Origin of the sequence: Nonomuraea sp. NEAU-A123 (genome assembly GCF_018603905.1) — a bacterium.
Classification (GTDB): Bacteria; Actinomycetota; Actinomycetes; order Streptosporangiales; family Streptosporangiaceae; genus Nonomuraea.
In genome coordinates this window covers 786,050-828,258 of sequence record NZ_JAHFZZ010000003.1, presented here as the reverse complement: position 1 = coordinate 828,258, position 42,209 = coordinate 786,050, and the positions used below count along the sequence as shown (strand labels likewise).

Here is a 42,209-nt window from a genome sequence, read left to right as displayed (position 1 = left end):
CCTTACTTCGTGTCGCCATAGAAGACCCAATACTTCGACGCGAGGAAATTCACGCCGGTGAGCCCGGCGATGATGAGCAGCAGGACCCACGCCATGGCGGCCGCGTAGCCCATCTCGTAACTCTTGAAGCCCTTCAAGTACAGATACAGCGTGTAGAACAGCGTGGAATCGGCCGGACCACCCGTCCCGCTGCTGACGATGAACGACTGGGTGAACGACTGGAACGACTTGATCACCTCAAGGACCAGGTTGAAGAAGATGATCGGCGTCAGCAGCGGCAACGTGATCGAGCGGAACTGCCGCAGCCTGCCCGCCCCGTCCACCTGAGCCGCCTCGTAGTAGCTCTGCGGAATCTGCCGCAACCCCGCCAGGAAGATCACCATCGGCGCGCCGAACGTCCACACATGCAGCAGGATCAACGTCCCCAGCGCCGTGTCCGGATCGGAGACCCAACCGGCACCCTGAACACCGAAGACGCTCAAAACGGCGTTGACCAGGCCGTCGGAGCCGAAGATCTTCCGCCACAAGATGGCGACCGCCACACTGCCGCCCAGCAGCGACGGCAGATAGTAGATCGACCGGTAGAACGACAACCCGCGCAGACCCCGATCCAGCGCCAGCGCCAGCACCAGCGCGAAAGCCAGCTGCATCGGCACCGACACGACCACATAGACCGTGGTCACCTTCAACGAGGCCAGGAACCGCGTGTCGACGGTGAACAACTTGCTGTAGTTGTCCCACCCCACCCACTTGGCCGACTCCAGCAGGTTGTAGTCGGTGAACGACAGATACAGCGACGCCAGGATCGGGCCAATCGTGATCACGAACAGACCGATGAACCACGGCGCGAGGAAGACGTAGGCGGTACGCGCCTCACGCCGTCTGTGAGCGTTCACTTGCTTGGCGCGCCTCTTTCCCGGCGAGCTGACGTGGGATCGCCGGGGAGCGAGCGCACGTTCCGGGGTCACAGGGATTGAATCGGTCATGGACGCATGTGTCCCTCATTCCAGGCCGCCTGGGCACGGCGGGATCGGATAGCGCTTTCCTATAGGTGCGCCAAAAGTTTCGTCAACCCTTTGCAGGCGTTACATAGACGTTACCGATATATCGTGATCTATGTTTTGCCAGCTCACCGGGCTATCTGGCCAACCTGGTCCCCAGCTAAAATTTTCGACGGACTACAACCGGTTGCACTGTTCGGCTCGCCAGGACAGCAGCCTGCGGCTTGGAGTCGTCCTCGGAGAGACAGCCGACGGTCTACAACGGCCGGCCCTCGGCGTCGAGAATCGCACGAGCTACGAACGAGGCCACTGTGGCCAGAACGCCACCAAAACCTTCCGCCCGGCCCTACGATGTGCCACGAACCATGAAATCACGAAACGATCACGAACGCCGGAACGAGAGAGCCGCCCAGCCGGTCACGGGCGGCCGGCGCGCCGTGGCCTCTCGGCGGGGCCGGGTCGCCGCCATATTGGCGGCCGTGGTCGCCATCCCGGTGCTGGCCTACTCCGTACCCGCGATCGCGCTTGCCGGTCAGGTGCCGCGCGGCACGCGCGTCGATGGCGTCGACATCGGCGGTATGTCGGCGGCCGACGCACGCTCGAAGCTGGAGCGAGAGCTGAGTGAACGGGCCGCGCGCCCGCTGGCGTTGTCGGCGGCAGGTAAGACGGTTCGGCTGGTGCCGTCCGAGCTGGGGCTGACCTTCGATATCCAGGCCACGGTCGAGGCCGCGCTCAACGGCGCCAGCACTCCAACGGGAATCGCGCGCTCGCTGTTCGGTGGCACCCGTGACCTGCGGCCACGGGTCGCGGTCGATGAGCCTCGCCTTACCGCCAAGCTCGCCGACCTGGCCCGGAGCGTCGACGCCAAGCCCCGCGAGGGGGGCATTCGTTACCGCGGGCTCGAACCGCAGGTGATCTTGCCTAAGTCAGGCCGCGCCCTCGATCGCGCCGACGCGGCGGGAGCCGTACAAGAGGCCTATCTGAATGATCGCGGGTCGGTGGCGCTGAAGGTCCGGACGAGCCCGCCTGCGGGCTCGGCGGCCGAAGTGAAGCGTGTCGCCGGCGCCCTGGCCCGTACAGCTGTGGCCGCCCCGTTGACACTGGTCAACGGTGGCAAGAAAGCGCAACTGCCCACAGCGGGACTGGCCACGGGGCTGCGCTTCGTCGCCGACGGCCAAGGGGGGCTGATGCCCTCGTTCAACGCGAAGGACGTCCTGGCCGGCCTGGACAACCAGCTCGTCGCCGCGAGCCAGCGTCCGAAGGACGCCTCTTTCAAGATCGTGAAAGGCAAGCCTCAGGTCATGTCGGCGCGCCTGGGCCGCGGCATCGACGCCAAGGCGCTCAACAAGGCTGTCTCCGCCGCGCTTGCGGCCGGTCAGCGCAGCGTGCAGGTGCCGGTGACCGAGACGCAGCCGCGGGTGACCACCGCCCAGGCCAAGCAGCTCGGCATCAAGGAGAAGGTCAGCTCCTTCACCACTCGCCACCCCTGCTGCGCGCCCAGGGTGACCAACATCCACCGCATCGCCGACATCGTGGACGGCTACGTCGTCAGACCCGGCGAGACGTTCTCCCTCAACACCATCGTCGGAAAGCGGGACAAGGCACGCGGCTTCGTCGAGGCGCCGATGATCCTGAACAACCGGTTCGTCAACGACGTCGGCGGCGGGGTGTCGCAGTTCGCCACCACCATGTTCAACGCGGTGTTCTTCGGTGGTTTCCAGGATGTGCAGCACATGGCGCACCAGTACTACATCTCCCGCTACCCGCCCGGTCGGGAGTCCACGGTCTCCTTCCCGCAACCGGACTTCAGATGGCGCAACGACTCCCCCTACGGCGTACTGATCAAGGCCTCCTACACCAGCACCTCGATCACCGTCCAGTTCTGGAGCACCAAGCGCTTCGACATCGACTCGCAGAGCTCTGCCCGCTATGACGTCAAGCCCATCCCCACCCTCACCGAGTCCGGCCCCAAGTGCATCCCGATGGACGGGGTAGAAGGCTTCGCCATCGACGTCTGGCGCACCTTCAAACAGGACGGCAAGGTACAGCGCAAACAGAAGTTCCACACGGTCTACGCGCCCGAGCCACGTCTCACCTGCACCTGAAAGACCACTGGCAATTACTACGAGCCATAGTAGAGGCGCACCACAGCGTCGCGCGCTACCCGTCGGCCGCGACGAGCCGGATGGCCATGTACTGGCGCGCCGGCAGCGGAACCCGGAAGCTGCCCGAGTATGTGCCGGGCAGCCTTTCGACGGTCATGTTCCACGTGTCGATCACGTCGACCGTCCAGACCGTGCCGGGCTCCAGCGTGACGTCGCGGTAGGACGGCCGGTTGAAGCCGAAGTAGGCGATCAGGTAGCGCGCCGCCACGCCGCCCCAGGGGGTGTCCCAGTCGCTGGGCAGCGGGTCGAGCACACCGGTCGGTGATTCCTCGATGATCTGTTTGAGGAAGGCGATCCGATCCGGGCTGGAGCCGGTGAGTTCGCCGCCTTTGGACCACCACAGCTCTTCGCGCTCGTTGAGGTAGGTCTCCCCATGCCCCACGTAGCCGCCGCGCACCGCGCCTTCCCAGAACCGCCGGGTCATCTCATCACCCGTGATGTTGCCCCATCCTTGGTCGATGTCGCCTTCGTAGGCGCACTCATCGATGACGATGGGTTTGCCCCACTGCGCACGCCACTGGTCGGTGTTCTCGGCAGTGCGGTACACGTCGATGCGCTGCACACTCGCGTGGGTGATCCACGGCCGGCCGTAGTCGTAGAAGCCGAAGCAGTTGTGGATCGAGAGCAGGTGCCCGACCGGGTCCTCCTCGACCACGATCGCGGCCAGCCGCTCCCAGTCATCGACGCTCTTCGAGAACAGCAGGTCGTATTCGTTCGCGAGCGACCACCAGACATTCGGCAACGCCGACAATCGCCGTACGACGTACCGGAGGTAGCGGTCGTCCGCGGCGGTGCCCATGTCCGAGAAGCCCCAGCGGTCGTAGGCGTGAAACAGGATGACATCGGCTTCGACGCCGATCGCGGCGAGATCCGTGATCCGGCGCTCGAAAGCGCGGAAGTAGGCGGGGTTGACGCGAGTGAAGTCCCACGCACCATCGCTGTTCCGCTCGAACGGATAGAGCGGCGGCTCGTTGGCATTGAAGAGATACGACTTGGGGAAGGTCCCCATTCGGATCTTGGTGAACGGCGAGTCGGCAAGCGTACGCAAGGTCTGTTCCTGCAGCGCTTCGCTCTGGTGGGTCCAGGCGTACGCGGTCGTGCCGAGCGGCAGATGGCGAGTGCCGTCCGCGTACGAGAAGTGAAAACGGTCTGCCACCCGAACCGGCCCTCGCCCGGCACCGGCCGCCGCCGTGAGCTCGACGGTGACGCCGTCGAGGGAGGGCGTGGTCGCTTCCGTCGTGACGACCCAGCGTCCGGCCTGGTCGGGCAGCAGCCGGACGCGCCAGATCCCGTCGCCGTCGTAGAAGCCGCCGAGCCGACGTGTCGAGCCGTCGGGAGCGGTCGCGCGTGCGGACAACTCGACGTCGACGAACGGATTGCCATGGCTCGGTCCGGCGAGTACGAGCTCCCAGGTCGCCCATACTTCGCCCGCGGCGGGCGCGGACACCACTTCGGCCGAGGCGCGAGGCGTACCGGCCTGCTCATAATGGGCATCCGGCGTGATCGCCGGCGGATCGGAGCGTACGCCAGGGTCGCCGGAATCGAGGGCGGCGAGCTCACGCCACAGGCCATCGAGCTGCGCGGGGGCGAGCCGGGCGTGCGGACCGGCGGCCGTGATGTCGCCGAGGGCGCGTCGGCGTAGCTGTACCAGCAGCGGCGAGTTCACGACCCCGGGCAACGCGCGCTGGACGATGCCGCGGGCCTCGGCGTGGTCCAGAACGTCGGCGAGCAGACTGTGCGGCCCGAAGCTCCGGTCGCTCATGCCGTACCGCCCGGGCAGACGGTCCCGTTGTCCGGATCCTCGATGTCATGAGCCGGTGCGGTGCCGAGCAACGACCACAGGTAGTCGAGATGCGCTGCCATGTCGATCGAGCGGTCGTACTGCCACTGCTGCTGGAGACCGTCCGCGACCGCGATCATGATGCGGGACAGCATCTCGACGTCCAGCCCGGGCCGCAGCTCGCCCACGTCAGCGGCGTGTCTGATGTCGGCGACCACGTTTCCGGCGACCCGGCGGAAGCGCTCCCGGAAGTAGTCGTGCGCGGGGTGCTCCGCGTCGACTCCTTCCTGGATCAGCGCCGAGTACAGCTCCACGAGGCCGGGCACCTCGCTGTTGTGCCGGACGATGCGGGTGATGCGCGGTTCGACGGCGGCGCTGTTCGTGAAGGAGGCGGTGTCGCGTTCGTCGCGGCGACGGAGCACCTCGGTCAGGAGGTTCTCCTTCGAGCCGAAGTGGTGGAGCAGCCCTGCCTTGGTGATGTTCACCGCGTCGGCGATCTGCTGCAGGCTCATGTTGCCGTAGCCGTTCGCGGCGATCAGTTCGAGCGTGGTGTCGAGAATCTCCCGGCGCTTCGCCCGGCCCTTCTCATAAGGGCCCGGGCTGTCATAGGGGCCGGGGCGCGAGGGTATGGGGGATTCCCTGTCGGGCAACGGTGTTCCCTTCATCTCAGCTCTGCTGGCAGCGTATCCGGCACGGAACAATGCGTCGGCGGTGTCTCCGGGTACGTCGGAAAGGCTCGACTCGACCGCGGCCATCGAGCGTGGCAGGTCGAACGGCAGCCGTCCCTCCGGCTCCGCCATGCCGAGGACGACGTCGAGCGCCGCGCGGTCGGTGGCGCCGAACTCGGCCAGCAACGTGATCCCGGTGTCGAGAAACGGGGTGAGGATCGCGGGTCGATCCAGGCCCACCACGAGAGCTGTCGGCGCCACCGCCACGAGGCCGAGGATCCGGGCGATGTCGGCCTCGGCGAACTCGAGGCTGCCCGCGTGAAAGCCGCTTTCCAGCATGTACGTGTCGCGGGCCTCCCACGGCGCCGCGATCCGGACCACGACCAGGTCGGCGTCGCGCGGGTCGTCGACGATCTCGGCGGCCCCCGCCACAGCCGCCGGGTCGAGACCGTCGAGGTAGAGTCGCCCGGGCCGCAGCGGCAATGCGTCGAGCGGGGTGAGCGCGACCATCGCGCGGGCCTGGGCGGCCAGCCCCTCGGCGACGAACTGGGGCGCGCCGACGACGGCGACGGCCTCGTCCTCGGAGACGAACGGATCGTCGAACAGCCCGAGATCGAACTTCACCGCGAGCAGCCGGCGCGCGGACTCGTCGATCCGCGACTCGGGAATGTCGCCGTTTTCGACGAGGTCGATGAGGATGTCGACGCACTCCTCGCCGCCGAGCTGGTCACAACCCGCCGCCACGAGGCGGCGTACGCGCTCGCGCGGCGTGAGCTCTTCGGCGCCCCAGGCCCGCGCGGGCAGGCCGCGGCTCCCGTCGGGCGACAGCGCATCGGTGACGGGTCCCCAGTCACTGCACACCACGCCGTCGTAGCCGAGACGCTCGCGCAGCAGGCCGGTGATGATCTGCCTGTTGAAGCCGAAGCCGATCTCCTCGATCGGCTCGCCTTCCAGCTCGAGGCCCATCGGCATCCCGTAGTACGGCATGAGGCCGGCGGTGCCGGCGGCGATCGCCGCGCGGAAGGGCGCGAGGTGCTCCTCGAAGCGGCCGCCCGGGTATATCTGCTCGCGCCCGTAAGGAAAGTGGGGGTCCTCACCGTCGCGCTGCGGCCCGCCGCCGGGAAAGTGCTTGGTGATGCAGGCGACGCTGTCGGAGCCGAGGGTCGCACCCTGAAAACCCTCCAGGTACGCGACGACGAGGCGGGCGGCGAGTTCGCCGTCCTGGCCGAAGGTCGTGTACTGGCGGGCCCAGCGCGGCTCGGTCGCGAGGTCGACGGAGGGGTGCAGCGCCGCCCGGATGCCAAGAGCGAGGTACTCGCGTCGGGCGACGTCGCCGAATCGGCGGACGAGGTCGGCGTCGCCGATCGCGGCCAAGCCGATCTGGTCGGGCCAGGCGGAGAGGTCGGTCGCCGCGAAGGACGCGGCCGCGTTGTGCCCGAAACCGTGTCGCGGGTCGGTCGAGAGGGTGACCGGGATGCCGTGCGGGTTCCGTGCGGCGAGCTCCTGTACCGCGTTCTGCCAGCGCGCCATTTCCCGCGGGCCGGGCATTTCGGTCACGTTGAGGTGCGTGATGAGCTTGCCGCCGACGAGGTCGGCGGCGCCCACGCGGCCCGGTCGAATCGGCGCGTTCGAGACCTGGCCGTCGGCGGTCGCGACCACCTGGGTGTGGAACATGAGGCCGACCTTCTCGGCGAGCGAGAGGCGGGTCATGAGGTCGGCGACCCGCTCGGCAGTGGAGAGTCGCGGGTCCTCGTAGGGCTCCATCACGCCGTTGCCGTTCAGATCTCTGAAGCGCGGGCCGTTCCGCACGGTCAGCGTGTCAGCGGCGGCTGCCGGCGGTGTGGATGGCATGTGCGACTCCAGCTTCCTTGATCAAGCGCAGGTCCGGCGTACGGCATCATTGACATACCTACCACCGGTCAGTGTTTAATCTCCCATAACTGGTGCTCACACGCCACTGTGAGAACGTAGGGAGCCATCGCATGACCGTCCCCACGACGAGCTTCGACGGATACGTCGCCGTCCCGTTCCGCCCGCTCATCGACGGGATCGCCGAGCGCGGGGAGTTCGGCGACGACGACATCCAGATCGCCGCCTACGCGGGCACGGAGCTCGTGCTCGACATCGCGATCGGCCCCGAGATCACCCGGGAGAGCCTGCTCATCCCCTACTCCGTGTCGAAGAACACGATCGCCATGAGCATCGGCCTCCTCCTCGAACGCGGGCAGCTCGACCTCGACGCCCCGGTGGCGCGCTACTGGCCCGAGTTCGCCGCCGCCGGCAAAGCCGCGATCACCGTCCGCCAACTGCTCTCCCACCAGGCCGGCCTGCCGCAGACCGCGCCCCGGCTGACCCGTGACGAGCTCGCCGACACCGTACGCGGTGCCGAACTGCTCGCCGCGCAGCGCCCGATCTGGCATCCCGGCTCGGCCTTCGGCTACCACGCCGTGACCATCGGCATCCTCGGCTCCGAGATCGTGCGCCGCATCACCGGGCGGACCCTCGCCGAGTTCTACGAGCAGGAGATCCGCGGGCCGCGTGGCCTCGACTTCTATCTAGGGCTTCCCGAGGAGCTCGAACCGCGCGCTCTCGACCTGCTGCCGATGCGCCCGGTCACCGGCTCCGCCGCCCCGCCCTTTCCCCGCACGCCCGGCCAGCTCGGCCTCTACGTGATGGCGGGCGGCGCGCCCTCCGCGGACGAAGACGAGCGTCGTCGCCAGGCCCGGCGCGACCGCGCCATCGGCATGCCGGCCGCCGGCGCGACCGTGTCCGCGCGCGGCATCGCGGCCCTCTTCGCGGAGAGCACCGTGGGCCTGACCAGCGCGCCCCTGCTCTCCGCCGACACCATCGACCAACTGGCCCAACCTCAGGTGGCCGGCATCGACGAGGTGATCGGGATCGAGCGGCGCTACGGCATCGTCTTCCAGAAGCCCGTCCCAGGGCTCGTCTTCGGCGGATTCCGGGCTTTCGGCCACGACGGCATGGGCGGCGCGCTCGGCTTCCACGATCCGGAAACCGGGATCAGCTTCGGGTACACCGTCCGCCGCATGCCACCGCCCGGCGGCTGCGACGCCCGGGCACTCCACATCGCCCAGGCGATGCGGTCGATCGTCCGTCAAGCCTGACCGCTCAGGTGCTTAGCAAGACCCGCCACGCCGTCGCCACCGCGCCACGGACTGAAGTGGCATACAAGGGAGTATTCATGCACATCCGCACCGTCGTCGCAGCCGCCCTCGCTGTCGGCGTCACCATGGGTGTCGGCGCCTGCTCGGGCAGCGCGCCGCAGAACCCCAGCGGCGCCGCCACCAGCACACTGACCCTCGGCAGCACCGTCGCACCGCAGACGTTCGACCCCGCCGGGGTCGGCGACGCCAACTTCGTCCCCTATGCCCAGGCCGCCTACGACTCCCTCATCCTGCGCAAGCCGGACGGCACCTTCGCCCCCATGCTGGCGACCGACTGGAAGCTGTCCGAGGACAACAAGTCGATCACGCTCAACCTGCGCCCCAAGATCACCTTCAGTGACGGCACTCCCTTCGACGCCGAGGCGGCGAAGGCGAACCTCGAACACTTCCACGACGGCACCGGTCCGCTCTCGCGTGAGCTCGCCCTCCTCGATTCGGTCAAGGTCGTCGACCCGGACACCGTCACGCTGACCTACACCGAGCCCGATCCCGACATCCTCTACAACCTCTCGGACGCGGCCGGCCGCATGTCCAGCCCGGCCGCGCTCAAGAACCCGCAGAGCCTCGCCACGACCCCGGTCGGCTCGGGCCCGTACGTTCTCGACACCGCCGCGACGGTGCAGGGCTCGACCTACACCTTCACCGCACGTAAGGAGTACTGGAACCCGGAGCTGCAGAAGTTCGCCAAGGTCGTGTTCAAGATCTTCCCCGACGAAGTGTCGCTGGTGAACGCGCTCCAGAGCCGTCAGGTGGACGCCGCCAACCTCTCCGGCGCCGACAACCGCAAGGCCGCCACGGCCGCGGGCATCAAACATCTGACTCCGAACGACAGCATCTCGTGGATGGGCACGATCTTCTTCGACCGCGCCGGTTCGATCGTCCCGGCCCTCGGGGACAAGCGGGTTCGCCGCGCGATAGCCATGTCGTTCAACGTGCCGCAGATCCGCAAAGCCCTGATGGCGGACACCGGCGTGCCCGACACGCAGATCTTCCGGCAGTCCTCCCCCGGATACGACGAAGCGCTCAACAACGCGTACGCCTACGACGTCGCCGGCGCGAAGAAGCTCATGGCGGAGGCGGGTTACGCCAACGGCTTCGAGCTGACCCTGCCGATCAACGCGAACACCACGCCCGCCGCGATGGAGAACTTCAAGAACAGCCTCGGCGCCCTCGGCATCCGCGTCAAATTCGAGAACCTCGGCACGATCCCGCAGTATCTCGCGGGCCTGCAGAGCGGTAAGTACGCGATGTCCCCCGCCGTCTTCGGCGCGGGCCCGACCGACTGGATCGTGATCAACAACTACCTCGTCGAGAAGGCCACCTGGAATCCGCTGCACACGACCGACCCCAAGTTGTCCCGGCTGATCCAGTCCTACCCGGCCGCGGCCGAGAAGGACCACGCCAAGATCATCGGTGAGATCAACAAGTTCCTCATCGACAACGTCTGGTTCGATCCCTGGCTGTTCATCGAGGAGCAGTACTTCGTGGCCGGCCCCGTCAACGTGACGCTGCAGAAGAGCCAGAACATCCCGTCGATCTACAACTACGCGCCCGCCGGCAAGTAGGAAGCAGGCAGTCAAGGTGTTGGCGTTCCTCACGAAGAGAATCGGCGCGGGTCTGTCAGTGCTCCTGGTAGTCCCCTCCCTCACGTTCCTGCTCATGTTCGGCAACGCGGCCAACGCCGCGCGGCAGATCCTGGGTGAGAGCGCGACGCCCGAGCAGGTCGCCGCCAAGTCGGCCGAGCTTGGTGTCAACCGGCCGCTGTACGTCCAGTTCGTCGACTATGTCGGGCAGCTCTTCGTGGGGGACCTCGGCCGCTCCTGGTTCACGGCGGAGCCCATAGGCTCCCTGCTCGCCAGCCGGGCCACCGTCACCCTCACCGTCGTGATCGGCTCGATCCTGGTCTCGACGCTGCTGGCCTTCGCCCTGGGCATCGCCGCCGCGCTCCGCCGGGGCGCCCTCGACATCGCGCTTCAGGTGCTCGCGATCGTCGGCTTCGCGGTGCCGGGGTTCTGGCTCGCGCTGCTGCTCGTGTCGAACCTCGCGCTGCAACTGCGGCTGTTTCCCGCGACGGGATTCGTCGCCTTCACCGCCTCGCCCGGCCAGTGGCTGGCCTCGATCACCCTGCCCATCGTCGCGCTCATGGTCGGCGCGGTCGCCGGCGTGGCGCAGCAGGTGCGCGGTTCCGTGATCGACGTCCTCGAACAGGATTACGTGCGGACGCTCCGCGCGCGCGGCCTGCCGTCCTGGCGGGTCGTCGCGCACGTCCTGCGCAACGCGAGCGCGCCGGCGCTGACGGTCGTCGCGCTCACCTTCATCGGCACGCTCAGCGGTGCCGTCTTCGTCGAGCGCATCTTCGCGCTCCCCGGCCTCGGCCTGGCCGCCACGAACGCGGCGGTCAACGGCGACGTCCCGGTCATCATGGGCGTGGTCCTGGTGATGACCACCATCGTCGTACTGGTCAACCTCGTGGTCGACCTCGCCATCGGCCTGCTCAACCCGAAGGTGCGTCTTTCATGAGTCAGCTCGTCCCGATCCCGGCCCCGACAGCGGTGCCGGCACGGCGCGGCGTCATCAGCAAGGTGGTGCACGACCCGCTCGGAGTCATCTCGCTGGTGGCCCTGCTGCTCATCGTGCTCGCGACCGTGCTGGCGGCCGTGCTCGCCCCGCAGGACCCGGCCCGGTCGTCGCTCGACGACATCTTCGCCCCGATCTCCGCCGCGCACCCGCTCGGCGGCGACAGCGCCGGCCGCGACCTGCTCTCCCGGCTTCTGTACGGCGCCCAGGTCAGCCTGCTCGGCGCGACCATCGCCCTGCTCGCCTCGCTCGTCATCGGTCTGCCCGCGGGGCTCATCGCCGGCTATTACGGCCGGACCTTCGACTCGGTCAGCTCGTGGGCGTCCAACCTGCTCCAGGCGCTGCCCGCGATCATCGTCCTGCTGGCGCTGCGCACGGTGTTCGGCCCCTCCATCTGGACGTCGATGGTCATCTTCGGCGTCATTCTCGCGCCCGGCGCCTACCGCCTGGTGCGTGCCACGGTGAGCGGGGTACGCAACGAGCTCTACATCGACGCCGCCCTGGTGTCCGGCCTGAGCGACACCAGGATCATCGCCCGGCACATGCTTCGCGTCGTGCGAGGGCCGCTCATCATGCACAGCGCGATGGTGCTGGCGATCTGCATCAACATCCAGGCTGGACTGGAGTTCCTCGGCTTCGGCGACCCTCAGACCGCTAGCTGGGGCTCCATGCTCAACGAGGGCTTCCTCAACATCTTCCAGGCTCCGCAGATGCTGTTCTGGCCGGGTCTCGCCCTCTTCCTGACCTCGGCCGCCCTCGCGCTGGTCGCGAGCAGCCTGCGGGATGCCCTGCAGGCCGGCGCCGCGAAGCCGGTCCGCCGCCGTAGCGTCAAAGCTCCTCCGGCCGGGAACGGGGCGGTCCCGTCGGACGCGCTGCTCTCGGTCCGCGATCTGCGTGTCGCCTACAGCGGCGGCTCCGTCGAGGTCGTACACGGAGTCTCGCTCGATGTCGCGCACGGCGAGGTCGTCGGCCTCGTCGGCGAGTCCGGATCGGGCAAGACCCAGGTCGCGCTCTCGGTGCTCGACCTGCTGCCGACCGGCGGCCAGGTCACCTCCGGGGCGATCGCGCTCGCCGGCGAGCCACTTCTCGGTCGCTCGGCCTCGTTCCTGCGCACCGTGCGTGGGCACCGGATCGGCTACATCCCGCAGGAGCCGTTGAGCAACCTCGACCCGTCGTTCCGGATCGGCAACCAGCTGAGCGAAGTCGTCCGGGTGCACCTCGGCCTCTCCCGCGCGGCGGCTCGTGACCGCGTGCTCGACCTGCTCGCCCGGGTGGGCATCCCGGACCCGGCGCGTACGTACCGCGCCTTCCCGCACGAGATCTCCGGCGGTATGGCGCAACGGGTCCTCATCGCCGGTGCCGTGTCCTGCGATCCCGAGCTGCTCATCGCCGACGAGCCGACCACGGCACTCGACGTCACGGTGCAGGCCGACATCCTCGACCTGCTCCGTGACCTGCAGCAGGAGAAGGGTCTTGGCGTGCTGTTCGTGACGCACGACTTCGGTGTCGTGGCCGACATCTGCGATCGCGTCCTCGTGATGAGGCAGGGCGAGATCGTCGAGGACGGGCCCGCTGAGGCGATCTTCGACACGCCGCAGCACGACTACACCCGGTCGCTGCTCGGCTCGATGCTCGACGGGCGGCCCGCTCGGCTCGCCCGCGTGAAGGCTACGGGGGACGGTCGTGCCTGAATCGCTGCTTGAGGTGCGAGACCTCATTGTCGAGTACCCGTCGAAGGGTTTCCGCGCGCAACCGTTCCGTGCCCTTCACGGGGTCTCGATCAACGTGAAGGCCGGCGAGACCGTCGGTCTGGTCGGCGAGTCGGGCTCGGGCAAGACCACACTCGGGCGCGCCATTCTCGGCCTCGCCCCGGTGACCGGCGGCTCGATTCGGTTCGAGGACCGGGAGATCGGGCATGCCTCGCGCCGTGAGCGTCGCGGGCTCGCGCGCGAGCTGCAGGTGGTCTTCCAGGATCCCTACACCTCGCTCAACCCGAGCATGACGGTCGGCGACATCCTCACCGAGCCACTCTGGATCACGGGCGTCAAGCGTCAGGCCGCCAAGGCGCAGGTACGCGAACTCCTCGACAAGGTTCAACTGCCGAAGGACGCCGTGGACCGCTATGCGCGGGAGTTCAGCGGCGGCCAGCGCCAGCGAGTCGCGATCGCCCGGGCACTCGCACTGCGGCCGAAGCTCGTCGTCTGTGACGAGCCCGTGTCGGCACTGGATCTGTCGACCCAGGCGACCGTGCTCGATCTGTTGATCGAGCTGCAGGAGTCGCTCGGCGTGGCCTACTTGTTCGTCTCGCACGACCTGGGCGTCGTGCGCTACATCAGCCATCGGGTGGCGGTGATGTATCGAGGGGAGCTGGTCGAGGACGGGGACGGGGATGTCGTGACGTCACGCCCCGAGCATCCGTACACGCAGCGCCTCCTGCTCGCGGCGCCCATCCCGGATCCGATCCGGCAGGAGGCCAACCGAGCCAACCGCCACCGCCTGCTCGCCCAGCAGGCCGAGCAGGACGAGCAGGCGGGGCTTTGATCCTGAGTGTGGCGTGGTCGGTGCCGATCAGTCGCTGTCACCCGTGGACAGCCAGTCGTCGATCATCTGCTGGATGTCCTTCGGGTCGATCTTCTCCTTCTTCTGGCAGGGGTCGGATTTCTGGGTCCGCATGAACTGGACCCAGGTGAGATCGATGGGGTTGCTCAGACCACCGCCGCTCAGCGTGGAGGTCGTGACCGTCACGGTCACCTGCAACCCCGGCTCCGCGGTCTTGATCTCGCAGGGGTCCGATGTGGGGGTGTTGTCGAACGGGATGCCGCTCGGCGGGAGGCCGGACGGCGCGCTGCTGTAGGTGGCCGGAATCCAGGTCGACGGTGACGGGCCGCCGCCGGGGCCGCCGCCCCCTGGGCCGCCGACCGCGGGCGCTCCGGGGATCGGCTGGAGCGGGACCGGATTGAGGACCACCTCGATCGGGATGGTTATCTCACCATCTGTGTTGATGAAGTGGCAGATGCTGTCGATGTCGGTCTCCTCGCACACCTCATCCGGATGAGCCAGCGCCCATTCCTCGAACTGCTGGTCGGCGTCCGGGTCCTCGGCGGAGGCCTGCGCGTCCACATGGACGCGGTTGAAATCGGGCCCGTTCGGGAACCAGGCGGGGAACTCGTTGGTCATCCAGGTCGCCAGCGCCTGTCCGAGCACCACGGCGCCCGGCTCGTTGGGGTGGAAGCTCTCCTGGTACGCCGAGAAGAACCGGAACTGCGCGAAGATGCTGCCCCGGTAGCGCACCCCGTTGAAGTACGAGTCCGGCTGGCCGAGCTCGTGACCGGCCACCACGCTGGTGTTGTTCGGCCCCGCCGTGTTCGGGTCGAACACGTGCACCTTGACGTTCGGGAACCTGACACGGAACCGGTCGACCGCGTCCTTGATCGCCTTGTTCACCTCGACGGCGAACGGATACATCAGGTCCAGCGCCGCGCCGGAGATCTGCGTGGTGTCAGAGTTGCCGGACTGTTTGATGGCCAGCGGGTAGAGCGCGACGATGATGTCCGCCTGGTTCGCGGCCTTGTTCACCTCCACCAGGCCCTGTTCGACGTTCGCCGAGACCTGCGGCATCTTCTGGATCAGCCGGTTGACCTCCATCTGAACGGCGCGGATCTGCCGGGCGACCCAGTTCGCCCTGGTCCACCGCCAGAAGTACACGTCGAACGCGGTGGACATCAGCGACCCGAAGCCGGCGTCGTTGCCGCCGAGCCCGAAGTAGACGAGGTTGGTGTTGGAGGGGACGCCCTGGAGCTGGGGCGCGTTCCTGATGGCGGTGCACTTCTTGCACTCGGTCTGCGGCTGGGTGAGGTGTATGGTCTCGGCCCCGGACGACGCGTTGAAGATCATCCGGTCGTTGCCCCACGTGGTGGGGATCTCGGTGGGGAAGACCGTGTAGTCGCCGAGCTGGTAGCGGTTCACCTTCAGGTAGTCGAACGCCAGAAGGAACGGCGCGAGCCCGCTCTGGTGCCGCCAGTCCTCGTCGCCGTTCGGCTTTCCCTTGTAGACGTGGTTCCGGCTCGCGCCTTCACCGCTCGTGTAACTGTCGCCGAAGCCCGCCCAGATGAGCGGCACCGGCGTCGGCTGCACGGTCGGCGGGATGGTGGGCGGAGGGACAGGCGTGAGCGTCGGTACGGTCGGCGGCGTTGTCGGCCGGACGGTCGGCGGTCCTGCGCTGGCCGGAACGCCGCTCAACATGGTCGTGGCGAGTGCGGCCACGACTCCGATCAGGCCGAACCGCGATAACCGGCGCGGTGGGTGCATGAGCCTGCCTTCCTGTTCGGAGGGAACGAAACGGGTGGCATTGCTGCACGCATCATCCGCCGCCGGGCCGCCGCTAACATCAGGTGCTCTCCGCCCGACCACCCTGAGCCTTAAGGGCCTCGGTGTGCGGTACAAAGCAGAACGTGACCTCACTTCTGCCCGGATATCAGCGCGAATGGCTGCGCGGTGATCTGCTGGCCGGGCTCACCGTGGCCGCTTACCTGGTCCCCCAGGTCATGGCGTACGCCACGGTCGCCGGGCTGCCTCCCGTGGCCGGGCTGTGGGCCAGCCTGGCCCCGCTGGCGCTGTACGCGCTCCTCGGCTCCTCCCGGCAGCTGTCGATCGGCCCCGAGTCGACGACCGCGCTCATGACGGCCGCCGCCATCGGCCCGCTGGCCGGGGGTGATCCGGGCAGATACGCAGCGCTCGCGGCCGGTCTGGCCGTCGTCGTCGGGCTGCTCGCGCTGGTCTGCTGGTTGCTGCGGCTGGGGTTCGTCGCCGACCTGCTGTCCAAGCCCATCCTGGTCGGCTACCTGGCCGGCGTGGCGGTCATCATGATCGTCAGTCAGCTCGGCAAGCTCACCAGGACCTCGGTGTCCGGCGACACCTTCCGTGACCAACTGGTCTCCTTCGCCGGCGGGTTGCCAAAGCTGCATCCGTGGACGCTGCTGCTGGCCGGGACCGTCCTGGCCTTCCTCTTCCTGCTGCAGTGGCGCTGGCCACGGGCGCCCGCGCCCCTCCTCGCCGTGCTGCTGGCCACCGGCTGCGTCACGGTCTTCGGACTGGAGCGCTACGGGATCAAGGTGGTCGGCACGATCCCCTCCGGGTTGCCGATCCCGGCCATGCCGGCCCTCGGCGCGCTCAGCGATCTGGCGCTGCCCGCCCTCGGCGTGCTCCTGGTGGGCTACAGCGACAACATGCTCACCGCGCGTTCCTTCTCCGCCAGGCACAACCAGGAGATCAACGCCAACCGGGAGCTGCTCGCCTTCGGCGTGGCCAACGTGGGCGCCGGGGTTCTGCGTGGGTTCCCGGTGAGCAGCAGCGGCAGCCGTACCGCGCTCGGCGACGCGGCGGGCGGCCGCACCCAGCTTTACTCCCTGGTGGCCCTGGTGGGAGTGGTCGCGGTGCTGTTGTTCGCCGGCCCGTTGCTCACCCACTTCCCCGCCGCCGCGCTCGGCGCCATCGTGGTCTACGCGGCTTTCCGGCTGATCGACCTGGCAGAGTTCCGCAGGCTGGCCGCCTTCAGGCGCAGCGAACTGCTGCTCGCTCTCGGCGCGTTCGCCGGGGTGCTGGTCTTCGACATCCTGTACGGGGTGCTGCTCGCGGTCGCCTTGTCCGTGGCCGAAATGCTGGCCCGCGTGGCCCGCCCCCACGACGCGATCCTGGGCCTCGTGCCGGGGCTGGCCGGCATGCACGACGTCGACGACTATCCCGAGGCGCGCATGGTGCCCGGCCTGATCGTCTACCGCTACGATTCCCCGCTCTTCTTCGCCAACGCCCAGGACTTCCGGCGCCGCGCTCTGGCCGCCGTCGACCAGCATGAGGGCGAGGTCTCGTGGTTCGTGCTCAACGTCGAGGCCAACGTCGAGGTGGATGTCACCGCCTTGGACGCCGTCGAGGCGTTGCGCGCCGAACTGGTCCGCCGGGGCCTCGTGTTCGCGATGGCCAGGGTCAAGCAGGACCTGCGCACCTCACTCGATGCCTACGGGCTTACTGCCGCGATCGGTCCTGAGCACCTGTTTCCGACGCTGCCGACCGCGGTGGCCGCCTTTGAGCAGCAGTCAACTCGCCCAGGGGACGGGCCTCCTGCGGTCAGGGGCGAGGAGTGAGCTCAGCCGCGGTCGGCTGTTTTTAGCAGTCCTTATCGCGCTATTTAGACGCCCTTCGATGAGAAGGCGAGCGAGCAGCGTGGAACGCTACGGCGCCTTGTAACCCAGAAGGTAGGGGCCGGAACCACTGGAGGAGTTCACTCGGTAGCGGTAGTAGCCGTACGTGCCGGTGTAGGTGATCTTCTCGTCAGGGTTCGGTCCTTCGGCGGCGGCGACGGTGACCCAGCCCCGACCGTTCCACTTTTGCAGGTAGAGGTCGAAGTCGGTGCCGTCGGGACCGTCCAGGCAGGCCGAGTGCACCCCGCTCACGCCCGAGTAGTAGTAGAGGTTGTTCGGCTGGTAGGCGGACCCACCACTGGCCAGGGTGCCGGTGACGGTGTGCGGGAAGCCGGTGCAAGTGCCCGTGGTCGGCGGCGGAGGGTTGCCCGCGGTGGTCACCAGGCTCAGGCCGTAGGTTATGAGGATCTCGTTGATCGGCTGGAAGTAGGTGGTGCCGCCCGAATCACAGTCACCGGAACCGCCGGAGGTGACTCCCTGGGCCTGGTCGACGGAGATGAAGGAGCCGCCGGAGTCACCGGGCTCGGCGCAGACGTTGGTCCGGGTGAGCTCGAAGATGTTGCCCTGGGGGTAGGTGACGCTGGCGTTGCGCTGCTGAATGGTGCCGCAGTGCCAGTCGGTGGTGGAGCCGGACCGGCAGACCGAGGAACCCTCGATGGCTTCCCTGGACCCCGCGACGCTGACCACGCCGCCGCTGCCGTTGTTCACCGATGGCTTGGGCGTCCAGTTGCTGTTGACGCCGATCCAGGAGAAGTCACTGCCGGGGAAGGTCGACGCCTGGAAGGTGCCCTGGGCGACCCGGTTGAAGCCGGTGGTGGTGTTGCCCGCCTTACCGCAGTGACCGGCGCTGACGAACCCGCGCTGGGTGCCTTTGACGACCGAGAAGCCAATCGAGCAGCGGGCCGAGGTGCCGATGTAGTAGGGGTCGCCACCCACCAGGTCGTACAGGGGCCGAGGCCGCTCACCGGACGCCAGCACCCTCACCGCGGACGTGTCCACACCGATGCCCTTGATGATGTCCTCGGTCTTCATGGGGTCTTCGGACAAGACCGTGACGATGTTGTTGCGCACGTCGACATAGCGCACACTGCCCACGTTAGGGGGATGGGCGGGCAGCGCGGCGTCAAGCTTGTCCTTGATCACATGGAGCTCGGCCAGCGACCGGGAGACGACCTCTGGCCGAGCGCCCGCGGCGAGGATCTGGGGGATGTCGGAGGCCCGGGCGGTGCCGACCACGAGGGTCTGGGCAATGGTTCCCGAGAGCCAGGAACCGCCGAATCGGCTACCGAGCCTGCGGCGGAGTTGGGTCGCGATCGGTGTCAGTCGGATCTCGTTGAGCAGCCGGGCTTGGACCTGTGCGGCGCTGAGACCAAGGTCACGCTGAAGTGCCTCGACCATGCCCGGCGGTGGTTTCCGGACGCCCGCATTGACCGCGGCACCCGCGGTCTCGGGCTGGGCGACGGCCGGAGCGTCCGTCAGGGTAAGGACGCTGACTGCCAAAACACATCCCAAGACGGCGGTACGTCTGCGCGCCATGATCTCTCCTCTACCTCGATTTCCCATCAAGGGGGGGAGATCGCCACGCACCACTCAATGATCACGCGATCCGGGCAACGCCACCATAAACCAGCTCACGCCCACCAGGGCTGAACAAGCCCCACGCCACGCCAGGAAGCAATTGCGAGCACAATCAACCGGGCAGTTCGCGCTTTGCCGTACTGTCTCTGGCGGTTTATTTGGGCCGTATACGGACAACAGGCCTGCACCCCTTCGATCCGAGTCACGGACCTGAGATCGGGCTGGTCAGCTCTGTGGAAGACAGAAACCCCGTCAACCGCTGGCCCACCCGAGCCGGCACTCGGCGGTGGCCTTCATCGCGGCTCACTCCATGACTCGACCCCCTCAAAGGAGTCGAGCGGTCCCCTCGGCGAGGCCAAACGAGCATGATAGTCCGCAATTCACGACATTACCGGTAATTCAGACCTGACTGACCATGTCGGCAAACAAAGGACTGGCCGACTCTCAGGGATACGAGATTATTCGGCGAGGCATCCCCGGGTCGCACAGAGCCGCAGCGATGGCACTGACCTGCAAACTTTATGGAAATAGCCGATAGAAACCAAATGTATGCCATCGGGCAGGCTTTGCATTGTACCGATCTTTATTTGATCCTAAGGCCTCAACCATTGCCGTTATCTGACCGTCATCGACCCTTATACCTGTTCAGCCATTGGGTACTCTCTGAGCGGTCACATTCGGTAATCGCTGTTCAACGCAGTCCGCGCACGGACGGGCTGTTGCGGCGATTTACTACAGGGAGAATTCAGACATGATTCGCCGCCTTCTGGTCACTACGGCATGCATCGGCATTGCCTTCATCGCCCCTGCCGCCGCAGCCTCCGCCGAGACGTCAGGGCACGCAAAGCGCGCCACGGCCTCCGTTCAGGCCGACTGCTGCACCTGTGGCGTGGCGGTCGTCCCGACGCTGGTCCCCGTCGTCCGCCCCGTCTGCCCCACCGTCTACGGCTACGGCTACGGAACCGGCACGGGCTACGGCTACGGAGCCGGCTACGGAGCGGGCTACGGGTCCGGCGCGGGTTACGGGGCCGGCTACGGCGTCGGCTACGGAGCCGGCAGCGGCGGCGGCCACGGCCTGGGCCTGGGCGTGGGCGTCGGTGTGGGGCTTGGTCTCGGCCTCTGACCTGCCTAGCAGGAAGATAGGCGGCGCTCTCGCGGGCCCAACTCGTGGCAGCGCCGCCTTGCACCGGACCGGGGCCCGGTGAAGACCCTGATGTGCCCCGAGTTCCATGGAGTCGGCTTGTTTGACTCTTATGCCAGACGGGTGTGCGGGTAGAGCATCTCGTACTCGATCGGGGTGCACATCTGGAGGGCGGTGGAGCAGCTTGGTCTGCATCCGACCCCAGAGCGACTCGGTGATCGCGAAGTAATCGCCGATCGACCCCATGGAGAGAAACGGACCGGAGTCGCGGGCACGGCGGGTGAAGGCCAAGTGCGGCAGTTCGGCCTGAACCTGCGTCCGGACAAGCAGACCCGCTCGACTATGGGGCGGGAGAATCAAGTCGAGTCTCTTTCCCGCGGTGAGTTTCCAGGAAACCGCCACAAGGAAACCTCGTCGTGGCGGGATGGATCAACTACTACGGGCGCTACTACATGTCCAGGTTGATACGTTTCTTGGAGCAGTAGATCAACCCATTTCTGGCGAAGCGGGCCAGAGGAAGTTCAAAGGATGCCGTCGGGCTCCTCGTGAGGTACGCCAGAAGCTCGCCGAGATCGCCTCGGCCTATCCTGGCACCTTCGTCCAGTGGCGGCATGGAGCATTGCCTGCTGGTTCAACAACGGCAGCCGTGTAACGGGAGACTGTTACGCACGGTTCCGAGAGCGGCGGCGGGTGAGATTCCCGCCGCCGACTCATCTCATAGGGTTCGTCCCGGCTGCCCACCGAGGTGACTGCGCCGGCATTGACCAGGCGCTCGTTGGAGCGGATCGACAGATACTGACGCCTCGGTCTGAGTGTGTTTCTCCCGCCTGACGGGCACCGCCTATGGGTCTCGGCTATTCGCCACACGCGGCGCCGGCCAATGGGACCGGGTGATCGAGCTTCTAGGCGGACGACCCTGACAGCAACACGCCGCCATGGTCATCATGCGACCAGGCGGGTGCGCCCGCGTTACTCGGCGCTGCAGTTCTTCTGCGACTTGGGCTTGTCGTTGCCCTTGTCCGGAGTGATCACCGCGGGCGCCCGATCACTTGGCACGCCTTTGGATCAGCCCGGCCACGCCGTTCAGCGTTGAGCGCGGAAATCGACGACAGCACCATAGAACAGCATCCGAAGCCTCTGGGTGTGACGGCCATGATCGTGGGGATCAACTCTCCTACCAGGGGTTTCTCCGCGTTGTCAGGCGAACGCCCCACTCACGATCACGCTGTGACCAGCAGTCCGCCGTCATGGGAGTGAAAGAGGCTCAGTCCGCAGCCGGGTGGCTTCATGGATGGGGAATGGCCATCACGTGATCCCTCGTGATCACGAGTCCAGGGTCGAGGGTCGAAAGCAGTGATGGCCGCGAACAACAGCGTTGCCCGTGCGGGCCGGACTGCCGAGCAGATTGAGCACCTGGTGTCCGAGGCCGCCACTCCCGCTGGTCACCAGTCGGAATGCGTCCCACCGAAACTGAAGAGGTGTGTGCCGTCTGCGGCACACACCTCTTCAGTCATCTACCTTGTCAGCCACCGAGAGCGATCAATCGCTGCAAACGGGGTAGACCAACCCGACCCCCACCGCTCCTGTACACGGATACGCCGTGAGAACGGGGATCTGACTGGTGACGGTGGGGATCCCCGACGAACCGGGAGGACCCTGAGGACCCTCAGGACCGGGAGGACCAGCGGGACCGGCAGGACCCTCAGGACCCGGAAGACCCGGAAGACCCGGAGCACCCTCAGGACCGGCAGGACCGGCAGGACCCGGAAGACCCGGAGCACCCTCAGGACCGGCAGGACCGGCAGGACCGGCAGGACCCTCAGGACCCGGAAGGCCCGGAGCACCCTCAGGACCGGCAGGACCGGCAGGACCGGCAGGACCCTCAGGACCCGGAAGGCCCGGAGCACCCTCAGGACCGGCAGGACCAGCAGGACCGGCAGGACCCTCAGGACCCGGAAGACCCGGAAGACCCGGAGCACCCTCAGGACCGGGAGGACCGGCAGGACCGGCGGGACCCTCAGGACCCGGAAGACCCGGAGCACCCTCAGGACCGGGAGGACCAGCGGGACCGGCGGGACCCCGAAGACCGGGAGGGCCCTCAGGACCGGCGGGGCCTGCCGGGCCGGGGAGGCCGTCTAGCCCAGGTGGTCCCTGGGGACCCGCGGGTCCTGCTGGGCCGGGCGGACCCGCGGGTCCCGGCGGGCCCGCAGGACCCGGCGGCACCTTGCAGAGCGATTGGGGCACGTGAAGCCATGCGCACAGCGGGATCGTGCCGGGCTCGACGTGGACCGGCGGCGCAATCAATTGAATGCTCGGCGGCAGGCAGTAAACGGGAATGCATTCACGAGCAGCCGCGGATGGGGTCCGCACCGCTGCTCGAGAATATGTACTGCTCGTCGTATAGTCGGTGACCGTCTGGCCTGGCGACCAGGGGGTCTTTGCCTCGGCACCTGCCGCAGCAGGTGAGTAAACGAGAACGACCCCGGTGAGCGCGCCGCCCAGCAGGGTTCGTTTCATCAATGTAGCCACTCTTCATTCTGTTCTCAAGGGCTGGAAGAAAGCACTCCAATACGCGCCCCTTTGCCAGGATGAGGATGCCATTTAGTAAGCTTTTTTCGCCTGGCCCGACTCTCGACCCGGCGTCGCGGAGTTCTTGGTCCAACCCCACCTGAAAATTGCGGCCGAAGGTTTGTCATATCGATATTCGCGGCAAGTCGTCCTGATTGCGCGAATTAGAGGTCGCCCCGGAATGGCACGGCTTCCACTCCGGTACAGCCACCGAAGCGAAGCTTCCCGGTGCCGTCCTCCGGGCGATGGCGCGTGACCTACGCCGCTTGAAGCACGGCGCGGTCCAGCGTGCCGAGGAGCAAGTACAGGCGACCCACCTGTACGGCAGGCCGCCAAGCGGTCAACGGCTTGCAGGACGATGGTGCCCCGGGCGCTGCGAAGGTGCCCGGCCCCTTCGGCTTGCTCATCGAGTCACCCAGCACCGAATATGTGTCCAGTGCCGTCGGGCGTCCCCTCTGTCTTGGGCAAGAGAACCTGGCCGCCGCACTAACTCAGGTGCAATTCCGCCAGGAATATCCACACTTCTGATGACTGGCGCCGAGCAGTGGGCGGACACTCGGTGACCTTAGGGCCCTCTTCGGATAGCCACCATCTTTACTGTTTCCTGGCCTCGATAATGCCGTTGCCACCGATGGACTGGGGGTCGTCGAATGCGACGATCTCGGTAGGTCGACCGGCCTATCACGAGATATCCGCGAATCCACGGAATGGCCGGCGGATTCAGTGCGGGGTTCATCGGGGAACCAAGAAGGGTTCAGGGATTCATCATGATCCGAATCACGTTCGTCATCACGGCGGCTTTGGCGGGGCTGCCATTTTCTGCGTTGGCCGCGTCGGCTGACGCGACCCGTCTTACACCGGCCGAATCGGCGATGGCGTCAGCACCGTCGGCCGCGGCTTCGGCTCTCCGAGCCGCGTGCTCGCCGACCGGCTGCAGCGAAGTACTGTGTCCACCCGGCTACGTCTGCGTGTACCGGCCCAAGCAGTGCTTCACTCTGCCCTGCCCGCAGTATGAATGCGTCCGTGTCGGGGGCGGCTACCCCGTAGGCCCCCCGTACGTCTACCCGTACCCCCGGCCGGGCTGGCACCCCCCGGTCTACCCCCCTCTTCCAAAGCCGGTCCCTGTTCCCCATCCCCGGCCATGGCCATGGCCGGGCACGCAGATAGGGCCGAACGCGCCGACCGTGCGTGATCTACAGCAGCCACCCCAGCAGGCACCTGGCCAGGCGACCTTGAACAAGTCCACGGCTACCTGGACCGGAGCTCGTTAGCCTGCGGCTTTGTCCCTTGGTCACGTCGTGGATGTCTAGATCGTGGATAGTCGGCTCGTCGGCCAGCAGCAGGGCCGGACGGTTTGCTCCATCTTGAGGTCGTACACCTTCGGGCGCGCGGTCAGTGTGGTGGTCTTGGCGTCGTTTTCGAGGTCCGCCCACTGGCCGGCGGCGGCCGGCCCGGCCGGTAGTCCGCCAGACTGCCCACGTCCGGGCTGTTCCACAATCTCTCCTCCTTCGCCGTGGTCATGGTCAGAATGTCGCGGATGTGGGCCCGTCCAGGTAGGCCGACCTTCCTGGGCGGTTGCCCACCTCGCCCGCCTGCTGACCTCGCCCTGCCGACCGCTGTGGCCGCCTTGGAGCAGTCAACTCGTCCAGGGGACGGGCCTCCTGCGCTCAGGGGCCAGGAGTGAGCTCCGCCGCGGCCGGTTGTTTATAGCAGTCCTTATTGCGCCATTCAGACGCCCTTTAAGGGGAATCGTTTTGCGCGATTTATCGGAAAAGCCCGGCGGATTGAACTGTTGAGGTCGGCCGGAAAGGTAATTTGCGCCGGTTCCGCTGCTCCCGTTTTCGGTGGCTATTGACGCGAAGAATCACTTGGCTATCGTTGGACAGGTTAAGCCCATGACTGTCGGCAGATTCCCACGAGGAGGAACCGTGGCCGCGGTGAAACCCGAAATGCTCATCGACGACGAATTCACTGAGCTGGACCAGCTTGAGGTGATCGAATCCAGCGAACTCAAGCTCAGCGGGTCGTACCACTCCTACACCTACAAGGCGGCGGAGGACACCGGCGACCTGCCTGCCAGGGCCTGACGAGACTGCCGGCCGGGCAGATCGTGCCGTTTGGGCAGGAGGCAGGCGGCGAGGGTGTCGACGTCCTGCTCATTTTTCCGCCGCAGACCGAAGCCAGGTTCTTTCCCTATCTGAGCCTGCCCTATCTCAGCGGTCATCTACGGCGGCGAGGGCGGCGCGTCCACCAGGCCGATCTGAACATCGCCCTGCTGCACGACCTGCTGGGGCATCCGGAGCTGCTGGGCGACGTGGTGCGTGACCAGCCGGACAGCGGGGCGGGCGCCTGGTACCGACGGGCGATGGCCGACGTCGTCGCCGGATACGTAGACGAGCTCCGGGCCCACGTCCTGCGGAAGGAACCGCCAGGCGAACTGGGCCCGGCCCGTGCGGTCCGCCTCGCCCACCACGCGATCGAGCTGCTCGTACGCGACACCTTCCTCGTCCGGACATGGCGGGATCTGGCCCAGCTCGACGGTGCGGCGCAGCAGGCCGCTCTGCTGCCGCCCGCCGCGTCGGGGATGCCGATCGAGCGGCTGTACGGCATGGTCGAGGCGCTGCTGGTCCGGCATCGTCCGCGCGTGGTCGGCCTGTCCGTGGCGTTCTTCAGCCAGCTCGCGCCCGCGCTGCTCATCGCCGCCTGGGTCAGGCGGCTGCGTCCGGACGCCAAGATCTGCCTCGGCGGCCAGCAGGTGATGATCCGGCATGAGGAGCTCGCGCGGCTGCCCGGCGTCCGGGCCGCGGTGGACGCGCTGTGCTGGACCGCCGGCGAGCAGCCGCTCGAACGCTGGCTGGACGCGCTGGACGGCAACGCCCCGGAGGACGCGGTCCCCGGCATGATCTGGCTGCCCCGCGCCGCCCCCGCGCGCCGGTCCGAGCAGCCGGTCACGCTGCGCTTCCACGACCTCGGGCCGCCCGACTTCTCCGGGCTGCCGGTCCGGTCCTACCTCAACGAGACCATGGAGGTCGCGATCATCTCGTGCGTCGGCTGCTACTGGGGTCGATGCGCGTTCTGCTCGTACGGCAACAGGTCTCTCGCGCCGGGCGCCTACCAGCAGGGTACGGTGCGCCAGATCGCCGACGCCGTACAGGCGGTGGTCCGCGACACGGGCGCGGAGTTCGTGTCGATCTCCGATGAGAACACCAACCTGCGGCTGATCGTGAAGGCGATGCGCGAGGTGCGCGACCGCGGCGTCAAGGTGGGGTTCGGCGTACGGAGCAGGCTGGACGCGACCCTGGCCGATCCGGCGTTCTGCCGGAGCCTCGCCGAGGTCGGCTGCGAGCTGATGTCGGTGGGCTACGAGGGGACCTCCCAGCGGTTGCTCGATCTGATGGACAGGGGGGTGCGGGCGGCCGACTACCAGCGGATCGTGGAGAACGTCGCGTCAGTGGGCATCGTCCTGCGGTTCTCCGTGATGGGGTACGTCTTCGACGAGACGGACGCCGAGTTCGAGGAGTCCCTGCGGTTCCTCGCGGCGAACCAGGAGCGGATCGGCATCGACGCGCTGGAACTCATGGTGTCCGAGCCCGGCAGCAGGCTCGCGCGGGATCCGGACGGCTTCGGCCTCTCCCTGGACACCTCCGGTGCGCTCGCCGGCAATCCCGAGCTCAGCTACCTTTCCGGGCGGGTCGGCCATCCGCTGACCGTGCTCGACGGGCCGACCCGGGCGCAGGCGCTCGACCGTCTGGTGCGGGTCTTTCACACGGTCCGGCCCGGTAAGGCGACTGCGATCCTGCCGCGGCGGACCGCGTCCAGTGCCGGGTCGCGGGTGGCTGCGGTCCGCGCCGTCAAGCCGTATCCGTGGGTACGGACCGTGCCGGCGCGCGTCGACGTGGCCGGGTTCCCGGACGCGAAGGGCCGAGACACCGGCGCCGCGGCGAACGGGACGAAGGACGCTGGCGGGGACGGTCGGATCGTGCTTGCCGACCTGGTCTGGGAGCGGTTCTACGCGCTGCCGCGGCGTGACGTCGAGCAGCGCGCCGACGGCCTGCTCGAGGCGCGCACCGCCCACGGGCGCCGGTTGCTGGCCAGCCTGGTCGAGGTGACGGCGGGCACGGACCAGACGGGCGCGGTGCGTTGGGAGGCGCCTGCCGTCGCAGGTGGCGAAGCCGTCAGGAGGCCGACATGACGACCGACATCACGACAGGGACCAGGCAGGCGGTCGCGGCGGGCAGGGCCGGCGCGGCCAGGCTGGGGTTCGGGCTGCTCATGGACATGCCGTGGGGCGGAGGGGCGCTGGGGCGGCGAGGTGTCGGGTTCGTGGAGACGGACGACGGCGGGGACATCACGCCACGGGTACGCGCCTTCGCCGAGCGCCACGGCGCCGACTTCGCGTACGCGGCCTTCGCCTACCAGCCACGCTCACGCGCGACCCCCCGGGTGGCCGACTACGTACGCGCCTACGATCGCTTCTTCGAGGCGCTGCCCGCCGGGCTCGACCGGGCCTTCCACCAGACCGAGTTCAACATGGGCACGCCCGAGCCCTACGACCGGCGGCCCGCGGCCGAGTACACCAACGAGCTCGCGGCCCGCTACGGGTTCCGCTGGGTGGTCGAGGACCTCGGCATCTGGAACCTCCGCGGCTGCCCGCTGCCGTACCCGCTGCCGCCGCCGCTGACCGAACCGGGCCTGGAGATCGCCACGCGGAACGTGGCCGAGACGGCCGGCCTCCTGGAGCTGCCGCTGCACGTCGAATTCCCCGGCTTCACCGAAGGCGGGTCGTTCGTTCTGGGGCACCTCGATGCGTTCGCGTACTTCACCCGGCTGGCCGACGACGCCGACGTACAGGTGACTCTCGATGTGGGTCACCTGCTCAGCTACCAGTGGCTGCGCGGGCGTACCGGCCGCCACATGGTCGACGACATCGAGGCGCTGCCGCTCGGGCGCTGCCGTGAGCTGCACCTGTCCGGCTGTCAGATCGTGAAGGGCAAGTTCCGCGACCTGCACCACGGAGTCCTGCTGGACGAGCAGCTCGAACTCACCGAGTACCTGCTGCCGCGCTGTCCGAACCTGCTTGGCGTGACCTATGAGGACCCGATGTTCCGCGACGACGGTCGGCTTGTCGAGAAGTCGCGGCGAAACTACGGCCGGCTGAAGACGCTGGTCGCCGCGTGGCGGGACGGGACAGCAGGGCAGGACGTGGCAGCGCGGCAGGACGGGGCGGCGCGGTGAGCACCCCGGTCGTGCGGTCCCTCGACGGTGAGCAGCTCGCCGACCTGATCATGCGGCTGCTGCTCGACGGACGGCTGCGGGAGCGCCTCGCCACCGAAGGCGCCGCGGCTGTGGCCGTGGACGCCGGTGAGCTGGAGTGCCTGGAGACGATCGACCTCGACGAGCTCGACGCCGCGGCGCGCCGGTTCCGCTCGAACATCTGGCGGCTCGGCACCGGCGGCAGCCTCGCCTCCACGTTCCCGCGCAGCGTGTCGCTGTTCGCGGCGGTCGGCGTCGGCGAGGCGGAGTTGCTCGACGGCTTCCTCGGGTCGCCGTGTTTCGCCAGGTTCCGGCTGATTCCGTACTCGGGGGTCGGGGTGTCGGTGGAGGAGGCGTTCGCGTCGTTCCTGCGCGATCTGGCCGAGCCGCGGCCCGTCGCCGCGATCCTGCGGGAGACCGTGGACCACGAGCTGATGATCGCCCTGTTCACGGCGCTGGCCTGCGAGCAGCCGCTGTCGTTCGTCATCGAGAGCGAGGGGATCGTCGAGACGGATCGCGGTCATGCCGCCCTCCGCCGGTACGCGCCGGCCGCCCTCGCTTCCTGGGGCGAGGCCGCGGCGGGCGACGGCGCCGTACCGTACGCGTACTTCGCCACGCCCGCCGGCGTCACCCGCGGCGTGGTGTCCGAGCGCGTGGCCGCGGCGTTCGCGGCCATCCCGACGGCCGAGAGCGACGCGGCGCGGCGCGCGCTGTCCCGGCGTGGCCTGTGGTGACCCGGTACGACCTGAAGATGAGGGGCAAGACCCATGCACATCGTGTTGGTGGACATGCCGTGGTCGTCGATCGACGCACCGTCGCTCTCGCTCGGCGTGCTCAAGCGCCGGGTCCTCGACGTGTTCCCCGATGACGACGTCGATGTCATACACGCCAACCTCGACTACATCGACTGGGTGCACGCCCATGTCGGTTTCACGTTCGAGGAGTACGACACCTTCGTGAGCTCCTACTTCTCCGGCCACAGCGAGTGGATCTTCTCGGCGGCGCTGAACGAACGGCCCCGGTGGAAGGTGGCGGAGTACGCCGAGTTCCTCGGCGGCAGCGTGCCGGAGCGGATGCTCGCCAAGGCGACGGAACTCCACGAGCTCGCGCCGCTGTTCATCGAGGAGACCGCCGACCGGATCACGGCCATGAAGCCGGACGTGGTCGGGTTCACCGCCACCTTCGCCCAGAACGCCGCAGCCCTCGCGGCGGCCCGCGAGGTCAAGAAGCGGGCGCCGGACGCCGTCACGGTATTCGGCGGCCCGAACTGCGAAGGACCGCAGGGCGCGGCGATGCACCGGAACTTCCCGTACGTCGATTTCATCGTGCGCGGCGAGGGCGAGCTGGTCTTCCCGCAACTGCTAAGCGCGATCCGCGCCGGCAGCGGAGCCGGCGGGGATGTCAGCGGGATCGCCGGTCTGTGCTGGCGCGGGCCGCACGGCGAGTCCGTCACGAACCCGGTGGAAGCCCGGCCGCTGCCGCCGGAAGCGCTGGTCCCGCCCGACTTCGGGGACTACTTCGACCAGCACGCGAGGTCCGTCGCGGGCACCTGGGTGGAACCGCGGCTCACCGTGGAGGGCTCGCGCGGCTGCTGGTGGGGCGAGAAGCACCACTGTACGTTCTGCGGGCTGAACGGCTCGCTCATGCAGTTCCGCAGCAAGGACCCCGGCCGGTTCGTCGACGAGATCCTCACCCTCGTCGAACGGCATCGGGTCCTCGACGTGTGGGTGACCGACAACATCCTCGACATGACCTACCTGTCCTCGATGGCCCCGCGCCTCCAGGAATCCGGCTACGACCTGCGGATCGGCTACGAGATCAAGTCGAACCTGCGCCGGGACCAGTTGGAGACCCTGCGCGCGGCCGGGATCGACTACGTGCAGCCGGGGGTGGAGAACCTCAGCAGCCGGGTGCTCACCTTGATGGACAAGGGCGTGAGCGGCTGCCTGAACGTCCGGCTGCTGCGCGACTCGGAGACCGTCGGCATCAACCTGAACTGGAACTACCTCTACGGCTTCCCTGGCGAGTCCGAGGCCGACTACGACAGCGTGATCGACCAGGTGCCCGCCCTGCATCACCTGATGCCGCCGTCGAACGCCACCCGGATCAAGGTCGAGCGCTTCAGCCCGTACTTCGACCGGCCCGAGCTGGGTTTCGGTGAGCTCCATCCGGCCGCGCAGTACCGGCACATCTACGACCTGCCCGAATCCGAGCTCGCCGACCTCGTCTACGTCTTCGACTCGCCGCGCCGCGGCATCGACGCGGGCTGCCTCGACCGCCTGCGCGGGGCCGTCGCCGACTGGAAGGACGCCTACTCGCGGAGCCGCCTGACCCACTGCGACCTGGGCGACCACATCGTCCTCGTCGACACCCGGCCGGGCTTCTCCTGGCACCTGCTCGACCTCACCGAACCGCTGGAGGTGACGGTGTTCCGCCTGCTCGACACGCCGCACAGCCCGGCGGGGCTCACGCGCAAAGCCGCGGCCCGGCACGACGGCGTGACCGAGGACCTGATCGACGCGCTGCTCGCCCGCTGGCGCGCGCTCGGGCTGATCTTCTGTGACGCGGGTCAGGCGGTCCACGTCGCGCCGGCCGTCGCCAACCAGGACCTGATGCGGCTCGACGGCGAGAATCTCAGCCGCGGCGAGCCGCTCGTACCGGCGCTCGCGGCCATGGCGGTTCCAGTAGGGATGCCGCGATGAGCGAGCCACTGGCGTGCGTCCCACTGACGCTGTGGAAGGACCGCGACCCGGCGGCCATGCGGGTCCCGGGCATGTACGCGGGCCGCGTGGACGTCACCGGTGACCCCGTCGCGACCGTGTCGCGGGTGGCCGAAGACGGCGTCCAGCTCGCCCAACTGGACGACACGGTCGACCTGGACGACGCGGACGGCGCCGCGGCGGTGGCCGCTCTCACCGTCATCCGTGAGCTGACCAGCCACGGCATCGCGGTCGACTGGACCGTCCGCATGCCGGCCGATCCGGCGGGCTGGCGGCCGCTCAGCCACCTCCACCCGCCGGCGGCCGTGTACGCGGGCTCCGCCGGGGACGGCATCGCGGCCGAGTGGCGGGACTCCTTCCACATCGCGAAGTGCGGCTACCGGCTCGGTCCCGGCTTCATCGAGATCCGCGACCGCCGGACGGGCTCGTTCAAGCGCCTGGTCATTCGCAATCCGCACCGCGAGGAGGCGATCGCGCCGCTGCTGCGCGGCGTGCGGGCGACGACCCTCTCGCCGGCGGTGACGGAGCGCTACCTGCGGGCGGACCTGCTGCATCAGGTGGGCGGGTTCGTGTGGTGGACGCCGTACCGGATAAGGCGCTGGCCGCTCAGCTCAACGATTCCTTGACGATTGCCGCGCCGTCGCCGTACCGGGCGCTGTCCCGCTCGAACATGTCCAGCCACCGTTCGGTGATCTCGCCCGACTGGCGTTTGATACCGGGTTCCGGCAGGGAGTCGGGCGGGTCGACGCCCAGGTATCGCAGGCAGCCGAGGACGGTTTCCGGATAGTCGGCGAGCATGTCCTCGTAGAAGATGATGTGCGGGACGAGTTCGTGGCGGTCGAAATACTGCTGCCATACCCTCGTCTCGCCGTCGAGGTGTTGCAGGTGGCGGCGGATCTCGGCGTAGTCATACTGGGGCTCGGAGAGTGCCCGGCTGGTGGACAGATAGATTCCGTCCACGATCCAGATGCCGGTCTGTCTCGCCAGGACGTACGAGATGGCCTGCCGGAGCCGGTCCCTGCGCCGCAGCCAGATGTAGCGGGGCGACATGAGGAGTTCGTCCAGGTCGACTTCGAGTCCCTGTAGGTGCTCGCCGTGTACCTTGATGCCGAAAACTCCGTTCGGGCTGGTCCGGCAGGTCATTAATTTGGCGATATAGCCTTTCACCAAGCCGGCCGGATCGGCGGTGTCGAATCCCCAGCGCTCGAAGTAGTCGAGGACGTGGGTGTCCGTGAGATATCCGTCGGCGAAACCGGCCCGCCCGGTGTGCCAGAGCGTGCGGACGAGCATATTGCTGCCGGATCGTGGTGCCGCGGCCAGGACGTAGCGAATCGGCGGCAGCCCGGCGAACGGCGGAAAGTCGAATTCGCGGCTGTTGGTCCGAAAGAAAGGCGCCACCATCCATACCTACCACCGCACCAGGCGATCAGACAGAACCCGTCAGGCGTCGTCGCCCGGTGCGGCGTCGCCCGGTGCGCCGTCGTAGGGGGCGGCATCGTGGCGAGCGGCGAAGGACAGCGCGATGGCGCGGGCCAGCTTGCGGCACCTGCGTTCGACGTCGCGGTCGATCCCGAGCGCCCGTAAGTGGTGCATGTGCATGAAGGACTCCACCACCGCTGATTCGCTCAGGTGTGGGGCGTCGGCGGCGAGCCGGTCCATATAGGCGGCCATGGCTCGCCGCCGGTCCTGCCATGCGGCGACGATCCGCGGGCCGCCTTGGATGGCCCGTAACGCCGCCCGGTCCTCACTCAGGTCCGCCAAGCCGACCGCCTGGCGGACGACCGCGCGGTCGTTCGCGGGAGCGGGCCCGCTCGGGGGATGCTCGATCTGCCAGCGCGCCCCCGCTGCCTGGTCTTTCGCCAGGGCGGCCGTGAGATCGACCAGGCTCGCGGCGGTGAGCGCGTGCGGGTGTACCTGGCGAGCCGCGGACAGGGCCGCGAGCTGGGCGACCACGGCGGCGGAGTCAGCAGCGAAGGCGGCCTCCGCGGCGGCCAGCACCTCTCCCGATCCGTACCGTGCGGTCTCCGGGTGGTACGTGTCCAGGACCAGGTCCCCGACGAGGCCACGGCCGCGCAGGTCGGCGGCCCACGCCCCGACCCGGGCGGCGGCCGGACCGTAGTCGTGGCGGCCGGCGAGATGCAGGCGCAACCGCAGGTGCGGGCGAGGGTCGCGGTAGCGCACGAACCACCACATCGGCGGCTCGTCCCAGGTCTCCAGCAGCTCGGGCAGGTGCTTGGTGAGGATCGTGTCGACCACGCCGGGATGCCCGTACAGCTTGGCGAACAGAACGCGCGCCCCCGGCAGGACCCCGTCCTCGCACCCGACCAGGTGCAGCGCTCCCGGCAGGATCCCGTCCTCACGCCTGACCAGCGACAGCGGCCCCGGTACGGTCACGGCGGCGGGTGCGCGGGCGGCCTGCGTGGTGGCGGCCAGTGAGATGACGATCTCGTGCGCGCGGCGGCCGAACCAGCCGTGGTCGGCGGGTCCCGCCGCCTCCGACACGACGGCGGCCTCACCGGCGCCGTCCAGGTGGGCGCGCAGCAGCGCCAGGCTCATGGGCTCGTCCAGATCCAGCCGCAGGCGGCGGTCCTCCGTACCCACGGACACAGTGGTGGGCAGCCGCAGGCGGGCACGCAGGTCTGTCATGGCCCGCGCCCAATCCGGCCACGCGGTGTCCGGCCCGGGCAGGGCTTCAGCGGGGATGCGCCACCGCGCGGGAGCGAGCACGCTGCGGCCGTAGCGGACCCGCGGCAGGAACGGCAGGCACGCCGCCGCTCCCCAGGAGAACGGCGACACCACGGCGCCCCGAGCACGCGGGATCTCGAACAGCAGGCGCGCGATCGGCGGCATGGCCCGCCGGGCGACCGCACTGGTCAGCACCGGCTCCACCACCTGCCGCCGGGACCGCGACAGCAGGTACATCCGGTCGTTGTCCGCGGTGACCGCCAGATCCCGCCAGGGGATCCGCCCGGGCGAGTCGGCGCGGTGCTCGGCCAAAGTGATCAGCTCCGGCAGCAGGAGTGGGGTGCGGGCGACTTCCTGGGTACGGGCGTTCCGGGCCGGGAACGACAACTGCACCGGCACGGCACCGTCCACCGAAACCGGCAGCCGATCGTACAAACCGGCCATCCGCCGCCGATCCCCATCCGGCAGCATGTCGACGAACCGGCCGCTCAGGCAGGCCGCCGTGCCGTCGACGGCGAGCACCGTCATGCTGAAGGCGCCGGTGGCCAGCGCGCCGGCGGTGGATGCGCACACCTCGGCCACCAGTTCCATGTACGGGAGCGGTCGCGCGCGGTTCTCGATCGCGGCGTCGTCCATACCGTCCGCGGCCAGGCTCTCGATCGTGGCGTCGTCCAGTACGATCTCCCGCGCACCGTCCAGGGCCGCCTGCTGCGCCAGCGCCAGCAGCCGCTGATCCCTGCGCGACAGGGGCTCGGCCGGCTGCCGTGGCTCCCCGTAGTGCGCGGGGAACCCGAGCCCCGCCGTGTCGTCGACGAGCTGCTCGACCGGGACGACAGCGCCGGCTCCGTACCGGTCCAGGAACCTGACGTGGTACTCCCGCCAGGCCGGGTGCCCTGCCGGATGCGGCGTCAGCCTCAGGAGCGCCCCGGCGGCGGACTCGGCCTCGGCCGCCACCTCCGGCGGCAGTACCACGGTGCCGTCCAGTCGCAGGTCCACCTTGAGTGGCTGGACGACCTCGACCGGCAGCGCGGCTCGCATCCGATCGGCGACCGCTCGCCTGGCCCGCACGGCGGCCTCGCCGGTCGCGTGGTCGGCCGCTCGCAGCCCCTCGTGGATCGCGCGCAGCTCCCGGACCAGCGGGGTGACCTCACCGAACGCGTCCGCCGCCACGTCTCCCAGCCGGTCCAGTACATACGCGAGCCCGTCGGGGCTGGTCGAGGGGGGACGCAGGCTGGTGATCAGCGCCCCGCACGTGACCAGCTCCGCGACCATCACCTCGATCGCCGGAACCCTGGCACCGGGGAACGCGGCGGCCAGCCCGTCGATCAACTCCCCGATCTGAATGGGCCCCTGGGCCAGGTCCATGACCGTCCGGACTGCCGGGCCGTGCCGCACCGACACCTCCGACAGCTCGCTGCGAGCCGGGTCGCCGGCGTGCGGCTGCCAGGGCACCACCAGCCGCTCCCCGCGTACGAACGCGAGATCGTTCACCACAACAGGCAGGCGACGCCGCAGCTCCGGGCCCGATTCCAGCCGGGCGATCACCGCAGCCAGCCACACACCGTCCGCCGTCGTCCTCGTTCGCGGGACGCCGGTCCAGCCCATCAGCGCCGCGCCAGTGTGCGGAACGTCGCTCGCCAACGTCGCGCCAGGGTGCGGGACGGCGGTCCGGCCTGTCTGTGTTGTGTTGAAACGGAGTGGGGTCACGCCGGCGAATGTCCCGAAAGGCGTGGCGCGGGCGCGCATCCGTACCAGGTACCGGGCCAGTGACAGCGCCATGCGCCGGAGGCGGCCGGCGCGGGGGCGGCGGCCTGTGCACACTGCCTCGATCTGGGACGCCAGGGCAGGGCTGGCCATGGAGACGGCCGCCGCCACGGAATCTCGCGCCCAGACCTGGGCGAGCCACTCGCGCCACCGTTCGGCGCCGGCCTCGCCGTCCTGTTCGGGCCATGGGGGGAGATCCGGTTCGCCCGGGTGCGCGGTGGCGCGGATCAGTGCCGCGTCAAGGTGCCGGTACGGCTGCGAACGCTGCGCATTCACCCTGATGCCTCCCACGTCCAGCAGGCTGACGGCGGCGTCCGGGACGGCTCGGCAGGGCCGCCATCCCGAGTGTCGCACGTGCCCCGTTCTGTCCCGCAAGACGATCACCACACACAGGGGGAGTCAGACAAAGCGGCGAGGTCGTCTTCGTCATGCTCCGCGGAAGCACGGCGGACAGGTCGTCGGGGACGGGCATGGGCTGGGTGCCGACGCGGGGCGGCCGGTGTTGCCCTTGCGGTAGCGGCCCCGCGTCGAACTGGGGCGGCGACGATGATGCGGATCACCTGCCCGAACGCTTCGCGGTGATCGCGCTGGCGGACGGCGAGGGTGAACGTACTGGGGGCGGAGACGACTCGGCAGGGGCGGACGAATCTTTCTCCGGGTTATTTCGGGGTGGAGGAGCAGCGGATCGGTAGGGGTGCGCGTTTATAGACCATGGATAGTGAAATTTTGCGGCTGGCGAAGTCGGCTCCGCCAGTCGCATCCCCTGATGCTGAGCTGGTCGCCTTCTATCGCCAGCATCGGCTCAGTCTTGTGCGGTTCGCGGTGCTGCTCGTCGGCGACCAAGAGACTGCTGAAGACGTGGTGCAGGACGTGTTCGCTCGGCTTCATAGCATGTGGCGGCCGGGGGTCACGACGATTGCTTATGTCAGGACGTGCGTGCTCAATGGTTCCCGGTCGGTCCTTCGCCGCCGGGCGGTCGCGCTGCGGCGGGTCGAGCCGGTCGCCGGCCTGGCCGACTCGGCGGAGACCGCCGCGCTGATCGGGGAGTCGCGGCGGGAGGTGCTGCGCGCACTGGCCCGCCTGCCCCGGCGCCAGCGGGAGGCCCTGGTGATGCGCCACTACCTCGACCTGTCCGACGCTGAGATCGCCGAGGCCATGCGCGTCAGGCAGAGCACCGTCAGGTCCATGACCGCCCGAGCCCTGGCCCGGCTCCTTCGCGAACTGGAAGACAACGCATGAACAGCATTGAAGAGCGGCTCCGCGACGCCATGGCGGCTCGCGCGGAGATTGTCGGGGACGATGACCGTCCGTTGCCAGCCCCGCGGCCCCGCCGCAGCTCCGGAGGCGGCCTGGTCAGGGTCGCCGCCGCCACCCTGACCGTCGCCGTGACGGCCCTCGCAGTCGCAGGCCTCGCCACCTCCTTCTTGGAGCCGCAGGAGAACATCGTCGCCATGTCACTGAGCGGCGCGGTGTCGGCTGAAGGGCCCGAGGTCGCGGTCTTCCTCTGCAAGGCCGGCGACTCCTTTGCGAGCTGCGCGGGCGGCGAGATCACCACGACAGAACGGAAGAATCTCCAGCAGGCGCTGGAGGCCTGGCCTGAGGTGGAGAGCGTCCGGTTTGAGGGCCGGCAGCAGGCCTGGGAGAACTTCCGTCGCCAGTACGAGGACAACCCCGAACTCCTGAAGGCGACAACTCCCACGGACATGCCCGAGTCCTTCCGCGCCAGGATCAGGGCGGGTGCGGACTCTTCGGCCGTGGCCCAGGCCGCGAGTGAACTGCCCGGCGTGGCCATGAGCGTCGACCAGGCTTGCCTCATCGACAACGGCCCGCCCTGGGGGTTCGTCAAGAGGCTCCTGGGAACGGGCGAGCAGTGCTCCTTCACGGGCAAGGGGCGGTGACCCGCGTCAGCTGAGGCCTGCCGAAACCCTGGATCTCGGCGACGGCCTAGCGAGCGTCGAACTCCTCCAGGGCCTCCCGCGCCGCCGATCGGTTCGCCTTGTCGGCCGGCAGAGCGGAGGGCGCGGCGGGCCAGGTCGGCGGCAAGGAGCCCGGCCTGGATCACCGCCGCGTAGCCTCCCGATGCCCACGTCGCCACCGTGGGTGGCTCAGATTTCCTTGACGAAGACGATGGCGTCGGACTGGTCGATGGTGGCCGGGTCGAGGGCGAAGTAGGTGTGGTCGGCCGGAACGCGGGGCGTTGGCTTCCGGTCTAGGGCCGCCGCTAGGCCGCCGGGATCGATGACGGCGCGGGCGTCGGGGAGAGTCGACAGGAGCCCTTCGAGGGTGTCGGGATGGGGTACGTCGGAGCCGCGGGTGCCGAAGGTGGTGGCGGCGAAGGCGTACTGGTCGCCGAGGCGGGTGCCGACGATCGCCCCGGCGCTCCACCACTCCAGCGTCCGGCCCCCCAGTGGGCCCCAGCCCTCCGGAAGCAGCCAGCGGCTCTTGTCCTTCTGCAGGTGGCGGTTGTGGGCGAAGGCGAGGGTGGGTCCGCGCCGGGCCTCGCGGTCGATGATGGCGTCGAGGTTGTCGGCCATCATCGCATCGCGCAGGCGCATGAGCGTGCCGACGCGGGTGGGCGCGGTGTCGGCTATGCCGGCGTGGTAGCGCAGGAGCCCGGCGGCGGTGCGGGCGTGCAGGTCGGCGCGCCACAGGTCGTCGGGGGAGGTGGTGGCCGTCAGGTGGGGGGCGTGCGCGGTGAGTAGCGTACGCAGGTCGTCGGTGATCAGGCGCAGTTCCTTGGCCTCGGGGGTGCGGCCGACGGACTGGGTGGGATCCGTTGTCGCGGCCGGGTTGGTCCAGCGCTGGTCGGGGCCGAGCAGCTCGTCGAGGGTCTCGCGGCTCCAGGGCAGGTCAAGGTGGGCGGCGAGGTAGTCGTGCAGTGCGGTCAGGGCTGGACGGGGGCCGGCGGGGCCGCTGATCTCCAGGGGGCCGTCGAAACCGTAGAAGTGGAGCCGCTCGTACGGAGGACGCTGCTCGTTGTAGGCACGCATCCAGCGCAGGAGCTCGCGGTTGGCGGATGAGGCGCCGGAGCCGTGGCTGAACCCCTGGCTCATCGCGTTGTCGAGGGTTCCGATGCCGTCGGTGACGTACGCGTCGGCGGCCAGGGCCGCCAGGCAGTCGCTCTCCATGGTGATCGAGCGGTAGCCCTCGTGTTCGACGAGGTGGCGGAAGAGCTCGTTGCGCAGATCGAGGAAGGCTTCGACGCCGTGGGTGGGCTCGCCGAGGCCGAGCAGGCGGGTGGCGGGGGGCAGGAGCGCGGTGAGGGCGCCGCTGGTGAAGGGATGGGCGGCGTCCTGGATCGAGGTCGTCATTCCTTTGACTGTATCGTTGAACCTTCTGTGTAAACTTTGGCGGCATTTCCGGCTGTTGACGAGGACGTACCTTCAAAATGCGGTTGCGACCCATCGATCTGGCGCGTGAGCACGGCCTGTCCACGCAGGCGGTGCGCAACTATGAGGAGGCGGGGATCCTACCGCCGGCCGAGCGGTCGCCGCACGGCTACCGCGCCTATGCTCCGCGCCATGCGGCGGCGTTGCGGACGTTCCTGGCGTTGATCCCCGCGCACGGCCACGCGACCGCGGGGGCGATCATGCGGGCCGTGAACGGCGGCGCGGTCGAGGAGGCGCTGCGGCTGATCGACGAGAGCCACGCGCAGTTGGCCGGCGACCGGCACACGCTGGAGGCCGTGGAACGGGCGCTACGCGACCTGGCGTCGCCGCGCGACCGGGAGTCGCCGCGTGAGCTGAAGCCACCGCGTGACCAGGAGTCGCTGCGCGGCCTGGCGTCGGCGCGTGAGCCGGCGTCGGGTGTGACGTTTATCGGGCCGCTGGCGCGCAGGCTCGGCATTCGGCCGGCGACGTTGCGCAAATGGGAGCGGGCCGGGCTGATCGTGCCCCGGCGCGACCCGCGCACCGGCTACCGCGTCTACACCTCGGCCGACGAGCGTGACGTACTGCTGGCCCACCAGTTGCGGCGGGGCGGGCACGGGCTGGAGCAGATCGCGCGGGTGCTGGAGCGGGTGCGGGCGGCGGGCGGGCCGGAGCCGCTGCAGGCGACGATGCGGGAGTGGCGCGACCGGCTGACGACGCGGGGCCTGGCGATGCTGACGGGCGCGGGCGCGCTCGACACCTATCTGGGGACGCCATAGCGCCCTGACGGCGAGGCCACAGCTAACCCAGCCAGGATCGAAAATCTGTAGCGGTCAGGGTAGACATTCGTGGATGTGGGCGCTAATGTTTCTGACATCGCAAGGAACGAATCCACACGGGCATGAGAAACCAGCAACACGACGCACTGCCCGGATGAGCTGGATGGAAGCAGAAGGTGATGGCAGAAGGTCGGACGTGACGGGGCCAGCGCAGTGGTAAGGGGCCCTGACCGTGGACGCGCTGCCATAGGTGAAGTAGGAAGAGCAAGTTCGCTTGAGAGAAGGGAGTGTTGAACGCCATCGGGATCGCCCGTTGCCGGCTGATTTTCGCGCCGCTCGGGCACCGCAGTTCCACAGATCGGAAGGTGGTCTACGGTCAAGAATCCGCGATCCCCGCATCGGCGCCGTCATATACGGCTGATACGGACGACAGAAGGTCGGCCACATGGCCGATAGATGGTGTTGAACCTCTTCGGGGCCCCGGCGCAAGACGCGCCGGGGCCCCCTGTGCGCATGTCGGAAGGTATTTATGGATCAAAGTCACCCAGAAGGCAACGACGCCACGCTCGCTCAAAGCAAGGCCGAAGACAGATTCGGCGATGAGGACTATCCCGCCTACAGCATGGGCGCGGCCGCGGAGATGCTCGGCGTCACCCCCGCGTTCCTGCGCGCACTGGGCGTCGCCAAACTGATCGAGCCGCGACGCTCCGGCGGCGGACACCGTCGATACTCCCGCTACCAGCTCCGTCTGGCAGCCAGGGCCCGGGAACTCGTCGACCAGGGCACCGCCCTGGACGCTGCCTGCCGCATTGTCATCTTGGAAGACCAACTCGCCGAAGCGCTGCGGATCAACAGTTCCCGAGAGCGTCCGGCCGAAGGTTGACGCCTTCAACGTCGTCAATCGTGTGGCCTGATCCCGCAAGCGCCGATCAGGCCCTCGCGAGGTCGGCAGGTGACCCTATGCGGTCTCACGGTTGTTCAGGCGCTGGAGGTATCCGGTGATGTGGTCGCGGGCGGCGGTGACGGCGCGAGCGGCGTGGCTGTCGATGTCCTGGGGCGGGCGGGTGCCTTTCACGAGCAGGGTGGCGTAGCCGTGCGTGGTGGACAAGTGGACGTACACGAAGTCGGCGGTGTCGGCCCAGGAGACGTCGGCGGGCAGGACGGCTGAGCCCAGATCCATGAGAGCGCCCGTGAGGCGGCGGCTCTGCTCCTGGACGGTCGGGTGGTGGGGGCCGCTGAATTCGTACGAGTAGATGAGATCGATGCCGGCGCGATGCTCCAGGACATAGCGCGTGTAGGCGCCCGCGGTGGCGGCGAGCCGGTCGAGCGGGTCGGGTCCCGCCTGCTCGGCCGCCGCGGCGAGCAGGTCGGTGATGTCGGCGAGGATGGCGGCCGCGCAGGCGGCCAGCAGAGCCTCACGATCGGGAAAGTGGCGGTACGGCGCGGCCGACGACACGCCCGCGCGGACGGCGACCTTGGCCACCGAGAAACCCGCGACGCCCGTCTCGGCCAGGAGGGCTATGCCCTCGCGGATCAACCCGGCACGCAGGTCGCCGTGATGGTAGCCGCGTCGCGGTGTCGTGGGACTGCTCACGGCGAACGATTCTCCCCTCTTCTCGATGTTAGAGTGCTCTTACTTTATGTAAGTGCGCTCTAACATGCGGAGAAAGAGCAGGTCGAGCACCATGCAGCAGCGAAATCTCGGACAGCAGGGCCTGACCGCGTCAGCGCTGGGATACGGCGCGATGGGCATCTCCCTGGCGTATGGGCCCTCGGACAAGCAGGAGGGGGCCGCGACGGTCCGCCGGGCCCACGAGCTGGGTGTGACGTTCTTCGACACGGCCGAGCTGTACGGACAGGGGGAGAACGAGCGGATCGTCGGGGCCGCGCTCGCACCCGTACGGGACGAGGTGGTCATCGCGACCAAGTTCGGGTTCGACTTCACCGGCACCCGGCAGGGCGGTGTCGACAGCCGTCCCGAGCACATCCGCGAGGTCGTCGACAACAGCCTGCGCTACCTCGGCGTCGACGTCATCGATGTGCTCTACCAGCACCGCGTCGACCCCGACGTGCCGATCGAGGACGTGGCCGGGACGGTCAAGGAGTTCATCGAGGCCGGCAAGGTCCGTTACTTCGGCCTGAGCGAGGCGGGCGAGAACACCATCCGCCGCGCGCACGCCGTACAACCCGTGTCGGTGCTGCAGACCGAGTTCAGTCTGTTCGAGCGGGAGGTCGAGATCCTCTTCCCCGTCCTGCGCGAGCTCGGGATCGGGTTCGTCCCCTACTCGCCGCTCGGCCGAGGCTTCCTCACCGGCCAGGCCAAGCCCGGCGCCGAGTACGACTCCAGCGACATGCGCACCTGGGACGCCCGCTTCCAGCCCGGCAACTACGAGAAGAACGTGGCGGCCACCCGCCGGCTCGCCGACCTGGCCGCCACCAAGGACGCCACCGTCGCCCAGCTCGCCCTGGCCTGGCTCCTCGCCCAGGGTGACGACATCGTCCCCATCCCCGGCACCCGCGACCCCAAGCGCCTGGAAGAGAACGTCGGCGCCGCCGACCTCACCCTCGACGACGCCGATCTGAAGCGCATCGCCGACATCCTCCCGGCCGGCGGCTTCGGCGCCCGCTACCCCGCGGAGTACCTCCCGACCTGGGACTGACCACCCACGATCTGCTTCACCGGGACGGACGCTCTTGGAAGGAGCGTCCGTCCCGCATGTTTCCCCGCAGGGGCGATGAGAGCTTCACGGGGCAGCCGCTCTCAGAGCGCCTCTTTGGTCGCT

32 protein-coding genes and 1 pseudogene (1 of these 33 cut by a window edge) are annotated in these 42,209 nt (G+C 68.5%); 20 read left to right on the top strand and 13 right to left on the bottom strand.

Annotated elements, in window-relative coordinates; translation table 11 throughout:
• Positions 1-2: 2 nt before the first annotated feature.
• A complete protein-coding gene (locus tag KLK06_RS12250; protein ID WP_214635466.1) occupies positions 3-986 on the bottom strand; it encodes a carbohydrate ABC transporter permease in 984 nt (327 codons plus the stop codon).
• Between the two features lie 380 nt (positions 987-1,366).
• Here KLK06_RS12250 and KLK06_RS12245 point away from each other — a divergent pair, with 380 nt between their 5' ends.
• Complete coding sequence (locus KLK06_RS12245; protein ID WP_214635465.1) at positions 1,367-3,106, top strand: VanW family protein; 1,740 nt, start codon at positions 1,367-1,369, stop codon at positions 3,104-3,106.
• A 55-nt stretch (positions 3,107-3,161) separates the two neighbouring features.
• On the opposite strand, the gene KLK06_RS12240 is transcribed toward KLK06_RS12245, so the two are convergent.
• Both KLK06_RS12240 and KLK06_RS12235 read right to left on the bottom strand, forming a co-directional pair.
• On the bottom strand, positions 3,162-4,928 hold the full coding sequence (locus tag KLK06_RS12240; protein ID WP_214635464.1) for a DUF5605 domain-containing protein: 1,767 nt from the start codon (positions 4,926-4,928) through the stop codon (positions 3,162-3,164).
• On the bottom strand, positions 4,925-7,465 hold the full coding sequence (locus tag KLK06_RS12235; RefSeq protein WP_214635463.1) for a glycoside hydrolase family 3 N-terminal domain-containing protein: 2,541 nt from the start codon (positions 7,463-7,465) through the stop codon (positions 4,925-4,927). The genes KLK06_RS12240 and KLK06_RS12235 overlap by 4 nt, the downstream gene beginning before the upstream one ends.
• 131 nt (positions 7,466-7,596) lie before the next feature.
• On the opposite strand from KLK06_RS12235, the gene KLK06_RS12230 reads away from it, so the two are divergent.
• The 5 genes from KLK06_RS12230 to KLK06_RS59780 all read left to right on the top strand — a co-directional run bounded on the left by KLK06_RS12230 (position 7,597) and on the right by KLK06_RS59780 (position 13,917).
• Entirely contained in the window at positions 7,597-8,739 is a 1,143-nt protein-coding gene (locus tag KLK06_RS12230) for a serine hydrolase domain-containing protein (protein ID WP_214635462.1), read from the top strand.
• Between the two features lie 77 nt (positions 8,740-8,816).
• On the top strand, positions 8,817-10,364 hold the full coding sequence (locus KLK06_RS12225; protein ID WP_214635461.1) for an ABC transporter substrate-binding protein: 1,548 nt from the start codon (positions 8,817-8,819) through the stop codon (positions 10,362-10,364).
• 16 nt (positions 10,365-10,380) lie between these two features.
• Entirely contained in the window at positions 10,381-11,319 is a 939-nt protein-coding gene (locus tag KLK06_RS12220; RefSeq protein ID WP_308168210.1) for an ABC transporter permease, read from the top strand.
• Positions 11,316-13,067, top strand: a complete 1,752-nt coding sequence (locus KLK06_RS12215; RefSeq protein ID WP_250905185.1) for a dipeptide/oligopeptide/nickel ABC transporter permease/ATP-binding protein — start codon at positions 11,316-11,318, stop codon at positions 13,065-13,067. Before KLK06_RS12220 ends, KLK06_RS12215 begins: the two co-directional genes overlap by 4 nt.
• Complete coding sequence (locus KLK06_RS59780) at positions 13,060-13,917, top strand: ATP-binding cassette domain-containing protein (RefSeq protein ID WP_308168209.1); 858 nt, start codon at positions 13,060-13,062, stop codon at positions 13,915-13,917. Before KLK06_RS12215 ends, KLK06_RS59780 begins: the two co-directional genes overlap by 8 nt.
• Positions 13,918-13,944: 27 nt before the next feature.
• Here the strand turns inward: KLK06_RS59780 and KLK06_RS12210 are convergent, their stop codons facing one another.
• Positions 13,945-15,684 (bottom strand): hypothetical protein, encoded by a 1,740-nt coding sequence (locus tag KLK06_RS12210; protein WP_214635460.1) that lies wholly within the window; start codon positions 15,682-15,684, stop codon positions 13,945-13,947.
• A gap of 143 nt (positions 15,685-15,827) precedes the next feature.
• Between KLK06_RS12210 and KLK06_RS12205 the strand changes: the two genes are divergently transcribed.
• Positions 15,828-17,513 carry a SulP family inorganic anion transporter gene (locus KLK06_RS12205; RefSeq protein ID WP_214635459.1) on the top strand — a complete coding sequence of 562 codons (1,686 nt, stop codon included), beginning with the start codon at positions 15,828-15,830 and terminating at the stop codon, positions 17,511-17,513.
• Positions 17,514-17,600: 87 nt separating this feature from the next.
• Here the strand turns inward: KLK06_RS12205 and KLK06_RS12200 are convergent, their stop codons facing one another.
• Entirely contained in the window at positions 17,601-19,070 is a 1,470-nt protein-coding gene (locus tag KLK06_RS12200) for a S1 family peptidase (RefSeq protein ID WP_308168208.1), read from the bottom strand.
• Between the two features lie 829 nt (positions 19,071-19,899).
• Between KLK06_RS12200 and KLK06_RS12195 the strand changes: the two genes are divergently transcribed.
• On the top strand, positions 19,900-20,271 hold the full coding sequence (locus tag KLK06_RS12195; protein ID WP_214635457.1) for a hypothetical protein: 372 nt from the start codon (positions 19,900-19,902) through the stop codon (positions 20,269-20,271).
• A 434-nt stretch (positions 20,272-20,705) separates the two neighbouring features.
• Positions 20,706-20,774, top strand: a complete 69-nt coding sequence (locus KLK06_RS63035) for a hypothetical protein (protein ID WP_214635538.1) — start codon at positions 20,706-20,708, stop codon at positions 20,772-20,774.
• Positions 20,775-21,803: 1,029 nt separating this feature from the next.
• On the opposite strand, the gene KLK06_RS12185 is transcribed toward KLK06_RS63035, so the two are convergent.
• Positions 21,804-22,331: a hypothetical protein gene (locus KLK06_RS12185; protein ID WP_214635456.1), complete on the bottom strand. Its 528-nt coding sequence runs from the start codon at positions 22,329-22,331 to the stop codon at positions 21,804-21,806.
• Between the two features lie 1,832 nt (positions 22,332-24,163).
• Complete coding sequence (locus KLK06_RS12180) at positions 24,164-24,352, bottom strand: hypothetical protein (RefSeq protein WP_214635455.1); 189 nt, start codon at positions 24,350-24,352, stop codon at positions 24,164-24,166.
• A gap of 433 nt (positions 24,353-24,785) precedes the next feature.
• On the opposite strand from KLK06_RS12180, the gene KLK06_RS12175 reads away from it, so the two are divergent.
• The 6 genes from KLK06_RS12175 to KLK06_RS12150 are packed head-to-tail and all read left to right on the top strand — an operon-like array spanning position 24,786 to position 31,456.
• Complete coding sequence (locus KLK06_RS12175; protein WP_214635454.1) at positions 24,786-24,944, top strand: hypothetical protein; 159 nt, start codon at positions 24,786-24,788, stop codon at positions 24,942-24,944.
• Positions 24,945-24,967: 23 nt separating this feature from the next.
• Positions 24,968-27,049 (top strand): radical SAM protein, encoded by a 2,082-nt coding sequence (locus KLK06_RS62270; RefSeq protein ID WP_214635453.1) that lies wholly within the window; start codon positions 24,968-24,970, stop codon positions 27,047-27,049.
• A complete protein-coding gene (locus tag KLK06_RS12165) occupies positions 27,046-28,092 on the top strand; it encodes a DUF692 family multinuclear iron-containing protein (protein WP_214635452.1) in 1,047 nt (348 codons plus the stop codon). Before KLK06_RS62270 ends, KLK06_RS12165 begins: the two co-directional genes overlap by 4 nt.
• Complete coding sequence (locus KLK06_RS12160) at positions 28,089-28,844, top strand: hypothetical protein (RefSeq protein WP_214635451.1); 756 nt, start codon at positions 28,089-28,091, stop codon at positions 28,842-28,844. Before KLK06_RS12165 ends, KLK06_RS12160 begins: the two co-directional genes overlap by 4 nt.
• Positions 28,845-28,877: 33 nt before the next feature.
• On the top strand, positions 28,878-30,812 hold the full coding sequence (locus KLK06_RS12155; protein ID WP_214635450.1) for a RiPP maturation radical SAM C-methyltransferase: 1,935 nt from the start codon (positions 28,878-28,880) through the stop codon (positions 30,810-30,812).
• A complete protein-coding gene (locus tag KLK06_RS12150; RefSeq protein ID WP_214635449.1) occupies positions 30,809-31,456 on the top strand; it encodes a DUF5825 family protein in 648 nt (215 codons plus the stop codon). Before KLK06_RS12155 ends, KLK06_RS12150 begins: the two co-directional genes overlap by 4 nt.
• Here KLK06_RS12150 and KLK06_RS12145 read toward each other — a convergent pair.
• The 3 genes and pseudogenes from KLK06_RS12145 to KLK06_RS63030 all read right to left on the bottom strand — a co-directional run.
• Positions 31,437-32,231: a Stf0 family sulfotransferase gene (locus tag KLK06_RS12145; RefSeq protein ID WP_214635448.1), complete on the bottom strand. Its 795-nt coding sequence runs from the start codon at positions 32,229-32,231 to the stop codon at positions 31,437-31,439. The genes KLK06_RS12150 and KLK06_RS12145 overlap by 20 nt on opposite strands.
• A gap of 39 nt (positions 32,232-32,270) precedes the next feature.
• Positions 32,271-35,555, bottom strand: coding sequence for a lantibiotic dehydratase (locus tag KLK06_RS12140; protein WP_214635447.1), 3,285 nt, complete (start codon positions 35,553-35,555; stop codon positions 32,271-32,273).
• Positions 35,556-35,659: 104 nt separating this feature from the next.
• Positions 35,660-35,854: pseudogene (locus tag KLK06_RS63030) on the bottom strand (hypothetical protein); the annotation flags it as partial.
• Between the two features lie 136 nt (positions 35,855-35,990).
• Between KLK06_RS63030 and KLK06_RS12130 the strand changes: the two are divergent.
• Together KLK06_RS12130 and KLK06_RS12125 are read left to right on the top strand one after the other, a co-directional pair.
• Positions 35,991-36,518 (top strand): RNA polymerase sigma factor, encoded by a 528-nt coding sequence (locus KLK06_RS12130; protein WP_214635446.1) that lies wholly within the window; start codon positions 35,991-35,993, stop codon positions 36,516-36,518.
• Entirely contained in the window at positions 36,515-37,177 is a 663-nt protein-coding gene (locus tag KLK06_RS12125) for a permease-like cell division protein FtsX (protein WP_214635445.1), read from the top strand. Before KLK06_RS12130 ends, KLK06_RS12125 begins: the two co-directional genes overlap by 4 nt.
• Before the next feature lie 207 nt (positions 37,178-37,384).
• On the opposite strand, the gene KLK06_RS12120 is transcribed toward KLK06_RS12125, so the two are convergent.
• Positions 37,385-38,590, bottom strand: coding sequence for an erythromycin esterase family protein (locus KLK06_RS12120; RefSeq protein WP_214635444.1), 1,206 nt, complete (start codon positions 38,588-38,590; stop codon positions 37,385-37,387).
• Positions 38,591-38,667: 77 nt separating this feature from the next.
• On the opposite strand from KLK06_RS12120, the gene KLK06_RS12115 reads away from it, so the two are divergent.
• Both KLK06_RS12115 and KLK06_RS12110 read left to right on the top strand, forming a co-directional pair.
• A complete protein-coding gene (locus KLK06_RS12115) occupies positions 38,668-39,426 on the top strand; it encodes a TioE family transcriptional regulator (RefSeq protein ID WP_214635443.1) in 759 nt (252 codons plus the stop codon).
• Between the two features lie 529 nt (positions 39,427-39,955).
• Entirely contained in the window at positions 39,956-40,309 is a 354-nt protein-coding gene (locus tag KLK06_RS12110; protein WP_214635442.1) for a helix-turn-helix domain-containing protein, read from the top strand.
• 75 nt (positions 40,310-40,384) lie between these two features.
• Here the strand turns inward: KLK06_RS12110 and KLK06_RS12105 are convergent, their stop codons facing one another.
• Entirely contained in the window at positions 40,385-41,020 is a 636-nt protein-coding gene (locus KLK06_RS12105) for a TetR/AcrR family transcriptional regulator (protein WP_214635441.1), read from the bottom strand.
• Positions 41,021-41,111: 91 nt separating this feature from the next.
• On the opposite strand from KLK06_RS12105, the gene KLK06_RS12100 reads away from it, so the two are divergent.
• Positions 41,112-42,086: an aldo/keto reductase gene (locus KLK06_RS12100; RefSeq protein ID WP_214635440.1), complete on the top strand. Its 975-nt coding sequence runs from the start codon at positions 41,112-41,114 to the stop codon at positions 42,084-42,086.
• Positions 42,087-42,187: 101 nt separating this feature from the next.
• On the opposite strand, the gene KLK06_RS12095 is transcribed toward KLK06_RS12100, so the two are convergent.
• Positions 42,188-42,209: the 3' end of a TetR/AcrR family transcriptional regulator gene (locus KLK06_RS12095; RefSeq protein ID WP_214635439.1), read on the bottom strand. The gene runs 581 nt beyond the window's last position; 22 of the gene's 603 nt are visible here — the last part of the coding sequence; the start codon falls outside the window, past its right edge — the gene reads right to left on this strand; it ends in the stop codon at positions 42,188-42,190.

Bases quoted from the DNA above. Each gene is read 5' to 3' on its own strand.
- KLK06_RS12250 (WP_214635466.1), bottom strand. From the start codon at position 986: ATGACCGATTCAATCCCTGTGACCCCGGAACGTGCGCTCGCTCCCCGG.
- KLK06_RS12245 (WP_214635465.1), top strand. From the start codon at position 1,367: ATGAAATCACGAAACGATCACGAACGCCGGAACGAGAGAGCCGCCCAG.
- KLK06_RS12240 (WP_214635464.1), bottom strand. From the start codon at position 4,928: ATGAGCGACCGGAGCTTCGGGCCGCACAGTCTGCTCGCCGACGTTCTG.
- KLK06_RS12235 (WP_214635463.1), bottom strand. From the start codon at position 7,465: ATGCCATCCACACCGCCGGCAGCCGCCGCTGACACGCTGACCGTGCGG.
- KLK06_RS12230 (WP_214635462.1), top strand. From the start codon at position 7,597: ATGACCGTCCCCACGACGAGCTTCGACGGATACGTCGCCGTCCCGTTC.
- KLK06_RS12225 (WP_214635461.1), top strand. From the start codon at position 8,817: ATGCACATCCGCACCGTCGTCGCAGCCGCCCTCGCTGTCGGCGTCACC.
- KLK06_RS12215 (WP_250905185.1), top strand. From the start codon at position 11,316: ATGAGTCAGCTCGTCCCGATCCCGGCCCCGACAGCGGTGCCGGCACGG.
- KLK06_RS12210 (WP_214635460.1), bottom strand. From the start codon at position 15,684: ATGCACCCACCGCGCCGGTTATCGCGGTTCGGCCTGATCGGAGTCGTG.
- KLK06_RS12195 (WP_214635457.1), top strand. From the start codon at position 19,900: ATGATTCGCCGCCTTCTGGTCACTACGGCATGCATCGGCATTGCCTTC.
- KLK06_RS12165 (WP_214635452.1), top strand. From the start codon at position 27,046: ATGACGACCGACATCACGACAGGGACCAGGCAGGCGGTCGCGGCGGGC.
- KLK06_RS12155 (WP_214635450.1), top strand. From the start codon at position 28,878: ATGCACATCGTGTTGGTGGACATGCCGTGGTCGTCGATCGACGCACCG.
- KLK06_RS12150 (WP_214635449.1), top strand. From the start codon at position 30,809: ATGAGCGAGCCACTGGCGTGCGTCCCACTGACGCTGTGGAAGGACCGC.
- KLK06_RS12145 (WP_214635448.1), bottom strand. From the start codon at position 32,231: ATGGTGGCGCCTTTCTTTCGGACCAACAGCCGCGAATTCGACTTTCCG.
- KLK06_RS12130 (WP_214635446.1), top strand. From the start codon at position 35,991: ATGGATAGTGAAATTTTGCGGCTGGCGAAGTCGGCTCCGCCAGTCGCA.
- KLK06_RS12125 (WP_214635445.1), top strand. From the start codon at position 36,515: ATGAACAGCATTGAAGAGCGGCTCCGCGACGCCATGGCGGCTCGCGCG.
- KLK06_RS12120 (WP_214635444.1), bottom strand. From the start codon at position 38,590: ATGACGACCTCGATCCAGGACGCCGCCCATCCCTTCACCAGCGGCGCC.
- KLK06_RS12115 (WP_214635443.1), top strand. From the start codon at position 38,668: ATGCGGTTGCGACCCATCGATCTGGCGCGTGAGCACGGCCTGTCCACG.
- KLK06_RS12110 (WP_214635442.1), top strand. From the start codon at position 39,956: ATGGATCAAAGTCACCCAGAAGGCAACGACGCCACGCTCGCTCAAAGC.
- KLK06_RS12100 (WP_214635440.1), top strand. From the start codon at position 41,112: ATGCAGCAGCGAAATCTCGGACAGCAGGGCCTGACCGCGTCAGCGCTG.